A 57,213-nucleotide genomic window follows, 5' to 3' on the forward strand; every position below is an offset into this window, starting at 1 on the left:
TGGCGCCAGCATCGCGCTCAATGCTGAGAACCTGCTCGACAAGGAGTACCTGGCCACCTGCGATGGTTTCTACTGCTACGCGGGCGACCCGCGCCGAATTACCGCCAGCCTCGGCTACAAGTGGTAACCCTGCACGATACGCCTGCCATGCGCCGCGACCGTCCAGTACGGCGCGGCGCCTGTGCAGCGGCTATGCACTGACGAGAGCGTTGGCACATGAACCCCATCACCATCAGCCGCTGGTCATGGCTGCACACCTGGAGCAGCCTGATCTGCACCCTGTTTCTGCTGATGCTGGCACTTACCGGCCTGCCACTGATTTTCCACCACGAGTTCGAACACCTGCTCGGCGAAGCCCCCGAGCTGCGCGAGCTGCCGTCCGGCACGCCACGGCTAGGTCTGCAGCAACTGGTCGAGGCAGCCGAGCGCTATCGGCCCGGCGAGGTGGTTCAGTACATCGGTTTCGAGCAAGACGAGCCCAACGGCATCATTGCCATCACGGCAGCCACTGCCGCGACCGAGCCCAACGCCTCGCACACCTTCATGCTCGATGCCCGAAGTGGTGAGCCGGTCGCCATGTCGGCGGCCAATGGCGGCGTACTGATGTTCATACTGCGCCTGCACGTGGATCTGTTCGCCGACCTGCCCGGCAAGCTGTTACTGGCAGCCATGGGCCTGCTGTTCACCCTGGCCATCGTCTCCGGTACGGTGCTTTACGCCCCGTTCATGCGCCGCCTGCGCTTTGCCGAAGTGCGCCAAACGCGCTCAAGACGCGCACGCTGGCTCGACCTGCACAACCTGATCGGCGTCGTCACGCTGAGCTGGGCTCTGGTGGTCGGCATCACCGGCGTGATCAGCGCCTGCGCTGACCTGCTTATCGAGTCCTGGCGCGAAGACACACTCGGCGCGCTGATGGCGCCCTATCGCGACGCCCCGCCCTTGTTACAACGCGCCTCGGCCAACGAGCTCCTGAGCATTGCTGAGCAGGCGCTACCCGGCATGCAGACGGACTTCATCGCCTTTCCTGGTACGCGTTTCTCCACCGCGCACCACTACACGGTGTTCATGACCGGCAGCACGCACCTGACCGCACACCTGTGGACACCGGTACTGATTGACGCGCAGAACCTGGCCGTGACCGCAATCGCCGAGCGCCCCTGGTACATGGATGCGCTATCGATGTCGCAACCCCTGCACTTCGGCGACTACGGCGGGCGCCCCATGCAGATACTCTGGGCACTACTCGATGTGCTGACCATCATCGTACTGCTCAGCGGCCTGTATCTCTGGTGGGTCAGGCGGCGCGCGGCAACACTGAGCAAACGCAAGGCGGCCCGCGCATGAGCTGGCGCGATTCGACCTTTACTTTGCCGTCACTGATCAACCTGAGCAGCGCTCTAGGCCTATTCGCCGCTCTGCTCGGTGATGGCGGCTGGGATGCACTGTCATGGCTGGGCTTGGGCATTGCTGCGCTGCTGGGTTTCTGGCCGCTGCTGCGCCGAGCCAAAGAGCGTACAGATTAGGCTACAGAGTCGTATTAGCCAGACTGTACGGTTCATCACGCGTCTGGCTGTACCGCGACGGCGAGCACCTGGCGCAATAGGCTGACGTCCGCTCAACGGAGAACCACCATGACCGCCGAACTGCTGCTGGCTTTCGTCGCCTTCGCCCTCGTCACCTCCATCACTCCCGGCCCGAACAACATGATGTTGCTGGCCTCCGGGGTGAACTTCGGCATTCGCCGCAGCCTGCCACACATGCTCGGTATCAGCCTGGGCTTCATGGTGCTGGTGATCGCCGTGGGCATGGGCCTGGGTCAGGTGTTCGAGCGCCTGCCCCTGCTGCATGACGTGCTGCGCTACGCCGGCGCCGCGTATTTGCTGTACCTGGCCTGGAAGATCGCCCAGTCCGGCGCTCCACAGGGGCGCGACACGCCGAACGCCAAGCCCTTCACCTTTCTCCAGGCTGCCGCGTTCCAGTGGGTCAATCCCAAGGCTTGGATCATGGCCATCGGCGCCATCACCACCTACACCCCGCACGAAGGCTTCTTCACCAACGTGCTGCTGATCGCCGCCCTGTTCGCTCTAGTCAACTGCCCCAGCGTCGGTCTGTGGACGGTGGCCGGCAGCCTGCTGCGCAAGTGGCTGGATAATCCGCGCGCGCTGCGCGCCTTCAACATCGGCATGGCATTGCTGCTGGTCGCCTCGCTGTACCCCATCGTCATCGATACAGGACTGTTCTGATGCAAGACGCAACATTCCCCCGCCTGCGCCCACTGAGCGATAGCTCCACCTCGTCCGTGGTCGCCGGCTTTATCGCCATGCTCACCGGCTACACCAGCTCGCTGGTGTTGATGTTCCAGGCCGGACAGGCCGCTGGACTGAGCAGCGGGCAGATTTCTTCATGGATCTGGGCGCTGTCGATCGGTATGGCGCTGTGCTGCATCGTGCTATCGCTGCGCTACCGCGCGCCGGTAATGATCGCTTGGTCGACGCCCGGCGCGGCGCTGCTGATCACCAGCCTGCCGCAGGTATCCTACGGCGAGGCTATCGGCGCCTATATCCTGGCCTCCGGGTTGATCGTGCTGATCGGCCTGACCGGCACCTTCGACCGCCTGATGCGCCGTATCCCCGCCTCCATCGCCGCTGCGCTGCTGGCGGGCGTGCTGTTCAAGATCGGCCTGGAAATCTGCAACGCCGCCGAACAGCAGCCCTGGCTGGTACTGGCCATGCTGCTCGCCTACCTGTTCGGCAAACGCCTGTGGCCGCGCTATGCGGTGCTCGCTGCGCTGATCGTCGGCAGCGTGCTGGCCGGCGTGTTCGGCCTGCTGAACTTCAGCGACTTCCACCTGGAATTGGCCACGCCGCAATGGACTACACCGAGCTTCTCGCTGGCAGCCGCCATCAGCATCGGTATTCCGCTGTTCATCGTCGCCATGGCCTCGCAGAACCTGCCGGGCATGGCGGTGCTGCGCGCCAACGGATACAACGTGCCAGCCTCGCCGCTACTGACCAGCACCGGCCTGGTGTCGGTACTGATGGCGCCGTTCGGCAGCCACGGCATTCACATGGCGGCGATCAGCGCGGCGATCTGTGCAGGCCCCGAGGCCCATGAAGACCCGCGCAAGCGCTATACCGCGGCGGTATGGTGCGGAGTGTTCTACGGCATCGCCGGTATCTTCGGCGCCACCCTGGCGGCGCTGTTCGCTGCGCTACCGGCGGCGTTGATCCTGTCCATCGCCGCGTTGGCCCTGTTCGCCTCGATCATCGGCGGCCTGACTCAGGCCATGAGCGAGCCGAACGAGCGCGAAGCGGCGCTGGTGACCTTCCTCGTCACCGCCTCGGGCATGACCCTGCTCGGTGTCGGCTCGGCCTTCTGGGGCATCGTCGCCGGGCTGCTGACCTTGACAGTGCTCACTGCGGGTAAGCGCGCGGCCTAAGCCTTGCACAGACGACAAAGGCGCCCTCGGGCGCCTTTGTCGTTTCTGCCGCGAGCCGATCAGATCGCCGTTGCCCCACCATCCACTGCCAGCGCATGGCCGGTAGTAAAGGCAGCGTGATCGCTGCACAGATACAGCACCGCAGCGGCGATTTCCTCCACCTTGCCGATACGCCCGACCGGATGCATCGCGGCGGCGAATTCGCCTTTACGCGGATCGGCCTCATAAGCGCGACGAAACATATCGGTGTCGATCACCGCCGGGCATACGGCGTTGACGCGGATTTTCTTCTTCGCGTATTCGACCGCCGCCGACTTGGTCAGGCCGATTACCGCATGCTTGGAAGCTGCGTAAATGCTCATCTTCGGCGCCGCGCCAAGACCTGCAACCGAAGACGTGTTAACGATGGCGCCACCGCCCTGCGCCAGCAGCAGCGGAATCTGGTGCTTCATGCACAGCCACACGCCCTTGACGTTGACACCCATGATGGCGTCGAACTCGGCCTCGCTACCGTCAGCCAGCTTGCCCTGCTCGATCTCGATACCGGCGTTGTTGAAGGCGTAATCCAAGCGGCCATAAGCCTCGACGGTCGCGGCCATCAGCGCCTGCACCTCGGCGTCGCGGGTCACGTCGCAGCGTACGAACAACGCCTCGCCACCGGCGGCGCGAATCAGCTCGACGGTGCCCTCGCCGCCTGTGGCGTCGACATCGGAGACCACCACCTTGAGGCCTTCAGCCGCGAAGGCCTGGGCGGTGGCGCGGCCGATGCCGGCGGCACCACCCGTGACCAGGGCGACCTGGCCGGAGAACGTCATGCTCATGTCTGCTTCCTCGCAGCGATTGGAGATCGCGACGAGTCTAGCCAGCAAGCCAGACGGCGAGCAGCACTATCAGGCGTTGGAGTGATCGATCATGCAGCAGGCTGATGGCGTAGCCACTCAGCCCTGTAGTTCAGCGACCACAGCCGCCAGCGCCTGCGCCGGATCGGCGGCCTGGCTGATCGGGCGGCCGATCACCAGGTAGTCGGAGCCGGCGTCCAGCGCCTGGCGCGGGGTGAGGATGCGCTTCTGATCGTCGGCACTGCTGCCAGCCGGACGAATCCCCGGCGTCACCAGTTGCAGGCGCGGCTGGGCGACCTTGAGCGCCGGGGCTTCCTGAGCGGAGCAAACCAGGCCATCGAGCCCGGCGTCAGCCGCCAGACCGGCAAGACGCAGCACCTGCTCCTGCGGCGGCACGTCCAGGCCGAGGCCAGCCAGATCCTGCTGTTCCATGCTGGTCAGCACTGTCACGCCGATCAGCAGCGGCTTGGCGCCGCTCAGTTTGTCCAGCTCGTTGCGGCAGGCCGCCATCATGCGCAGGCCGCCGGAGCAGTGCACGTTGACCATCCAGACCCCCAGCTCGGCCGCAGCCTTGACGGCCATAGCGGTGGTGTTGGGGATGTCGTGGAATTTCAGATCGAGGAACAGCTCGAAACCCTTGGCCTGCAGCGCCTCGACCACCTGTGGGCCGCTGCGGGTGAACAACTCCTTGCCCACCTTGACCCGGCACAGCGCCGGATCGAGCCGGTCGGCCAGGGCCAGGGCGGCGTCGGAGCTGGGGAAGTCGAGGGCAACGATGATCGGGGTCTGGCAAGCAGGCATGGGCAGGTCTCGGACAGGACAAAAACGCCGCGCATTGTAGCGCAAAGCATGCTGGCGCTGGTCGTGACTGAAGCCCGGCTCTAGGCGGGTCTGTTGCCCGATGCAATCCGGGGCCTTGGTTTCGGTACACAGGCATCGCGGCTGAAGCCGCTCCTACGGAAATTCATTGCCCCGTAGGAGCGGCTTCAGCCGCGAAAACGTCAGGACAGCAGAGGGTCAGGCGATCAAACGCTCACGCAAACGCCCGAGCATGCCCATCAGACTGCCCACTTTCTCCTGCTCGCGCTCGTCGCGCGGCACCTCAGCCAAGCGGGTAAGCACCTGCTGCGGCTGCGCGCGCCAGATCAGCGCCTGCTCGGCAGCGGCCTTGAGGCCTTTCTCGAACAAGCCGCGGCGTACCGGTTTGGGCAGATAACGGAAGATCTGCGCTTCGTTGACCAGGCGCAGCAGTGCCTGGGTGTCCTGAAACGGCGTGACCACCAGGCTGAGCAGGCGCGGATGGGCCTGGGCCAGGGTCTTGAGCAGCGGCGCGGTGTCCTCGCCGGCCAGCTTCAGGTCGCTGACCAGGATGTCCACGCTTTCGCTGTTGAGCTGCAGCATGGCCTCGGCCAGGTTGCGTGCACGCAGTAGACGGTGCCCGCCGACCACACAGAATTCATCGAGTACCGCCAGGGTATCGGCCTCGTCATCGAGCGACAGCACGGTCAGCGGGGCGGACAAGGTGCGGCTATCCAGCATCTGTGCGGGCTGCGTCTGGCGCCTGGCCAGCTCGGCGGCCTGGCGCAGGGTGAAGGCCATTTCCTGCTGATCCCAGGGTTTGGTCAGGTAACGGAAGATTCCGCCGTTGTTCAGCGCATCAACGGCGGCGTCCAGATCGGAGTAACCCGTCAGCAGGATACGCAGGGTATTCGGCGCAATCTCGCGCGCTTCGGCGAGCAATTGCGCGCCCGTCATCTGTGGCATGCGTTGGTCGCTCACCAGCACGTGCACGGGCTCCTCACGCAGACGCTGTAGTGCACGTTGCGGGTCGCTCTCAGTGAGCACCTCGTAGTGCCGACGAAACTGCATGGCGAGGCTGCGCAAAATGCGCTCCTCGTCATCGACGAACAGGATTCGAACGGGTGCGGTCATCTCAGGCGCTCCTTTTCAGGGTGACAGCGGTGGGCAGCGGCAGGCTGATGAGAAAGCGCGTGCCACGACCGGGTTCGGACGCCACGCGGATCTGCCCGCCGTGGTCGCGCACGATCTTGTAGCTGATCGACAGACCAAGGCCGGTGCCCTGGCCGACCGGCTTGGTGGTGAAAAAGGGATCGAAGATCTTCGCCATGACCTCAGGTGGCATGCCGCGTCCGTTATCCTGCAACGAGATGTGAATGCCCTGCTCGTCCGCCCAACTGCGAATCTGAATGCGACCGCAACCGTCGATGGCCTGAGCGGCATTGGTCAGCAGGTTGAGCAGCACCTGGTTGATCTGCGATGGCGCGCAGGCGATACGCGGCAGCTCGCCGAGCTGCTGCACCACCTCAGCCTTGTCCTTGATGTGATTGCGGGCGATCAGCAAGGCGCTGCGGATGCAGTCGTTGAGGTCGACTTCTTCGCTCATGGCGCGGTCGACGCGGGCAAAGTCCTTCAAGCCCACCACCAGCTCGGCGATCTGCTCCAGGCCGTACAGGGTATCGCCGTAGAGCTGCTGCAAGTCTTCGGCGAGTAGTTCTGGCGCAGCCTGCTGACGGGCCTGTTCGGCGGCCTGCAGGGCTTCCCCAAGGCGGCTTTCATCGCACGCGGGATCATTCAGGCACTGGCCCAGGCGGGCTTGCGCCGCTGCCAGGTCAAAGAGCGGCTCGCTCAACTCGCGCAGCAGTTGCACGTTGTTCTTCACGTAGCCCAGCGGGGTGTTCAGCTCATGAGCGACGCCAGCGACCATCTGCCCCAGCGAGGCCATCTTCTCCGACTGCAGCAGTTGCGCCTGCGATTCCTTGAGATCCACCAGCGCCTGGCGTAGCACCCGATTGCGCTGGGCAATGCGCGCCTCCATGGCCTTGAGCAGATCGAGCACGGTGCCTAGACCACAGTAACGGCCCTGCTCGTCGACCAGGATGAAGTCTTCGGTGATCGGGTATTGCAGTTGCCTGGTGACCTGCTTGGCTGCCGCTTCCAGATCAGCCTCCAGGCTGACGATCAGCGGCGCATCGTTCATCACCTCGCTCACCGGGTGGCGCCCACGCAGGTCGCGGCCGAAGCGCTGCATGAAGATGTCCTGCAGGCGCGTGCGGCTGACCAGCCCAACGGGCTGGCCGTCGTCCGCCACCACCGGCAGCGACAGGAAAGCCTTGTGCTCGGGCGTCAACAATTGATCGGCCACTTCGCTGATGCTCATGTGTGGCGCCAATGGCGTCACCGCTCGGAGCAGGGACTGCAGAGCGCTGGCACGGCTCATGGGGGCGGTCTCTCCCTGTGTTCGGAAAGTCGCCATTCAAACAGCGCCAAGTTGCCATCATGTGACAACGCTCACAGTTTTTGTGCCATTCCTTCCGGCCTGACAAGCCGCAGGCGAGCGGGTATGGTGCAGGCTTACATTAACGGAGGAATCAAACATGCCCTGGTATGCCTGGCTCATTCTGATCCTGGCCTTGGGTTCCATCCTCGGCGGCCTGCTACTGCTGCGCGATACGGCGAAGAAGCTGCCGCTAAGCGAGGAACAGCTCAAGCGCATTCACGAGCGCAACGCCGAGCAGGACGCCAAGGACGCCCGCGAGCGTTGAACCCGCCCGATCTCTATGGCGCGCCCCGTGCGCGTCTGTCCTCACATTTAGCCCCGCTGATCCCCGCACTCTGGCTCGGCTTCGGCCTGGCCATCGGCACCATCGAGTACCCAGGCCTGGCGCTCGGCGCTGCATTTATCGTGCTGGTGCTGCTGGGCGAGCGCTGGCTGCCCGACAGCTTATGGCGAACGCTGGTGCTACTCGCCAGCATTGCACTGGCCGCTCATCTCGTACCCGGTTTCACCGCGAGCGAACTGTGGCCGCCGCGAACAATCAGTCAGGACGCACCGCCCTATGCACTGCGCCTGTCCTGGGACAAGGCGCTGGTCGGGATGGCATTGCTGGCCTGGTGGCTGGGTCGTCCCTCCCCGGCTCATGGCGACTGGCGACGCGCCCTGCCGTTCAGCCTCACCACCCTGCTGTTGACGCCGCCGACGGCGTGGCTCATCGGCGTCGTCGCCTGGCAACCGAAATGGCCGGATGGCCTGCTGCTGTGGCTGGCAGTCAATCTGGGTGTAGCGGTACTTGCCGAGGAACTGCTGTTTCGGGGTCTGTTGCAACCCGCCTTGATCACCCGCCTGGGCACCTGGCCGGGTTTGCTGCTGACCGCCGCCCTGTTCGGTGCTGCTCACCTGCCGTTCAGCCCGACATTCGCGTTGGTGGCCACGCTGGCCGGGCTCGGCTACGGCCTCGTCTTCCAGCGCAGCGGCCAGCTACGCTGGGCCATCGCGCTGCATGTGGGCGTCAATCTGCTGCACTTTCTGCTGCTGAGCTATCCGCTACGACTGGCATGACGGCGATCTGGTAAGGGTCGAATATCCGCGCCAGCTCACCGTTCTGGCGCAGACGCTCGAGCAACTCAGCAAAAGTTTTGGCACTGATCGGCGCGCCTTTGCGGATGAGGGCGTGATGGCGATAGACCTGATCGACGCGCTCGGAAATCAGCAACTGCCCTTCGTAATCAGGGTTGCGCGCCATGAAGTCGTAAAGATTGGAGCGCGTCACCAGGGCGATATCAGCCCGACCACGCAGCACCATCAACACATTGCTGTCGTGGGAATGCCCCAGGTTGGCATTGAAGGTCTGGCTCAGGTATTGCGGGTCACTATTGAACCCGGCGAAACCATAGTGATAGCCGCGGTACAGCGCCAAGCGCTTGCCTTGCAGTCGATCGAAGTAATGCTGGTCGCGCAGCGCCTCACGACGGGCAACGAACAACTCGGCATCTTCGAGCCCCATATCCACAGCATCGAGTTCGATCCCCTGCCAGCCCCAATCGGGATTCTCGAAAATCGCCATGTCGATACGGCCACGCTGCAAATCCCCGAAACGCCTGACGATGGCTGTCGGCAGCATGACGAAATGGTAAGCGTCCTGCTCGCGGTTCAGCGCCTCAAGCAATTCCGGCAACAGTCCACTGGCTTCACTTACCTCGGCTTTAATCACATAAGGAGGAAAATGCGCCCCTCCAACATGAACAATTTCAGCAGCCGCTATCACCTTGCCAAAGCACAGGCACAACAGCGCTATTCCCCAACGCCTCCAACGCCACAAGTGCCGCATGCCCACTCCCTAAATTCTTACGATGCATACAAATAGCCTAGCCAGAAAAAACTGACCGAACAGATGAATTATGGAATGCGAACATTACTGCCTTGGATCTCTAGATAGTAGCGCTTTAACAGCGTCCCGAAGGTAGGATTGAGCAATAATTTGCGCAGTAGCGCATTGACCTGAGGCACGTCTAGCACAGCATCGGGCCGCAATAGCACCTGAAGTTGGTATAGCTGATCGACACGCTGCGAGATCAGCAGATGCTCCGCGTTATACGGGTTGTGCCCAGCGTACATATGCAGATAGGAGCGCGTGATAACCGCCACATCCGCGCGCCCCATCAACACCATGTGCAGATTGCTGTCATGGGAGTAAGTCATCTGGGCACTGAAGCGACGCCCCAGTAGGTCTGGATCCGAGTTGTAGTCTGCGAAGCGATAGTGATAGCCGCGATACAACGCCATACGCTTGTTCGTCAGATCGTCGAAGTAACTCTGATCACGCCCTGGCTCAGCCAGCGCAACGTAGAGCTCGGCATCCTCGATAGGTAAAGGCACGCTTAGATGCGGCGTACCCTGCCACCCCCAGAGGCTGGACTCGAACAGCATAAGATCAAAGCGCCCGGAGCTGAGATCGCGATAACGCCGACTCGCAGAGGTGGGCACCAGTACGAAGCGGTAATCGCTTTGCATGCTGTTGAGTAAAGGCAGCAAATCGACCAGCAGACCTCTTGGCTGAGCCGACTCGGGACGAAACAGGTAAGGCGGAAAGTCATAGCCGCCTACGCGCACTTCCTGCGCAGCCTGCAGCCCTGAAGGTAGAACCAGCCCTATCCAGACCGTGATAAATAACCAGCACGCACGCACATTCAACCTCTTCATTTGAATGAACAGGAGCACTAACCTGAAGCACGCATCATGCTTTTGGCCTCCCTGCCCGTAGAGCCTGGCCAGTGGCGAGCTCAGGCCAAGGCTTTATCGGCCAAAATGACACAGATCTTGAATGTTATTGCGCGTCCAAGGGGCACGCGTGCAAATCGCTACAGGGCTAGGCACCTCGCGCCATGATGGCCACTCGCAAGCCTCGTACGAGTGTCGCTAACGCAGCAACTTACGATGACGTGAAGAGCTCACTCCGCACAAAACGATGCCTCACTGCTTGAACTCGAACTGTACTTCGGCACCTTCGATGGACTCCCAGTAATCGTCGACCTGCGCGTTATTGATCAGCCGCCCACTGATCTGAACGGGGCTAACGCCCTCGGGCTTCTCAGCAAACAACGGCGGTAACAGAGGCGAAAGCTCTTGCTCAGTTTCACCTTTCACGGCCTGCTCGAATAGCGCCTGCGGCACACTCAAATCCAGCGCACGCTGCACTTCGCGCTCTAGCGACTGCGGCGGCGCAACCTCAGCAGGCTTGATGCTGGCAGCAACCGGCGCCTTGGCAGGCTCAGGCGGACGGCTTACGACAGCCTGGGTGGATGGCGCCTGCTCGACAATCTTGGCGACGGGAGCGGGCTCTGGCGCAGTCACTCGCGCGACAACAGGCGTTTTAACAGATGCAGACACCTGTGCCGCAGGCGCCTCTGCACGCTCACAGCCGCTCAACCAACTCAAGCAGAGCAATAACACAAATGACTTACGCATCATCAAACCAGGGTCGTTCAAGCAATAACGCGCGCATGCTGAGCCTCACGAACAGCTCTGGCAAGCCGACTTACAGGACTTTTACGCACCGTTCAATCAGTCGAGCGCTCACCAGCCAGATGCTTGAGCTGCACCTCGATGTCCAGTTGTGGGTAATGCGCCTGAAGCTGTTCCAACAAGCGTTGCGCCTGCTGAGTCTCACCGGCTTTGCGCAGGGCCAGTAGGCGCAGCAGGTCTTGACGTGGCTCGCTCTGTTTCACCAGTTCAGCCATGGGCGCCATTGTGCTGGCAGCGGACAGCGGCGCATCAGCCAGCGCAGCAGGTGGCGTAATGCGCGCCACTGCCTCGGCCTTGCGGCTCTCCTGTCGCGCAGACGGTTGCGCAGGCTCAGCGCGCTTGGCGGTCATTTGAGTGGGAGCTGGTGCACTCCTCACGGCGCTAGGTGGTGCGGTGTCGAGCGTCTGTGGCACTTGCGGTAGCGTCTGCCAGGTCAGGCTGAGGCCAATACCGATGCAGGCTAGACCGGCCACCGCCACCGACCAGCGCGAGCTACCGCTACCCAATAGCCAGTGACGCAGACGCTGCGCCCAGCCTGCTTTGGCTACGATCGCATCGGCTTGTGTTGCTTCACGAGCAGCCGCGAGAATGCGACCATCCAACTCGGCCGACGGTTCACCGCGACCATGGGCGCGAAAATGCGCCAACAACGCCTGCTCATGCGCTAGAGGTTCTCGTTCATGGGTCATGCGGATAACTCCTCACTGGCCAACAGTCGGCGCAGTTTCTGCAGGGCGTAGCGCAAACGGCTCTTGACCGTTTCGGTAGGCGTGCAGGTCAACTTGGCAATTTCGTTCAGTTCCAGATCACCATGGGCGCGCAACAGGAACACCTCGCGCTGATCAGCGGGTAGATCAGCCAATGCGGCCTGCAGCCGCTCACTATCACGGCTCAGGCCCCACTGCTGCTCCGGGTTGAGCTGTGGGTCGGCCTGGGCGTGCAGACTTTCATCGTATTCGTCCTGTCCCGCTTGCCGACGCCCCGTCTTGCGCCAATGGTCGATCAGACGGTTACGCGCGATCTGGTACAGCCAGGTCTTGAACAACACTGCCTCGCGCTGCTCGCTCTGGCTGCGTATCAGGCTCATCCAGGTTTCCTGAAAGACTTCCTCAGCTAGCGCGTGCTCGCCGCACACCCCCAGCAGAAAACGGAAAAGCCCGAGCCGGTGGCGCTGGTACAAGACATCGAAGGCCGCGGCATCGCCACGGCGGTAACGCCGCAGCAAGGCGGCGTCGTCATCCGTGAGAGGTAGGTTCACTGCTGAACTCGTGCAGGTGTGGAAGCGGAATTTTGCAGACTCTGGGCAATTTCAGCCAGTTGGATAAATTCGCCGCGTAAGCCGAACCGGTCTTCCCCCCTGGCCGAGCGCGCCAACTCGATACTCTGCGCCAAAGTGAAATCACCGATGTAAAGCCCATCCTTGAGTTGTTGCGCAAAGGCCGCGAGTGCAGCACTAAAACGCAAATCCGTACTGGCAGCCAGAATCGGTTTGGCCTCACCACCGGTGACAGGCCGCTCCAGCAGGTGGCTAGTCGCTTCGCCCGGCGCTTTGTAGCGAATACGCAGCCAGGCTACCTCAGCGTTCTGCGACACTGGCTGGACGCGTTGTTGATAGCGCAATGGCTCCAGCCAACCTTTGCCACCGACCGGGACGATTTCATATAAAGCGGTGACGGTATGACCTGCACCGATATCACCGGCATCGACCTTATCATTACTGAAGTCCTCGCGCTTGAGCGCACGGTTCTCGTACCCCAGCAGGCGGTACTCTCTGACCTCGGCTGGATTGAATTCCACTTGCAGCTTCACATCACTAGCCACTGTGGCCAGGGTCGAGCCAAGCTGGTCGACCAGCACCTTGCGCGCCTCGCGCAGGTTGTCGATATAGGCGTAATTACCATTGCCGACATCGGCCAACTGCTCCATCAAGCGCTCGTTATAGTTGTCCACGCCGAAACCCAGGGTGGTCAGCGAGACGCCACTTTTGCGCTTGTCGCCAGCCAGTCGCTTGAGGCTGTCGAAATCACTGACTCCGACGTTGAAGTCACCATCAGTGGCTAACAAAATGCGATTGATGCCGCCGTCGATCAGGTGTTGCTGCGCCTGCTGATAAGCCAGTTCAATACCTGACTCACCGGCCGTGGAGCCGCCTGCCGTCAGTTGGTCGATGGCCGCGCGAATCTTCATCTTGTCGCTACCCGGCGTCGATTCGAGCACGACCCGACTCTCATCGGCATAGGTGACCAGCGACACGCGATCCTGCGCACGCAACTGATCGACCAGCAGCTTCAGCGTGCCTTGCACCATCGGCAGCCCCTCTCGGCGCTGCATGGAGCCAGACACATCGACGAGAAACACCAGATTGGCAGGCGGTAATTGCTCAACACTGCGCTCCGAGGCTTTGATGGCGATACGCAGCAGTCGGGTTTGCTGATTCCAGGGTGTCACCGCCATCTCAGTGCTGATACCAAACGGCGAATCCCCCTGCGGCAACGGATAGGCATAGGGGAAGTAATTGACCAGTTCCTCCAGCCGCACAGCATCTTTGGGTGGCAATTGCCCTGAATTTAAAAAGCGCCGCACATTAGCGTAACTGCCGGTGTCAACGTCGATACTGAAAGTCGATACCGGGCTTTCAGCGACAGAGAATATGGGGTTATCGGCATAAGTCTGATACTGCTCGCGCGTTTCATCACGGTAGCTCGGCGGCAGAGCATCAATGACAGCAATCGGCGCAGAAGCCGTAAGCGCCGTGCTTTTGCGGCTGATCTCTGCCGCCATTGGCACGTCCATCAGCTCGCCTGACAACGGCTCCTGGGTTTGAGCCGTTGATATAGGCTGCGCCAGGGGTTGTACTTGGGCTGGTACGACAGACTCTTGATCGGAAGCACTACAGGCAGTCAACAGCAGTAATGCAGACGCGGAAAAACCAACAGCGAGCGGACGAACAATCGATAGAGAATGAGCGAACACGTCGCACCTCCTGAGCAATGGCACAAAACCTTCGCTCAGGTAGACGCAACACAGCAAAAAACCGGGTTAATGCCTGGCGTTTTTCGCTCGTACTTAACCCGCGACGTCCTGGCACAACTGCGTGGCGAGCATGCCAAGGGTCATCAACGCCCGCTCTACCTCACGATTCCACGGGATGCCGCAGTTAAGTCGCACGCAGTGATTGAACTGCTCGGTGTTACTGAAAATCAGCCCCGGCGCGATAGAAATTCCCTGCTGCAAAGCACGCACGTGCAAGTCCTTGGTATTGACCCGCGCAGGCAAGCTGACCCACAGAATGAAACCGCCTTTGGGCCGTGTCATCTGTGTACCAGCCGGAAAATACTGCTGCACAGCCAGTTGGAAAGCGCTGAGATTCTTGCGGTACTCCTGGCGGATATAACGCAAGTGGCGATCATAACCGCCGTTCTCCAGGTAGGCCGCTACCGCCATTTGTGTGACGCTGCATGCCGAGTGCGTGGTGAACGTCTGCAGACGCTGGATTTCATCCTGATACTTACCCGCCACAATCCAGCCAATACGAACGCCGGGAGACAGTGTCTTGGAGAAGCTCGAGCAATAGATCACCCGGCTTTCCCGGTCATGCGACTTGAGCGCCTTGGTCGGTGACTGCTCGAACATCAACTCGCCATAAATATCGTCTTCTATGACCTGAATGTCGTAATCGTCAACCAGGCGCAGCAATTGCCGCTGCCGCTCCTCCGGGATGGTGCCTCCCAGCGGGTTGGACAATCGCGCGGTCAGCACCAGCGCCTTGATGGGCCACTGGTTGGCAGCCAGTTGCAAGGCCTCCAGGCTGATGCCGGTGCTAGGGTCACAGGGAATTTCGATGACCTTGAGCCCCAGCAGATCGGCCAATTGCAACAGACCGTAATAGCTTGGCGACTCCACCGCGATCAGGTCGCCTGGCTGAGTCAATACGCGCAGGCTCATCTGCAAAGCATCGACACAGCCGTGGGTAATCACCACTTCGGATGGGTCGACCACAACACCAGCATCACGCATACGAATCGCCACCTGGCGCCGCAACGGCTCGAAACCGGGGCTGAACATGTAACTAAAGGCGCGCGGGCTATGGAAACGAGTAACCTTGGCCAATTGCTGGTGCAACGCACGTACTGGCAGATAGTCGACATGTGGCACCGCCGCCCCGAGCGGGACAACCCCCTCACGACGCGACTCAGTGAGTACCTGATTGATGATGCTGGCACGGGTTACCAACCCTGGACGCTCGACCCGAGCGATATCCGGCGTCGGCGCGGTCAGTGCAGGTGTCTGATGCACGTAGAAGCCAGACTGCGGGCGCGCCCGGATCAGGCCCTGGTCTTCGAGGTTGGCATAGGCCTGTAGCACTGTTGCATGACTGACATTGAGCTGGGCACTCATCTTGCGCACCGAAGGCACACGCTCGCCTGGCTGATAGACGCCACGGCGAATATCCTCGGCCAACTGCTGAGCGATACGTTGATAGAGCAACAGATTGGTCATAACGAGGTTCTCCAGAGCACTGAACCATAACAGTAGCCGATACACAGTAAATTGTACTGGCACAGTTCGACTCTGTTTTGCTCATACACTCCGAGCCCACCAATAAAAACGCCGCGCCCCTTACAGGGCGCGGCGTTTTTACTTGCATACCGAGCCTTAATTAGCGTTCGCTGCCAAGCTGTCCACGTTCATCGGAGAAGACGATCTCTACCCGCCGATTTTGCGCTCGCCCACGAGCCGATGCGTTCTCCGCCACAGGAAAGTCATCGCCATAGCCCACCACCTGGATGCGCTTGGTATCGATCCCGAGGTCGACCAGCAGGTCAGCTACGGTCTGCGCCCGTGCTCGTGAAAGCTCCAGGTTCTCCTCGGCACTGCCCGTGTTATCGGTATAACCCTCGATTCGCACGCGGCGCTGCGGATTGATCTGCAAAAACTGCACGAGCTTGAGCAAGGTACGGTTGGCAGTCGGCTGCAATTCAGCCCGACCGGCATCGAACAACATATCGCCCAGGGTCATGACCAGGCCACGATCGGTTTCACTGGCCGCCAGGCTGACCACCTGCTCTTCCAGCCAACCATTGTGCTGCTGCACACTGAGCAGCTTGGCCTCGCGCAAGCTCAGTTGCAGGCGCTGCAACTCCAGTTCGAGGCGGGTGGTTCGCTCCTGATTGAGGCTGGTTTCGCTGTGCTGACGCGCGATGGCGGCATAGCGCTCGCTGAGGTAGGCATAGTGGCGCACATCCTCAGCGCTGCCCCAATAGCTGGATAAGCGTTCGGCTCTGGCCAGCGACTCACCTGCACGAATCACATCCTTGGGAGCAGCACGCAATACATTTGGATCTTCCTTGACGGACTGGAAGCTGGCACGTGCCGACTCCAACGCATCATCGCTGCTAGGCGACAACGCACATCCACCTAACAAGCCTGAAACCAGCAACGCAGCGATCCACTTCGGCGTATGCACCATCACATCGCCCCCAGTTGCTGGCGCAGCCGCGCGATACGCCGATTCAGCTCGGTAAGCTGCTCATGACTCTTCACATTGAGGTGCTCAGCCTCGGCCAAGCGAGCATCCAGCTCGGCCTGCTCAGCCAGCAGGCGAGCCTCTTTGTTATCTTCATCGGCAGCCGCCGCTTGCGCCCGGCTGTATTTGTCTTCGGCCAAGCCCATCAACTCAGCTTGGTCTTCACCTACACCAAGGGCGCGTACCTGGGTCATGGCCTGCTCGGTAAGGCGCATTTGCTCAGTGGGAGCCGGATCGCTGGCACAGGCGCTTAACGCCAGCACCATGATAAGGGTTGCAAGAAATCGATTAATCACAAGAACGTCCTACTGGTTGGCATCGCCAACGGGGTCAGGTTGCATCTGTTGTGCCTTCCACAGCTCCAGGTTGCGCTGCAGGATCTGCTCAGGCACACCGGAAGCGACCAATTCTGTCATTTTCCGCGCCAACTGTCCGCGCAGCCAAGGCTCGTTGCAGGCAGAGTTATGTGACAGCGCGAGATAAAGCCCTTCGCTGGAAATCGGTGGATCCAATACTTCGAGGTCATCATCAACGCCAAGCGTCTCGGCTACTGCCAACCCCGGATAACGCTCGTAAAGCACATAATCAGTGCGCCCCAGAAGTAACTTCTGAAACGCCTGGGTCAGGCTGGAAACACCCTCCAGAGTGAGATTCTGCTTGGCGAAGGTATCGAACTGCTGACCGAAGCTATTACCTACCAACGTATCACCGGTACGCCCCTGCAAATCGGCCCAACTGGTATAGGGGAAAACCTCACCTTTACGCACCCAGGCTACGCTGGGCGTGATAAAGAAAGCTGGATGCACATAGTCCATGTTTTCCAGACGCGGCAACGTCACAAAGGCACCGGCCAGCAGATCCACTCGCCCCGTACGCACATCATCCTGCGCACGCGACCAAGGCCCGCTGTAGATGACATCAATCACCACGCCGAGATCCTTGCCCAACTGCTTGAGCAAATCCGCATTGGCACCAATCAACTGCTGTGGATTCTGCGGATCACGCCATAGATAAGGGGGATATTCGGGGTTGCCCGTGGCGACCAGACGCTCACATTTACCAATGGCGAAAGCATTGGCCGACACCAGGGAAAGGCTGAGCCACACCAGCAGGGACTTCAACGGAAAGCGCTTGGGCATTGGCTACTCTCGGTTAATGCAGGAATCGAAACAGGCAGACGAGCCCGCAGCCGACGACATTCGACTTCATGCTAGTTTAACGAAACCGCAATAATAATTAGCGATAAGGACGCACCATGAAAAAACTGCTGCTTGGCTTGATATTGCTGCTCGTCACTGCCGCAGCCATTCTCTGGTTCGTCCCGGCCATCCAGTTGACCAGCTTGCGGCTGATCGAACAGCAACGTGCCGGGCTTAGCCACGAGCAAGTGCGCGTCCGCGATCTTAACATTCATTATTACCAGGGCGGACCTGCAAACGGCGAGGTGATCGTACTGATTCACGGCTTCGCCGCCGACAAGGACAACTGGCTGCGCTTCGCACGCCACCTCACCGACCGCTACCGCGTTATTGCCCTCGACCTCCCTGGCTTCGGCCAGAGCGATCATCCCGTTGGCAGCTATGACGTCGGTACCCAAGCAGAGCGCCTGGCCGATTTTCTCGATACGCTGAAACTTGGTCAGGTGAACCTGCTGGGCAACTCCATGGGCGGCCATATTGCGGCGCTGTACGCCGCACGCTACCCGCAGCAGGTGAAAACCCTGGCGCTATTCGACAACGCCGGCGTCGACGCACCGCATGAAAGCGAGCTGTATCAGCGCTTGCGCGAGGGCAAGAGCAATCCGCTCGTAGTTCGTCAGCCCGAGGACTTCCAGCAACTGCTCAACTTCGTTTTCGTCGAACCGCCCTACCTGCCTCAACCACTCAAGCAGTACCTGGCCGAACGCGCCACAGACAATGCCGCGTATTACGCCCAAGTCTTCCAGCAATTGGTCGAACGCTATATTCCACTGGAACCGGAACTCCCGAAGGTAACGGCCCCAACTCTACTGCTCTGGGGACGACAGGATCGTGTGCTGGACGTATCCAGCATCGAGGTGATGCAAGCACTGCTGCAGAAACCGAGCGTGGCCATCATCGATGGAGTGGGTCACGCACCGATGCTGGAACGCCCAGAGCAAAGCGCCCTGCTCTACCGGCAATTTCTCCAGACCGCACATTGACGCCGCTCGGAACGCGCTCGAAGGCATGCAGCAGCACATAAAAAGAAACCCGCTCATGAGAGCGGGTTTCTTGCGGCAGCAAAAGCGGCTTAGACTAGTTTTTCCAGCTCAGGAACGGCTTCGAACAGATCAGCCACCAGGCCGTAATCGGCTACCTGGAAGATCGGTGCCTCTTCGTCCTTGTTGATCGCGACGATCACCTTGGAGTCCTTCATACCAGCCAGATGCTGGATCGCGCCGGAGATACCGACGGCGATGTACAACTGCGGTGCGACGATCTTGCCGGTCTGGCCGACCTGCATGTCGTTCGGTACGAAACCTGCGTCGACAGCGGCACGGGAGGCACCGACGGCAGCTCCCAGCTTGTCAGCCAGGGCATACAGGTGCTTGAAGTTGTCGCCATTGCCCATACCACGACCGCCGGAAACAACGATCTTGGCTGCAGTCAGTTCTGGACGGTCGGACTTGGCAAGCTCTTCACCCACGAAGGCGGACTTGCCGGCATCGGCCGGGCCGGACACGGCCTCAACGGAAGCGGAACCACCTTCGGCGGCAGCATCGAAGCCAGTGGTACGCACGGTAATCACCTTGACCGCAGCAGAGGACTGCACGGTGGCGATAGCGTTACCAGCGTAGATCGGGCGCTTGAAAGTATCGGCGCTTTCGACAGCGATGATCTCGGAGATCTGATCGACGTCCAGTAGTGCAGCGACGCGCGGCAGGAAGTTCTTGCCGTTGGTGGTGGCCGGAGCCAGCACATGGCTGTAGTTCTTGCCCAGCTCGGCGATCAGCGGCGCGACGTTTTCCGGCAATTGATGCGCGTAGGCAGCGTTGTCGGCCAGCAGCACCTTGGAAACGCCAGCGACCTTGGCGGCAGCTTCGGCAGCGGCAGCAGCATTGCTACCGGCGACCAGCACGTGGATGTCACCACCGATCTTCTGCGCAGCGGTCACGACGTTGAGGGTGGCGGGCGCCAGAGCGGCGTTGCTGTGTTCAGCGATAACCAGGATAGCCATTTAGATTACCTTCGCCTCGTTCTTCAGTTTCTCGACCAGTTCAGCCACGGACTTGACCTTGATGCCGGCGCTGCGGGCAGCCGGCGCCTCGACCTTGATAGTTTTGACGGTAGATGCGGTGGAAACGCCCAGAGCGTCAGGGGTGACAGTCTCCAGCGGCTTTTTCTTGGCCTTCATGATGTTTGGCAGCGTGGCGTAGCGCGGCTCGTTTAGGCGCAGGTCAGTGGTGACGATGGCAGGCAGGTTCAGTGCAACAGTCTGCAGGCCGCCATCGATCTCGCGGGTGACGTTGAGCTTATCGCCAGCGACTTCCACCTTAGAGGCGAAAGTGCCCTGAGCGTAACCGGTCAGCGCAGCCAGCATCTGGCCGGTCTGGTTGTTGTCGCTGTCGATGGCTTGCTTACCGAGGATAACCAGTTGCGGTTGCTCCTTGTCGACTACGGCCTTGAGCAGTTTGGCCACGGCCAGGGAACTCAGGTCATCGCCCGACTCGACCAGCACGGCACGATCAGCACCGAGGGCCAGCGCGGTGCGCAGTTGCTCTTGAGCGGTAGCCGGGCCAATGGTGACGACAACGATCTCGCTAGCCACGCCCTTCTCCTTCAGGCGTACGGCTTCTTCCACGGCGATTTCGCAGAAGGGGTTCATGGACATCTTGACGTTGGCGAGGTCGACGCCGCTGTTGTCCGCCTTGACGCGAACCTTGACGTTGTAGTCAACCACTCGTTTGACAGCTACAAGAACCTTCATGGATTCCTCGTTACTCTCCGGTGAATAGGAATATCGCCTGGATAGGCCTGGCATGCAGTGCAAATTGGCCGAAACCGGCCACCAGCCCAGACGGCGAGCGCAAAACCGCCCGTATCTTGACCCCGCGACCTGAGACGGTCAATACAGCGAACTGGCCGGTCATCCGCGTTGTAGTCCGATTCTAGCAGGCCTACAGAAAATTCAAACAAACGTTTGTATTGGCCCGTTGGGAGGGTGTAGATATAATGCCCGACAGCGCTCAGGGAGCCGAGCTGCGCCCTCCAACATAAAATATCGAAGAGCCTTGAGTAGGAGATAGCCTGTGGAACGCGAATTTATGGAGTTCGACGTCGTCATCGTCGGCGCCGGCCCGTCCGGTCTGTCCGCCGCCTGCCGACTGAAACAGAAAGCCGCTGAAGCGGGTCAGGAGATCAGCGTTTGCGTGGTCGAAAAAGGTTCCGAAGTCGGCGCTCACATCCTCTCTGGCGCTGTATTCGAGCCGCGCGCATTGAACGAGCTGTTTCCCGACTGGAAAGAGCTGGGCGCCCCGCTCAACACTCCGGTCAAGGGAGACGACATCTACCTGCTCAAAGATGCCGAGAAAGCTGTCAAGGTTCCGGGTTTCTTCGTACCCAAGACCATGCACAACGAGGGCAACTATATCATCTCCCTCGGCAACCTGTGCCGCTGGCTGGCGCAGCAGGCGGAAAACCTGGGCGTGGAAATCTACCCAGGCTTCGCTGCGCAGGAAGCCCTGATTGACGAGAACGGCGTGGTACGCGGCATCGTCACCGGCGATCTGGGCGTCGATCGCGAAGGCAACCCGAAGGAAGGCTATTACACCCCCGGCATGGAACTGCGTGCCAAGTACACCCTGTTCGCCGAGGGCTGCCGTGGCCATATCGGCAAGCAACTGATCAAGAAGTACAACCTCGACAGCGAAGCCGACGCCCAGCATTACGGCATCGGCATCAAGGAAATCTGGGACATCGACCCGGCCAAGCATCAACAAGGTCTGGTGGTACACACCGCAGGCTGGCCGATGGACGTGACCGGCACCGAGAACACTGGTGGCTCCTTCCTTTATCACTTGGAAAATAACCAGGTGGTGGTCGGCCTGATAATCGACTTGTCCTATGCCAACCCGCACCTGTCGCCATTTGATGAATTCCAGCGCTATAAGCATCACCCGGTGATCAAACAGTACCTCGAAGGTGGCAAGCGCGTGGCTTATGGCGCTCGCGCCATCTGCAAAGGCGGCCTGAACTCGCTGCCGAAGATGGTCTTCCCGGGCGGCGCGCTGATCGGCTGCGATCTGGGCACGCTGAATTTCGCCAAGATCAAAGGCAGCCACACCGCAATGAAGTCCGGCATGCTGGCTGCCGAAGCTATTGCTGAAGCCCTGGCCGCAGGCCGTGAAGGCGGCGATGAGCTGACCAACTACGTCGAGGGTTTCAAGGCCAGTTGGCTGTACGACGAACTGTTCCGCAGCCGCAATTTTGGCGCAGCGATTCACAAATACGGCGCCCTTATCGGTGGCGGTATCAACTGGCTGGATCAGAATATCTTCGGTGGCAAAGCCCCCTTCACCCTGCATGACAACAAGCCGGACTACGCCTGCCTCAAGCCAGCGTCAGAGTGCGCCAAGATCAACTATCCAAAACCGGACGGCAAACTGAGCTTCGACAAACTGAGTTCGGTGTTCCTCTCCAACACCAACCATGAAGAAGAACAGCCCTGCCATCTCAAGCTCACCGATCCGAGCATTCCGCTGGCAAAGAACCTGCCGCTATACGACGAACCAGCGCAGCGCTACTGCCCGGCCGGCGTGTACGAGGTGGTGACGCAGGACGACGGTGAGAAGAAGTTCCAGATCAACGCACAGAACTGTGTGCACTGTAAAACCTGCGACATCAAAGATCCTGCCCAGAACATCACCTGGGTGGCGCCGGAAGGTAGCGGCGGACCGAATTACCCCAACATGTAACACGCAACCCGCAACCCAAAAGCGCCGCATATCGATGCGGCGCTTTTTTATTTGTACCAACCATCCCAGGCGCAAGACCGTCCGAACACTCGCTTCAGAAGGCCGCTCTGTTCGCGCGTGCTGATCGTCAGAAGACTCGGATAGGGTATTCGACGAACACGCGGATCTCATTACCATCATCCGGGTAACCGGCGGCGCGCATGTTATTCGAGGAGCGCAACCATGAATTACGCAGCCTAATCTTCAGGTCCTTGGCTGTGCCCTCCTGTACCACATACTGCAGTTGGTTAAAGATCTCTCGCTCGACACCTTCACCCTGATTGGTGTGTACGTTATCGCCGCGCACGTACGCAACACGCCAACTCAACCCTGGCGCCCCGAACTGCGCGAAATCAAGACCGTAAGCCAACTGCCACGAGCGTTCGTCTTCGGCATTGAAGTCGGACCAGTAAGAGTTCGCGAGAAACACCGTCGAGCCGCCATCACCCACACCGCCACCGCTGCCATACCAGCCATATTGATAGCCGGTATCACCACTGCTGCGCTGATGAGCCAGCGTCAGCGAATGCGGGCCGAACGCATAAGTAGCCGCCAAACTCCAGATCTTGTTGTCGCGCCCCGTGCCCAGGCTATCGGCGAACTCGCGATCCAGAGTGGAGCGATAACCGTTGAAATCCAGCGTCAGCGACTGGTCATCCTGCAGAGGCAACGTATAAGTAGCGCCCAGATACTGCTTGGCAATACGATCCTCAACATCAGAGGCATAAAACGAGGCCGTTAGCTGCGCATTGAACTGGTAGCGAGCGCCCCATACACGGATCCCCTTGAGATCACCGCTATCACGCCCCTCGGCGCCCTTGCGTACCTCTGCATGAAACTGCCCTGCAGTAACTTCCAGCCCCTCTATTTCGTTCGATACCAGCATCGCCCCGGTAAAACTTTCAGGCAATAGCCGTGAATCATCATGATTGAGCACCGGCAACGTCGGTCGCAAATCACCATATTTAAGGACCGTATTGGATACTCGCAGCTTGAGTGCGCCTCCAGTACGAGCCAGCTCCTTAGCAGCCTCCCCGGAATCGCCTTGCTTGAAGAACTCAATACCCGGCGCCCCCGTACGCCCCTTACCGCCGTCAAGGCGCAGCGCATACATGGCGAAAGCATCGACACCAACTCCAACGCTTCCTTGAGTGAAACCGGACTCGAAGTTACCGATTACCCCCTGCCCCCACTCCGCCTTGTCTTGCCGACCATGTTTGTAATCTCGGTTCATGTAGGCATTACGCAACAACAGATCAAAATGGCTGCCCTCGATGAAACCAGACGCCGCCCCCTGATCATCAGCGAATGCAGGCGCTACACCCAAAGCTGCAACAGCAACAGCAATACGAATAGACATAACTAAAGCTCCGTGTGGATCATCACGACAGCGGCGTAATGATCAAGACTCCTGAGAGGTAGCAAAGGATGTTTCGAATCGAGCGCCAGTAGGCTTCCTCAGCCTGTAGGCACACCACAGCAAGACAATCCAGACCGGGATCATGAATACCGAAACACGGATACCCGGAATCATCAGCATGACGACCACGATCGCGGCCATGAATGCCAGGCATAGGACGTTACCAAGGGGATACCAAAGCGCCTTGAAGTACAGCGTTTCACCGATGGCCAGCTTGGCTCGACGAAAGCGCCAATGGGTCAGCGTAATCATCACCCAGTTGATCAGCAGCGCAGACACCGCCAGCGTCATCATCAGCTCGAAGGCATTACCTGGCAGCAAGTAGTTAATGATCAGACACAACGCCGTAACCGCAGCGGAAGCCAAAACCGCCGACACAGGCACACCGCGCCGGTTGACCTTGAGAAACACCTTGGGAGCGTTTCCCTGCTCAGCCAAACCGAACAACATACGGCTCATGCAGTAAGCGCCACTGTTATAGACCGACAGCGCTGCGGTAAGAATAACGAAATTCAAGACATGGGCCGCTACGTCATTGCCGATCAATGAAAAGATTTTCACAAACGGGCTGGCGCTATATACATCCTGAGCATCGCCCAGACTAACCAGCAGGTCATTCCAGGGGTAAAGCGACAGCAGCAACGTCAGCGAACCGAGATAGAAAAGCAGGATACGCCACACAACCTGATTGATGGCCTTGGGAATGACGCGGCGTGGATTATCCGACTCTGCCGCAGTAAGGCCAATCATCTCCATGCCGCCAAAAGCGAACAGGATGAACACCATCGCCATCAGCATGCCGTCGATGCCATTCGGGAAGAAACCGCCATGCGCCCACAGATTGCTGACACTGGCCTGCGGCCCTCCAGCGCCACTGACCAACAAATAACTGGCCAGAAGAATCATGGCAATGATCGCGCCGACCTTGATGATGGCCAACCAGAACTCACTCTCACCGAAGGCTTTGACGTTGATCAGATTGATGACATTGACCATCAGAAAGAACACTGCAGCACTGAACCAGATGGGGATTTCCGGCCACCAAAACTGTACATACTTGCCGACTGCGGTTAACTCGGCCATGCACACCAGTGCATACATGATCCAGTAGTTCCAGCCCGAGAGAAAGCCAGCAAAACGCCCCCAGTAGTTACTCGCGAAATAGCCGAAAGAGCCAGCCACTGGCTCTTGCACAACCATCTCACCCAATTGCCGCATAATTAACAAAGCAATGAATCCGGCAATCGCATAACCGAGAATCATCGCCGGCCCTGCACTTTTCAACACACCAGCAGAACCCAAAAACAAGCCGGTACCAATAGCGCCGCCCAGGGCAATCAATTGGATATGCCGATTGCTAAGACCACGATGTAGCCCAACGCGTTGATCATCTGTACTCATGGATAATTGCATCCTTGACGGGGCACAGCACTACGCTGGCTGCATACATCAGCCAGTACAGGCAGGGCCTTTCATGGGAGCGCAGTCATAAACTGTTCGCTTGTTGGTTTTGTAATGGCAGCTAATGAATGAGTCGCTATATGGCGTCAGGAAGAGGGTTCATGGCGCACATTTATTGTTATTAAGTTGGTTGCAATGGCGGTTCATCAAACAATGACAATGTCGCGCGCCGCACACGCATACGGCGCGCCTGAATTACAGCGTCGAGCGCAGGCTCCACAATTCAGGGAACAGTTCGGTATCGAGCATCTTGCGCAGATAGCCGACCCCATCAGTACCACCCGACCCCTTCTTGAAACCGATGATGCGTTCCACCGTAGTCACATGGCGGAAACGCCACTGGCGGAACGAATCTTCGAGATCAATGAACTTCTCGGCCAGTTGGTACAGATCCCAATACTGATGCGGATGCTGATAGACCACCTTCCATGCCGCCTCTACCGACGCGTCATGCAGGGTACGGGTCGTGCTCACCCGTTCGAGACGCTGCGGGTCAATCGGCAAACCGGCCTTGGCCAACAGGCCGATGGCCTCGTCGTAAAGCGAGGGCTCAGCCAGGGTTTTCTCCAGTTCGGCCAATAGCTGCGGGCGATGAGCATGAGGCTGTAGCAGCGGCACACTCTTGTTACCCAGTAAAAACTCAATCTCACGGTACTGAAACGACTGAAACCCGGACGACTGCCCCAGCGATGGGCGAAAAGCCACGTACTCGCTGGGCGTCATGGTTGCCAGTACCGTCCAGGCATGCACCAACTGATCGAAGATCCGCGACACCCGCGCCAGCATCTTGAAAGCAGGCGGCAGATCGCCCTGCTTTATCTGTTCACGGGCGGCACGCAGCTCGTGCAGCATCAACTTCATCCACAGCTCGGACGTCTGATGCTGGATGATGAACAACAGCTCGTTGTGATCGCTGGACAACGGGTGCTGGGCGCTGAGGATACGCTTGAGATCCAGGTAGTCGCCGTAGGTCATGTCATCGCTGAAATCCAGCTTGGCGTCATGCCATTGCTGCGCGGCATGGCTTTGGGAATAGGGACATTGGCTCATCATATGATCCTCAGGTAACCGAATGACGGGTCTGATAACGCGGCTCGCGCCACGTCTCGTTGTCGAGCACCTCGACCAGTGCCTGCACCGCTGCGCCAACATCCTGATAAGAGGTGTACAGAGGGGTGAAACCAAATCGCATGATGCGTGGCTCGCGGTAGTCGCCGATGACCCCCTTGTCGATCAACGCCTGAACCACGGCATAACCTTCAGGGTGTTCAAAGCTCACATGACTGCCACGCTCGGCGTGTTCACGCGGGGTAACCAAGGTCAGCGGGTGATCTTGGCAACGCTCCTCCACCAAACGGATGAAGAGATCGGTCAGAGCCAAGGATTTACGACGTAGGGACTGCATGTCGGTTTTGCCGAAGATATCCAAACCACACTCGACCATGCCCAGCGACACCAGAGGCTGGGTACCGCACAGATAGCGGTGGATGCCCGAGGCAGGCGCGTAATGTGCTTCCATCGCAAACTGCCGTGCATGCCCCCACCATCCCGACAATGGCTGCCAAACCTGGTCGCACAGCGCGGGTGAGACCCAAACGAACGCCGGAGAACCAGGGCCACCGTTCAGGTATTTGTACGTGCAGCCAATGGCGTAATCGGCCTTCGCTGCGGTTAGATCGACCGGCACCGCACCTGCCGAGTGCGCCAGATCCCATAGCGCCAAGGCACCGTGGTGATGAATCAGCTCAGTGATGGCACGCATGTCATACATGTGGCCGCTTTTGTAGTTGACGTGGGTGAGCAACACCAATGCCACCCGATCGTTCAACTGGGCTGCCAAGTCTTCCGGCTTTTCGATCAACTGCAGCTCATAGCCCTGCTGCAACAGGTCAGCCAGGCCCTCTATGACATAGAGGTCAGCCGGAAAATTGTGCAGTTCGGAAAGGATGACCTTACGCTCAGGCGCTCGCTGTGCCTGAATGCGCAAGCCAGCCGCGAGGATCTTGAACAGATTGACCGTCGTGGTATCAGTAATGGCAACCTCACCACGGCCCGCACCAATCAGGCTGGCCAGCTTATCGCCCAGACGAGTCGACAGCGTGCTCCACTGGGCGGTGTTCCAGCTACGAATCAGACCTTCGCCCCACTCCTGCTCGATCATCTGCGTAGCCCTGACCAACGCCGCACGCGGGCGCGCACCCAAGGAATTGCCGTCGAGGTACACCACACCTTCCGGCAAGGCAAACTCCTCACGTAGCGGGGCTAGCGGATCAGCTTGATCCAACTCTCTCAGTTCTTGTTCGAGGGACATTTACTCATCCTTTTAGAGGTCTCAGCACTGCACGCACGGGGCTGGCGTCCAGATGGGAAAAACGTAGCGGCAAGGCAATGAGCTCGTAGTCACCTTCGGGCACGGCATCGAGCACGATGCCCTCCAGAATCGCCATGTTCATACGCGCCACACAGCGATGCGCGTCGAGGGTCTTGGATTGCTCGGGATCAAGCGAAGGCGTGTCTATGCCGATCAACCGCACGCCATGAGCGGCTAGCAGCTCGATAGTCGCCGGGGCCACAGCAGTGAAGTTACTGTCCCAATGATCCAGCGGTGCCTGCTGGTAGGTGCGCAGCAGCACACGCTCGGGCACATCACTCAACAGGTGCTCGACATCGCCGGGCTGAACCAGTGCAGTGCTGTGCAGGCAATGAATGACCCGGCACGGCCCCATGTACAGATCAAGTGCGACCTCACCAATAGGCAAGCCATCGGAGCTGTAGTGCAAAGGCGCATCGGCATGCGCGCCGGTGTGAGGGGAAAGGGTGATACGCCCAACATTGACCGGGCACTGAGGGCCAAAGGTCCAGACACGTTCCTCGTGAAACGGCGTATCACCAGGCCATGTTGGGGTTTGCGTATTCAACGGTGGGCTGATGTCCCACCACGCTTGCTGAGGTTGCATTGCCGTTCTACTCCGATACAACTTGAGTAGAATCTTATCCATTAGACGGCAGAATTATCTTGCCAAGTGCATCGCCTATTCACGATTTATTCACAGATAATTCGAATGATAAATAAAAAATCGAAGGAAAATTCATACGATGAAACTCGATAGCATTGACCTACGAATTCTCGCCAGCCTCAATCAGGACGGCAGAATGAGCAATCAGGATCTGGCGGAAAAGGTCTCGCTATCGCCGTCTGCCTGCCTGCGACGAATGCGCAATCTAGAAAGCGAAGGCATCATCGCCGGCTACGGCGTGCGTCTGGACGCAACCAAGCTGGGCATTGAGGTTCAGGCGATGGTCAACATCAACGTCCGCCAGGATGTCGATGGCTGGCATGAGCGCTTCATCGAGGCGCTGCAGCAATGGCCCGAAGTAGCCGAAGCCTTTATCGTCACTGGTGCCAGCAATTATCTACTGCGCGTACGCACCCGAAATCTGGCGCATTACACCGACTTTATCGTTAACCACCTACATGCCACCCCAGGCGTGACAGACATTAGATCCGACATCATTCTGCAGAGTCTGAAATCCCGAGATAACCTGCTGGATTTGGTGCGCCCCACCTCAGCTAGAGATCCAGACTAAAAGAAGGGACACTGCGGGCGAAGCGCCAAGTCACTCACCCACAGTGATCAGCATGCATCTACGCGCTAGCGCCGCTTACGCAGACGCCCTACCAAAGGCACGTCTCAACAGGGCCCGCTGACAGCGCATGTTCAACAGCGCCGAGAACTTCTCAGCGGCCGCTAATCTCAGGGTTCAGTCCTGATAAATCATCTTGCGGCTCATGCCGCCATCGATGACGAACTCCTGCCCAGTGACGAAACCAGCGGCGTCGGATAGTAGCCAGGCAACCTGAGCCGCGACATCTTCGACCGTGCCGACACGACCAACCGGATGCTGCGCATGATCGAGTTCCGAGAGAGGCTCCCGCCGCTGCTGGGAAGGGTCGCGCGTATCAATCCAACCCGGACTGACGCAATTGACTCGCACCTCAGGCCCCAGGCTAACCGCCAGCGCGTGAGTCAGAGCCAGCAGGCCACCCTTGCTCGCGGCATAGGCCTCGGTATTAACCTCGGACTGGTGCGCGCGTGTCGAGGCGATATTGACGATCGCACCCTGATGGCTGCGTAAATAAGGGACACAATGCTTAGCCAACAACATGGCCCCGGTCAGGTTCACGCCCAGCACCCGATCCCAGTGTTTGAGATCAAGCAACTCCAGCGGCGACGTATGCGGATCGGCGATAGCTGCATTGCACACCAAGGCATCAAGGCGGCCGAACTGACCAAGCACTTCGGCAACACCGACACTGACTTGATCCTCATTGGACACATCCATGGCCACAAACCAGGCATTGCTGCCCAGGGCGCGCGCCACCTTCGAGCCACGCTCGCGCTCGACATCAGCCAGCACCACTTGCCAGCCTTCGGTGATCAGCCAGGCAGCGATCCCCAAACCAATGCCGCGCGCTGCGCCAGTGACCAGAGCCACGCGCCCATTATTGGACGCACCGTGTTCGCCCCACTCCAGCATCAGAGTGCAGCCAGGCCGCGCGCCAGATCGGCCTTGAGATCAGCCAGGACCTCCAACCCCACCGCGACGCGGATCAAGTTGTCACGAATGCCGGCATTGGCACGTTCCTGCGGGGTCAAGCGGCCATGGGAAGTGGTCGCCGGATGCGCGATGGTGGTCTTGGTGTCGCCCAGGTTGGTGGTGATGGAGATGACGCGAGTGGCATCAATCACCTTCCAGGCTGCGTCACGGCCACCCTTGGCCTCGAAGCTAACCACGGCACCGAAAGCGCTCTGCTGTTTCTTCGCCAGCTCGTGCTGCGGATGGCTCGGCAAGCCGGCGTAGTACACGCGCTCGACTTGCGGTTGCTGCTCCAGCCAGAGCGCCAGTTGCAGCGCGCTTTCGCTCTGCGCTTGCATGCGGATGCGCAGGGTTTCCAGACCCTTGAGAAATAGCCAGGCGTTGAAAGGGCTGAGAGTCGGGCCAGCGGTGCGCAGGAAACCGACCACTTCCTTCATCTGCTCGCTGCGCCCAGCGACCACGCCGCCCATGCCACGCCCCTGGCCATCGATATACTTGGTCGCCGAATGCATGACGATATCCGCACCGAGCTTCAGCGGTTGTTGCAGTGCCGGCGTGCAGAAGCAGTTGTCGACAGCCAGCAGCGCGCCGCGAGCATGAGCGATATCGGCCAGCGCGGAGATATCCACCAGCTCGGCCAAGGGGTTGGACGGCGACTCGACGAACAGCAACTTGGTATTGGGCTTGAACGCCTCTTTCCAGGCGTTCAGATCGGCCAGCGGCACATAATCGACCTCGACCCCGAAGCGCTTGAGGTACTTCTCGAACAGGCTGATGGTGGAGCCGAACACGCTGCGCGACACCAGCACATGATCGCCACCACTGCACAGACTCATGACGATAGCGAGAATCGCCGACATCCCCGATGCAGTGGCTACCGCCTGCTCAGCGCCTTCCAACGCCGCGATACGCTCTTCGAAAGTACGCACGGTCGGGTTGGTGTAACGCGAATAGACGTTACCCGGCACCTCACCGGCAAAACGCGCGGCAGCATCCGCCGCCGTACGGAACACGTAACTGGAGGTCAGAAACAGCGCCTCGCCGTGCTCGCCCTCCGGCGAGCGGCGCTGGCCGGCGCGCACTGCCAGCGTATCGAATCCCACGCCCTTGAGATCGCTATCGAGCCGCCCTGCATCCCATTCCAGTGTCATTGTCCACCTCACAAAAAGTAGCCCGGATGCAATCCGGGAAATTCAGCGTGACATTCCCCCGGATTGCATCCGGGCTACAGGCGACGGGCAGGCGAGCCTGCCGCGACGCGTCAGTTGTTGTACAGGTCGATGATCGCACTCACCGCCTGCGACTTGACCTTGCTGGCGTCGTTACGCGCCTGCTCGATCCGGTTCAGATAAGCCTCGTCGACATCGCCGGTGACGTAGTTACCATCGAATACCGCGCAGTCAAAGTTGTCGATCTTGATCTTCTTGCTGCCGCTGACCGCCTCGATCAGATCCGACAGATCCTGATACACCAGCCAATCGGCACCGATCAGCTCGCAGACTTCCTCGGTGGTACGGCCATGGGCGATCAGCTCGTGAGCGCTGGGCATGTCGATACCGTAGACGTTCGGGTAGCGCACCGCCGGCGCCGCCGAGCAGAAGTAGACGTTCTTCGCCCCGGCCTCACGGGCCATCTGGATGATCTGCTTACAAGTGGTGCCGCGTACGATGGAGTCATCCACCAGCATCACGTTCTTGCCACGGAACTCCAGCTCGATGGCGTTGAGCTTCTGCCGCACGGATTTTTTGCGCGCTGCCTGGCCCGGCATGATGAAGGTACGGCCGATGTAACGGTTCTTGACGAAACCTTCGCGGAATTTCACACCCAGGTGATTGGCCAGTTCCAGCGCGGCAGTGCGGCTGGTATCGGGAATCGGGATGACCACGTCGATATCGTGCTCCGGGCGCTCGCGAAGAATCTTGTCAGCCAGACGCTCTCCCATGCGCAGACGCGCCTTGTACACCGAGATGCCATCCATGATCGAATCCGGGCGTGCCAGGTAGACGTGCTCGAAGATGCACGGGGCATATTGCGGGTTCGGCGCGCACTGACGAGTAAACAGTTGGCCGTCTTCGGTGATGTACACCGCCTCGCCCGGCGCCAGGTCGCGAATCAGGGTGAAGCCGAGCACATCCAGCGCCACACTTTCCGAGGCGATCATGTACTCCACGCCCTCATCGGTATGACGCTGGCCGAAAACAATCGGGCGAATGCCGTTAGGATCACGGAAGCCGACGATGCCGTAACCAGTGACCATCGCCACCACTGCGTAACCGCCGACACAGCGACTGTGCACATGAGACACCGCCGCGAACACATCTTCCTCAGTCGGTTGCAACTTGCCGCGCACAGCCAGCTCATGGGCAAAGACGTTGAGCAGCACTTCGGAATCGGAGTTGGTGTTGACGTGGCGCAGGTCGGACTCGTAGATCTCCTTGGCCAACTGCTCTACGTTGGTCAGGTTGCCGTTATGCGCCAGGGTGATGCCATATGGCGAGTTGACGTAGAACGGCTGCGCCTCAGCCGAGCTGGAGCTGCCAGCGGTCGGGTAACGCACGTGACCGATGCCCATATGGCCAACCAGTCGCTGCATGTGGCGCTGCTGGAACACGTCGCGCACCAGGCCGTTGTCCTTGCGCAGAAACAACCGGCCATCATGGCTGGTCACGATGCCGGCAGCGTCCTGGCCGCGATGCTGAAGGACGGTTAGCGCGTCATACAGCGCCTGATTGACGTTCGACTTGCCGACGATACCGACGATGCCACACATGTGCCACGACCCCTGCTATGTAGTTCAGGCTAATTCAGCGACCGGCGCAGCAGTTAGCCGCACCGGCCACTCTATTCAAAGCAAAGTGGCTGGGTGAGCCACTTCACTGTTCAACCATTGGCTCGACCAGCCCAGAATCAGATTCTTCGACCAGTCGGCAACCATCAGAAAATGCGGCACCAGCTTCGACTGCTGCCACCAGATATCCTGCTGCACCGGCGCCAGACTAATCAGCCCCACCAGCAACACAACCAACAGACCACCGCGCGCGGCGCCAAAGACCATGCCAAGAAAACGATCCGTACCCGAAAGGCCGGTGACTCGAATCAACTCGCCGATTAGGAAATTGACCAACGCACCGACCAGCAGCGTGGCAATAAAGAGAATCGCGCAGGCCGCGATCACGCGGGCCGATGGGGTTTCGATAAATTCGACGAGATGCTGCGACAGAGCGCCACCGAACATCCAGGCAATCACACCCGCAATGATCCAGGTAAGCAGTGACAGCGCTTCTTTGACGAAGCCACGCTTCAGACTGATCAAGCTTGAGATGGCGATGACGGCGATGATCGCCCAATCAACCCAGGTAAATGCCACGATGCGCTCTGCCAGCGGGAAAGGCCGTGCATTCTAACAGAGCACAGCGTGCGGGGTAACCGGGCCAGAGCCATCTGCCAGGCAATCGTTTCGATACCTGAGCACTGCCGAGAGCAGCACAAACAGGAGCCCCGCAGCCAATGCCTATGGACTAACCCGCCTCTGGCTGAAAGCGCACGACAAAGCCATTGAGCTTATGCTGGCGATTAAGCTGATCACGCAAACGCTCAGCCTCCGTTCGTTCGATCAATGGGCCGACAAAAACACGATTCATACCATCGAAAGTACGGATGTAAGCGTTATAGCCCTGACTGCGCAGGGTTTTCTGTAAATTCTCAGCGCCTGGACGACTGGACAGGCTGGCCAGTTGCACAGACCAACTGATCGGCAAGGTGTTGGGGTCCAAACGAGTATCGGGCTTGCTGGGAGTAACCGCCGAAGGAGGCGTCACTGGCTCAGCTTTAGGCGGCTGAACAGCGACAGCAGGTTTGGGCTCATCCGCAGACTGAGAAGGCACCTCGACACGCTGCGGCTCATCTGACGCCAATGGGACAGGCTCTTGCGGCAATGCCTCCGGCTCTACAACCTCGGCAGGCTCTACGACCATCTCAGGAACGGTCGGCGCCTGCGGCATCTCCGGCGCATCAACCACAACATGGCGCATTTCGTCTTGGCGCGACAGCAACATTGGCAGGAAGATCACTGCTAGCGCCACCAGCACCAGGGCGCCGACCATGCGCTGTTTGAGCCTCTTCTCCAACAAAGCCATCACCTACTCCACCGTTGAACAAATCTGAGGCTGCGATACTGCCATTCAAGCAACACATCACGCCAGACCCATCAACACCCTCGATCAGCGCAACTCAGCCATCCACTCGAGTGCCTCAGCGACACAGAAGAACGAACCGAACACCAGAATTTCATCGCCGTCAGCCGCCCGCTGACACTGCGCGATCAACGCCTCACGCACACTCTCGTGCTGGCTGACCAACGCCGCGCGCGCAGACAAATGCGTCGCCAACTCTGCTGCCGAGCGCGTGCGCGGCGTGGCCAGAGGCGCTACAGCCCAAGCAGACAGCGCCCCCTGCAACGGCGCCAGCACGCCCTCCAGGTCCTTGTCAGACAGAAGCCCGAAGACAGCAAGACGCTCACCAGCAATCGGGCGAGCATCCAGCCGCTGAGCGAGATAGTCAGCCGCATGAGGGTTATGCCCAACATCCAGCAACACTGTCAGAGCCTTGCCGTGCCAAGTAATGGCGCGGCGATCAAGGCGCCCAGTCACCCGCGTAGCCAACAACGCCCGCTCGATATGCTCAACACTCCAGGGCATGTCCAGCAGGGCGTAGGCTTGCAATGCAAGCGCTGCATTCTCCATCGGCAAATCGAGCAAAGGCAGATCATTCAGACGCAGAACGCGCCCCTGCGCGTCAAGCCCGAGCCATTGCCAGCCAGCCTCACCCACAAGCAGGTTGTAGTCGCGCCCACGCAAGAAGAATGGCGTATCCAGGCGCACCACCGCATCAATCAACGGCTGCGGCGGATCGACGTCACCACACAGCGCAGGCTTGCCCGCCCGCATGATTCCCGCCTTCTCGAAGGCCACCGACTCTCGGGTATCACCCAACCAGTCCGCATGATCCAGGCCGATGCTGGTAATCAGCGCCAGATCGGCGTCAACCAGATTCACTGCATCCAGGCGCCCACCTAGACCAACTTCCAGCACTACAGCATCTAGCGCCGCCTGCTCGAAAAGCCAGAAGGCAGCCAGAGTCCCCACTTCGAAGTAGGTCAGGGAAATCTCTCCGCGCGCCGCCTCAACGGCGGCGAAGGCCTGGCACAAGGCATCATCACTGGCCTCACGACCGTTGACGATGACGCGCTCGTTGTAGCGCAGCAAATGCGGAGAACTGTACACCCCCACGCTCAGCCCCTGCTCACGCAGCAGGCTGGCGATAAAGGCGCAGGTAGAACCCTTGCCATTGGTACCGGTAACGGTAATTACCTGCGGCGCGGGCTTGCCCAGGCCGAGTCGGCGTGCCACCTCGCGCGAACGATCCAAGCCCATCTCGATGGCTGTCGGATGCAGTTGCTCAAGATAGGCGAGCCACTCGCCCAGGCTGCGCGGGGTCATGCAGTCGCCGGCAGAGCGACCGGGGACGGACGATTCATCAACTGCGCCAGCAGGCGAGCCAAACGTGGGCGCAGCTCATCACGCGGAATGATCATATCGATAGCGCCGTGCTCCAGCAGGAACTCACTGCGCTGGAAGCCTTCCGGCAGTTTCTCGCGCACGGTCTGCTCGATCACACGCGGCCCGGCGAAACCGATCAGCGCCTTGGGCTCGGCCACGATCACATCACCCAGCATCGCCAGGCTGGCGGATACACCACCGTAGACCGGGTCGGTCAGCACGGAAATGAACGGCAGCCCCTCTTCGCGCAAGCGCGCCAGAGCCGCGGAAGTCTTGGCCATCTGCATCAAGGAGATCAGCGCTTCCTGCATGCGCGCGCCACCCGAGGCAGAGAAGCACACCAACGGGCAACGCTGCTCCAGCGCGGCATTGGCGGCACGCACGAAGCGCTCACCAACGATGGCACCCATGGAGCCGCCCATGAAGGAGAATTCGAACGCGCAGACCGCGACCGGCATGCCTTCGAGGGCGCCGCTCATGGCGATTAGTGCATCTTTCTCACCGGTCTGCTTCTGCGCAGCGACAATGCGATCCTTGTACTTCTTGGTGTCACGGAATTTGAGACGGTCGACCGGCTCCAGATCGGCGCCCAGCTCCTCGCGTCCTTCGGCATCGAGGAACAGATCGAGACGACGACGCGCATCGATACGCATGTGGTGGTTGCACTTGGGACAAACATCCAGGGTCTTTTCCAGCTCGGGGCGATAGAGCACAGCTTCACAGGACGGGCATTTGTGCCAGAGCCCTTCAGGTACCGAGCTCTTCTTCGCCTCGGAACGCATGATCGAGGGAATGAGTTTGTCTACCAACCAGTTGCTCATGCTGTTATCTCTCCATAACCGATGGTCGGAGCGGATGACCACAGAGATCCCCGCCTCCAGCAATTCGTTTTGGCCGCCCTCATCAGCGGCATGACGTCCTAGTGGACGGCAGCAAACACGCAGCCGTCACATCAGGCCGCGCGCACCGCGTTGAGGAAGGCCTGAATTCGGCTTGCATCCTTTATGCCTTTCGCTGCTTCGACCCCACCACTGACATCGACCGCATAAGGGCGAACCTGGGCAATGGCTTGCGCGACGTTATCTGGCGTCAGCCCACCTGCGAGGATGACAGGCTTACCGGCCTCGCTCGGCACCAGCGACCAATCGAACGCTGCGCCAGTACCGCCCGGTACACCCTCGACAAAGGTATCGAGCAATATCCCGCACGCACCGGTATAGGGCGCCATCAGCGCCGCAACGTCCTGATCGGCACGCACACGTAGCGCCTTGATGTAAGGCCGCGAAAAACCCTCACAATCCGTCGGCGACTCATCACCATGAAACTGCAGTAAATCCAACGGCACTTCGCGCAGCAGGGCCTGCAAGGCTTCACGTGGCATATCGACGAACAAACCAACACAAGTCACGAACGGCGGTAATGCGGCAACAATGGCTCTCGCCTGCTCGATACTCACCGCTCTGGGGCTTTTGGCATAGAACACCAGACCGATAGCATCGGCCCCAGCCTCTACTGCCGCCAGCGCATCCTCGACGCGCGTAATGCCACAAATCTTGCTACGCACCCTAGTCACGTTAACTGCCCTCGTATTGAGCGCCGGATGGTAGCAAAGGCTCACACCTGGCGCACATCCGCCAGGCCGGAAAGAAAGTGCGGCCCCAGATAGCGCTGCGGCAACTCGAATTCGGCCGGATACTCGACTTCGATCAGATAAAGACCATAAGGGTGAGCAGTGACGCCGCCACTGCGCCGCTCACAACGCTCCAGCACTTCACGCACCCACTCGACAGGGCGCTCGCCCGCCGCAACAGCCATCAACACACCAGCGATGTTGCGCACCATGTGATGAAGGAAGGCATTAGCGCGAATATCCAGCACGACGAAACGACCGTGCTCGATGATCTCCAAATGATGCACGGTCTTGATCGGAGACTTTGCCTGACACTGACTGGCGCGAAAAGCACTGAAGTCATGCGTGCCGACCAGAACCCTGGCCGCCTCGCGCATGCGCGCAACATCCAACGGACGATGATTCCAGGTGATCTCTTCAGCCATATGCGCCGGGCGAATCGGATCGCTGTAGATCACGTAGCGGTAGCGCCGCGCCATCGCGCTGAAGCGCGCATGAAAATGCGCAGGCATCACCTTGGCCCAGGTGACGCTGATGTCCTTGGGCAGGTTCATGTTCGCGCCCATGATCCAGGCATGCAGCGGGCGCTCGACAGCCGTATCGAAGTGCACCACCTGACCACTGGCATGCACCGACGCATCGGTGCGCCCGGCACACATGATGTTCACTGGCGCACCGCCTGCCACTTTCGACAAGGCATCCTCCAGGCAACCCTGGATCGAAGCAACCTTGCCGCTCTGGCGTTGAAAGCCGCGATAACGAGCACCCTTGTATTCGATGCCAAGCGCGACTCTAGAAAAGCCAGCGGCCGCCATTTCGGCGGCCGCTACAGGTACTACATCAGACATAAATTCAATCAAACCAGCTTGGCAATCATCTCACGAGCTTCTTGCTGCTGAGCATCGCTACCCTCTGCAACCACTTCGTCGAGAATGTCGCGCGCCCCCTCGGTATCGCCCATATCGATATAGGCACGCGCCAGATCCAGCTTGGTGGCGGTTTCATCAGTTCCCGAGAGGAAATCAAAATCGTCATCACCCTCCAGATCATCGCCAAAGTCATCGGCAGATGCGAGCAACGGAACATTCTCCTCAGACATATCTGACGCCCCGGATTCCGCCGACAATTGTTCAAGCTCTGCATTGACCTCATTGAGCTGAGCCGCAAAATCACTTACATCAGCGGTCGGCTTGGCGGGCTCATCATCGAGCGACAGGTCAAAATCAGCCGGCAAATCGAGGTCGCCATCCGCCGCGTTCTCGCCTGGCAACTCCAGGCCAAGGTTCGCCAGCTCAGCGTCGGCAGCAGGTTCAGCCACCTCATCAAGACTGAGCAGGAAGTCATCGCCCGCATCACCAGTAGTCGACGGAGCAGGTTCTTCCAACTCAAGACTGAAATCAGCGAGCTCATTGGTGAGCGGCGCTCCCGCCTCCTGCGCATCATCCAGTGCGAGGTCGAAATCGAGTTCATCTGCCGACTGAGTATCAGGCTCAGCATCCACCAAGCCAAAGTCCAAATCCTCATCCAACGCCGGGCGTTGCTCTACAGACGGTGCGGCAGCCTCAATATCACGCTCCAGATCGCTCTCCAGATCATCAAGACTCAGGTCGAAGGCATCGTCCAGCTCGTCAGCAGAAGCGGGAGCACTTGCACTCGATTCACCAAGAGCAAGGTCATCGAAGTTGAAATCACCTAGATCATCGGAGGCTGCGACTGCAGTGGCAGCAGCGCCCGCCCCGACAAAAGCAGCCATGGCCGGATACTTGCCTTTGAGTTGATCGACCTCAGCACTTGCCCCGCCAATTTCATGCAATTCATTGTCTTGGCGGGCAAAGCCCTCACGATCACCCAGCTCGGCATAAACCTCCATCAGCTTGAGGCGCAGATCTGCACGATGAGGCTCGTCGTTGATCGCGTTTTGCAACAGCTCGGCAGCCTGATTAAAGCGGCCATAGGCAATGTAAATATCAGCTTCACCCAGAGCATCACCTGTTTGCGCGGTGACGCGCTCCTCGGCGCTGGTCGGTGCAGACTTGAGCGGCTCCTCATCAAGCCCCTCAAAACTATCTTGCGGCATATCCAGATCAGCCGCAAAAGCGCTGTCCTGGGCAAGCTCCTCATCAAACACTTGCTGCGGCTCTGCCTCCTTCATCGCGTTACGACGCGACAACGCCATCAGACCAACCAGCAGAAGCAGCAGCGCACCACCACCAGCAAGGCCCAAAGTCATCGGGTTGGCCAACAGCTCATCGATGAAGCTCGGCTGAGCGACAGGTGCGGGCGCAGAGGTTTTGGCTGGCGCGGCCGGTTCGGCCGCCGGAGCAGGTTCACTGACCGGAGGGGGGGGCTCAGCAGCACCCTGCTCGGAAGCAGCCGACTCTTCGCTGTAGTTGTAGTCAGGCGCCTCTTCCTGCGATGGCATCACTGCGGCCTCAGGGGGCGCTGCGACCGGCGCTTGAGTCGGCGATTCTTGAGCAGGCGCGGGGCTGGCAGGCGCCCCACCGGCCTGACCAACATCAGCTTGCAGCTTGGCAAGCTGGCTGTCCTTGAGTTCGATCAGGCGCTGCAATTTATCCAATTGGCTCTGCAGATCGCCAACCCGGCTTTGCAGCTCTGCATTCTCGCGACGAGTCGAGTCGAGACTTTCCTGAGTCACAGCCAGCTTGTCGGCCAACGCCTTGCTATCAGCAGAACCTGTATCGCTGCCGCGCGTGGTCTTGCCGCTATCAGCAGAAACCAGCTTCAGGCTGTCGCCTTTTTCAGCCGCTGCAGGTGCGGCACCTGCAGCGCTACGACGAGTAGCATCAAGCTGACGCGAAGCAACACCGCGGCCATCACGCCAGGCAGCGTTCTGCGCAGCGACCTGTGCCAATGCCTCGGCATTGCTGCGACTACGAACCTGCTGCTCATTAGGTAAACGCAGAACCTGACCGCTTTTCAGGCGGTTGATATTGCCGCCGATGAAGGCATCCGGGTTCAGATCCTGAATAGCCAGCATGGTCTGGTGCACAGCCCCCCCCCCTACACGCTGGGCAATCTCCCACAGGGTGTCATTCTTGCTGGTGCGGTACTCACCACCGGCAACACTGCTTGGCGCAACAGAGGCAGCCGGACGCGCCGCTGGTGCAATCGATGAAGGCGCAGCCGCACGAGAAGCTGGAGCGGCAGCAGTGACAGGCGCCTGAGGCGTCGCAGCAGCGGCAGCTTGCGGAGAATAAAGAGGCGGGTCGAGCAGCAGGGTGTATTCACGCAGCGAGCGACCATTAGGCCACAGCACTTCAACCAAAAAGTTGAGATAAGGTTCGCGAACTGCCTTGTTGGAAGTCACCCGAATGACACTCTTGCCATTGGGTTTCAATACAGGAGTGAATTTAAGGTCGTTCAGAAAGAACTGGCGATCAATGCCCGCCTTGGCAAACTCTTCAGGGGAAGCCAGCTTGGGAACGACTTCATTGGAGGCTAGATCACGCACCTCCAGCAACTCGATCTCCGCGACCAGGGGCTGATTCAGCGAGGACTGCAGGGTAACTTCGCCCAACCCCAGCGCATGCGCCATCCCAGAAGACAGGGCGGACGCCGCTGCGATTGCCAGCACCAGTTTGCGAACCCGAACCATAGCGTTATCCCTTGTTTTAGCTGTCTCTGCGTGCGAGAGGGCCTAAATGAGCGTTGCCTGATCCGCCAATGGCGGCTCCCCATTCAACGATCAACTTAGACAGTATTGCCAAGCTAGAAAGATTCTTCAAATTTCTAGGTAAGTATCTTTTACAGATAGTGTTTTATCAATAACTCTGCTATTTGCACGGCATTCAGTGCGGCACCTTTTCGCACGTTATCAGACGCAATCCACAAATTGAGCTGGGTCGGATCACTAATTCCGCAGCGTAAACGGCCAACATGAATACTGTCCTGCCCTACCGCATCACCAACGACGGTTGGATAGTCGCCTGACTCCGCCAGCTCTATACCTTGCGCCTGCTCAAGGCTGCGCACCACAGCAGCCAGATCCACTGGCGCATCAGCCTGAAGGCTGACTGCCAGACTGTCACCAAAGAACACAGGCACCACCGCACAGGTCACAGCCACTTTAAGCTGCGGGTCATTGCCTAGCATTTGCAATTCCTGCACCAATCGCTCCTCTAGCTGAGCATGCCCCTGCGCATTGGCCGCCCCAACCTGCGCCAGCACATTGAAGGCGATCTGGCGATCCAGCGCACGCGGCTCCAAAGGCCGACCATTGAGCAGCTCAGTGGTTTGTCGCGCCAGCTCTTGCACGCCACTGCGCCCCAACGCAGACACCGCAAGCATAGCTGTGACAACCACCTGCCGAGGCAATAGCAGCGGACGCAATGCCTGGAGAACCAGCGCTAACGCCACCGCAGATGGCGTCGGACTGCTCAACACAAAAGGCGCTTTCAGTGTAGCCATCACCCGCTGCCCATCTTCAGGCATCACACAGGGCGCCTGCGCCAAAGAAAGCCCAGCAGACAGATCAATCACCGAACAACCTGCCGCGCTCGCCAACGCCACATGCTCACGAGTAACTTCAGCACCTGCCGCGAAAAATACCAACTGCACACGAGCAAAGTCGAATCCCTCAAGCGAGCGCACACGCACCTGGCGATCTCGGAAGGATAGGCTCTGCCCCGCGGACTCATCACTGGCAAGCAGGTGCAACTCCTTGACCGGGAAATCACGCTCATCAAGCACCCCGACCAAGGCCTCACCGATGCTCCCGGTGGCGCCGACAATAGCGATGGAAAGTGGCTGATTCATGATGGAAACCTGCACAACGAAGGGAGCGGCACTGTACCCGCGCCCCCGCCCCCAGGCAATCGCCCGAAAAAAACGAAGCCCCGCTGCATGACAGAGGGGCTTCGTTTTTTCGGTGTTCGAACAGTCGCGTTTAACGCTCCAGCAGAATCCGCAACATGCGACGCAGCGGCTCAGCGGCGCCCCACAACAATTGATCACCCACAGTGAAGGCCCCCAGGTATTGCGAACCCATGTTGAGTTTGCGCAAGCGCCCAACAGGCACGCTCAGGGTGCCAGTAACAGCAGTGGGGCCGAGTTCACGGATAGCGTCTTCGCGATGGTTCGGCACCAGTTTGACCCACGGGTTGTGCTGACTGATCAAGCCTTCGATGTCGGCCATCGGCACATCCTTGTTCAGCTTGATGGTCAACGCCTGGCTGTGACAACGCATGGCGCCGATACGCACGCAGATACCGTCGACGGGGATCGGGTTCTTGAAGCGACCGAGAATTTTGTTGGTTTCGGCCTGGGCCTTCCACTCTTCACGGCTCTGGCCGTTCGGCAGCTCCTTGTCAATGTAGGGGATCAGGCTTCCCGCCAATGGCACGCCGAAGTTATCGACCGGAAACTCTTCACCGCGCATGGCCTCGGCGACCTTGCGGTCGATGTCGAGGATGGCACTGGCCGGATCAGCCAGATCATCGGCGACACTGGCGTTGATCGCGCCCATCTGCTTGATCAGCTCGCGCATGTTCTGCGCACCGGCACCGGAAGCGGCCTGATAAGTCATAGCGCTCATCCAGTCGACCAGACCAGCTTCGTACAGCCCACCAAGCGCCATCAGCATCAGGCTGACGGTGCAGTTGCCGCCAATGTAGTTCTTACCACCAGCATCCAGTGCATGATCGATCACCTTGCGGTTGACCGGATCGAGCACGATCACCGAGTCGTCGGCCATACGCAGACTGGAGGCAGCATCGATCCAGTAGCCCTGCCAGCCTGCTTCACGCAGCTTGGGGAAGACTTCGTTGGTGTAGTCGCCGCCCTGGCAGGTCAGGATCACATCCAGACCTTTCAGGTCATCAATGCTGTAGGCATCTTTCAGCGCAGCGATGTCCTTGCCAATGGCCGGGCCTTGGCCGCCGACATTGGAGGTGGTGAAGAACACCGGCTCGATCAGGTCGAAGTCCCGTTCTTCCAGCATGCGCTGCATGAGCACAGAACCGACCATGCCACGCCAACCGATCAAACCTACACGTTTCATAACGACTACACCTATATAAACAGCCCGCCGGAACCACCCCGGCGGGGCTGGGAAGATTACAGACTACGCAGCGCTTCGACTACTGCATCACCCATCGCAGCGGTACCGACCTTGGTCTTGCCTTCGGACCAGATGTCGCCGGTACGCAGGCCCTGATCCAGCACCAGGCTCACCGCTTTCTCGATGGCATCGGCGGCAGCGACCTGGCCGAAGCTGTAACGCAGCATCATGGACACCGAGAGAATGGTGGCCAGCGGGTTGGCGATGCCCTTGCCGGCGATGTCCGGCGCGGAGCCGTGGCACGGCTCGTACATGCCCTTGTTATTGGCGTCCAAGGATGCCGACGGCAGCATGCCGATGGAACCGGTCAGCATCGAAGCCTCGTCGGACAAAATGTCACCAAACATGTTGTCGGTGACCATCACGTCGAATTGCTTCGGTGCGCGCACCAGTTGCATGGCGGCGTTGTCGACGTACATGTGGCTCAGTTCGACGTCCGGGTAGTCCTTGGCCACTTCCTCGACCACGGCGCGCCACAGTTGACTGGACGCCAGGACGTTGGCCTTGTCCACCGAGCACAGTTTCTTGCCGCGCACACGCGCCATGTCGAAACCGACCTTGGCGATGCGGCGGATTTCGCTTTCGCTGTACGGCAGGGTGTCGTAAGCCATGCGCTCGCCGTTTTCCAGCACCTTGCTCTCGCGCGGCTGACCGAAATAGATGCCACCGGTCAGCTCGCGGACGATGAGGATATCCAGGCCAGCCACCACTTCCGGCTTGAGACTGGAAGCCTCGGCCAGTTGCGGATAGAGGATCGCCGGACGCAGGTTGCCGAACAGGCCCAGTTGCGAACGGATCTTCAGCAGACCGCGCTCCGGGCGGATGGCCGGATCGATGGTGTCCCACTTCGGCCCGCCAACGGCACCCAGCAGTACGGCATCGGCAGCCTTGGCGCGGGCCAGGGTCTCGTCGGCCAGCGGCACGCCATAGCGATCGATGGCGGCGCCACCCAGATCATCGAAGCTCAGCTCGAAACCCAGGGCGTACTTGTCGTTGGCCAGGTTCAGCACCTTGACCGCCTCGGCCATGATTTCCGGGCCGATACCATCACCTGGGAGAACCAGAATCTGCTTGCTCATTGCATTCCTCAATCTATCCGCAGGGTGGATGACGCTATTTTCATCCACCGCAACCCGGCACGCTGGATGGATAAAGCACCCTCCAGCCTACCCTGATGTATTACTTGATCGCGCCGAACAGCCAGGGGCTGCTCTGCTGGTATTGGACCTCGAAGGACTTGATCGCTTCCTGATCCTGCAGGGTCAGACCGATGTCGTCCAGACCATTGAGCAGACAGTGCTTGCGGAAGGCATCGACCTCGAAGCTGTACTGCACGCCATCGGGGCGAGTCACGGTCTGCGCCTCGAGGTCGACGGTCAGTTGGTAACCCTCGGTGGCCTCGGCCTGCGCGAACAGCGCATCGACCTCTTCATCCTTGAGGATGATCGGCAACAGGCCGTTCTTGAAGCTGTTGTTGAAGAAAATATCGGCGAAGCTCGGCGCGATCACGGTGCGAAAACCGTACTCGTCCAGCGCCCAGGGCGCGTGCTCACGCGAGGAACCGCAGCCAAAGTTCTCGCGAGCCAGCAGCACACTGGCACCTTGGTAGCGCGGGAAGTTCAGCACGAAATCCTTGTTGATCGGGCGGTTGGAATTGTCCTGATTCGGCTGACCGACATCCAGGTAGCGCCACTCGTCGAACAGGTTCGGGCCGAAGCCGGTGCGCTTGATCGACTTCAAGAACTGCTTGGGAATGATCTGGTCGGTATCGACGTTGGCACGATCGAGTGGGCAGACCAGACCGGTGTGTTGGGTGAAGGCTTTCATGTGCGGTCTCCTTAGGCCTGGATCAATTCACGAACGTCGATGAAACGGCCGGTCACCGCAGCAGCGGCAGCCATGGCCGGGCTGACCAGGTGGGTGCGACCACCGGCGCCCTGACGGCCTTCGAAGTTGCGGTTGGAGGTGGAGGCGCAATGCTCGCCGCTGCCCAGTTTGTCCGGGTTCATCGCCAGGCACATGGAGCAGCCCGGTTCACGCCATTCGAAACCGGCTTCGATAAAAATCTTGTCCAAGCCTTCAGCCTCGGCTTGCGCCTTGACCAGACCGGAGCCCGGCACTACCAGCGCCTGTTTGACGGTGGCGGCGACCTTGCGGCCCTTGGCTACCTCGGCAGCGGCGCGCAGGTCTTCGATGCGCGAGTTGGTGCAGGAACCGATGAACACGCGATCCAGTTGAATGTCAGTGATCGGCTGGTTGGCGGAGAGGCCCATGTACTTCAGCGCGCGGCTGATCGAGTCCTTCTTCACTGGGTCAGCTTCAACGGCCGGGTCCGGCACGTTCTGATCGACGGCCAACACCATTTCCGGCGAAGTGCCCCAGCTAACCTGTGGCTTGATGTCTTCGGCCTTGAGTTCGACCACGGTGTCGAACACCGCATCGGCGTCGGACACCAGGTTCTGCCACTGCGCCACGGCCTTGTCCCAATCGCTGCCCTTGGGCGCGAACGGACGATCCTTGACGTAGGCGATGGTCTTCTCGTCCACCGCCACCAGGCCGACACGGGCACCGGCCTCGATGGACATGTTGCAAATGGTCATGCGCCCTTCCAGCGACAGGTCGCGGATTGCACTGCCAGCGAATTCCAGCGCATGGCCGTTACCACCAGCGGTGCCAATCTTGCCGATCACGGCGAGGACGATGTCCTTGGCAGTGACGCCGAACGGCAGTTTGCCTTCAACGCGCACCTGCATGTTCTTCATCTTCTTGGCCACCAGGCACTGGGTAGCGAGCACGTGCTCGACTTCCGAGGTGCCGATGCCATGAGCCAGGGCACCGAAGGCGCCATGGGTGGAGGTGTGCGAGTCGCCACAGACCACGGTCATACCTGGCAAGGTAGCGCCCTGCTCCGGGCCGACCACGTGGACGATGCCCTGGCGCACGTCGTTCATCTTGAACTCGAGGATGCCGAAGTCATCGCAGTTCTCGTCCAGGGTCTGCACCTGGATGCGCGAGACTTCATCGGCGATGGCTTCGAGGCCACCCTGACGCTCGGCTTTGGTGGTCGGCACGTTGTGATCCGGCGTGGCGATGTTAGCGTCGATACGCCACGGCTTGCGCCCAGCCAGACGCAGGCCTTCGAAGGCCTGCGGCGAGGTCACCTCGTGGAGGATGTGACGATCAATGTAGATCAACGAGGAACCGTCATCGCGACGTTTCACTTCGTGCATTTCCCAGAGCTTGTCGTAGAGCGTCTTGCCAGTCATCAGCCTTACCTCATCAGCGTATTTCTATGCCCAGGCCAAAGGCCCTTCAGCTTATGGGGTGAAATGCTATGATCGCGAGACGAATAACTCAAATTCATATTTTTCATCTAGAGGATTCCGTTAAGGAATCCATATAAAGCTGCAAGCACCAAGCTACAAGCCGCAAGCAAAGACCGAGCGGCTCGGCTTGTGACTTGTAGCTTGATGCTCGGAGCTGCTTTTATGGATCTCGCCAACCTCAATGCCTTCATCGCCATCGCCGAAACCGGCAGCTTTTCCGAAGCCGGTGAACGCCTGCACCTGACCCAACCCGCCGTGAGCAAGCGCATCGCAGGCCTGGAGCATCAGCTCGGCGTGCGCCTGTTCGATCGCCTCGGCCGCGAAATCGGTCTGACACAGGCCGGGCGCGCCCTGCTGCCACGCGCCTACCAGATCCTCAACGTGCTGGACGACACCCGCCGCGCACTGACCAACCTGTCCGGTGAAGTCAGTGGGCGCCTGACCTTGGCGACCAGCCACCATATCGGTCTGCATCGTCTGCCCGCCCTGCTGCGTGCCTTCACCCGCGCACATCCACAGGTGGCGCTGGACATTCAGTTCCTTGACTCGGAGGTCGCCTATGAAGAAGTGCTGCATGGCCGCGCCGAGCTAGCAGTAATCACCCTGGCACCAGAAACCCGTGAACCGGTGCGCGCTAGAGCCGTATGGGACGACCCGCTGGATTTCGTCGCTGCGCCAGAGCATCCACTGGCCCAAGGCAATGCCATCAGCCTGGCGGATGTTGCCAAACACCCAGCGGTCTTTCCTGGCGGCAACACCTTTACTCACCATATCGTGCAGCGTCTATTCGAAGGCCAAGGCCTGACCCCCAACATCGCCATGAGCACCAATTACCTGGAAACCATCAAGATGATGGTCTCCATTGGCCTAGCCTGGAGCGTGCTGCCACGCACCATGCTTGATGATCAGGTCACGCGCTTGCCACTTCCAGGTATCCAGTTATCGCGCCAGCTCGGCTACATCATTCATACCGAACGAACGCTCTCCAATGCCGCACGCGCATTCATGGCCCTGCTTGACGCACAGCAGGACAGCAACAATCTTGCACGCCACACCGGGCAGCAGCTAACGTGAGGTTCTAAAGAACAAGAAGTAGGCCCCGTGCCATATTCCCCAAGCAGGAGACAGGTCTATCATGGCCAGAACAACTGACCAGACGCCTCCTCTACCCCACATTCCCGCGCTAGATCCAGCCGAGATAGAGCAGACCTGGCAAGATGCGCCACGCTTGCTCGCAGCCTTGAACGGCGCCCAACTAGGCGCCTGGTATTGGGATATCAAGAGTGGCCAGATCAGTTGGTCAAGGGGCGCGCAGAAGCTCTTCGGCCTAGACCCCAGCCGCCCGCTGACCCAAGGGCTGGAATACCTCGACCTGATTCCGCCAGAAGAGCGCCCCGGCGTCCTGGCGACCTTCCATGCAATCCTGCAAGGACAGTCAATTAGCAACGCCCTGCGCCACCGCATTCGCTGGCCCGATGGCAGCCTGCACTGGGTAGAAATCATCGGCAGCCTGCAACGCCAAACCGATGGCAACCTACGCATGTTTGGCGTGATTCGCGACATCAGCGCCCAGCAGGAACGTGCCGACACCTTGCGCGCCTCGGAAGAACGCTTCTCCAGCCTGTTTCGCCTAAGCCCGGACATCATGATGCTGGTGCGCTATGACAATAGCGAAATCATCGAGATCAACCAGCACTTCACCCAAGCCTTCGGCTGGAATGCAAGCGAAAGCCTTGGTCGCCCGACTCATGAACTGAACCTTTGGGTTCATCTCGAGCAGCGCGATCAACTACGTCAACAGGCACCGATCAGCCGCGACCCCGTAATACAGGACGTGCAGCTACGCAGCCGTAGCGGTGAGGTCCTCGACGGCGTGTTATCCAGCCAATATATAGAGCTGCAAGGCGAACGCCTGTTGCTCTGCACCTTCGTCGACACCAGCGAACGCCGCCGTGCCGAATCGGCCCTGCGCAGCAGCAAGGACAAGTTCGCCAAAGCATTCATGCACAGCCCTGACGCCGTGGCGATTACCGAATACGCCTCAGGCCGGTTCGTCGAGGTCAATACCAGCTTCGAACGCCAATTTGGTTGGAGCAATCAGGAAACCATCGGCCGAACTTCCCTAGAACTAGGCATATGGGCCGACCCCGGCGATCGCCTGCGCATGATCGAAGCCCTCGGTAACGGCCAGTTGGACAACCTCGAAGTACACCTTTTTAGCCGTGACGGCAGCGAGAGCATCAACCTGCTGTTTGGCGGCGAAATCGAACTCGATGACACACGCTGCATTGTCCTCACCGTGCGCGACATCACCCAACAACGCCAGCAGGAACTGGCTCTGCGTGAAAGCCAGGCACGCTTGAAGCTGGCCCTGGAATCAGCCGACCTTGGCGCCTGGGATTGGCATATCCCCAGTAGCCGCATGTTCGCCAGCACCCGCGCAGCCAGCCTGCATGGGCTCGCCACACAACCATTCGACGGCGCCTTCGATGATTTTTTCATCCAGGTTCCACTCGAGGATCGACGCGCGTTACGCCGGGCCTATCGAGAACTACTGGAACAGCACGGCAACAGCTACCAAGTCACCTATCGCGTACAGCTAGACAGCGGTGAGTCACGCATTCTGGAGACAACGGCAAAACTGCTGCTCGGCGACGACGGACATCCGCTACGCATGGTCGGCACACTGGTGGACATCAGCGAACGAGTACTGCGCGAACAACGCCTGCGCGCCTCGGAAGAAAAGTTCGCCAAAGCCTTCCACTCCAGCCCGGACGCCATCACCATCACCGAGCGTGACACGGGCCGCTACATCGAGGTCAACGAAGGTTTCACCCGCATTACTGGCTATCAGAGTGCGGAAGTTATCGGCCGCACATCATTCGAAATCAATATCTGGGCTATCCCTGAAGAGCGCACCCAGATGATCGAGCACCTGACGCTTTATGGTCAGGTGCTTCACATGGAAATGCACGGTCGCCATCGCAATGGCGGCCAATGCCTCGTCGACGTCTCCGTCCAACCCATCGAACTCAACGGCCTGGCCTGCCTGCTACTGACCGCACGCGATGTCAGCGAATTGAAACAGGCGCAGGCACAGGTGCAACACCTTGCCTACCACGACGCACTGACCAACCTACCCAACCGTACCTTGCTGATGGATCGCCTGACGCAGCAGATCGCCTTGCTCAAGCGCCACAACCTACGCGGCGCCCTGCTGTTCCTCGACCTGGATCACTTCAAGCACATCAATGACTCCCTGGGCCACCCCATCGGTGACGCCGTATTGCGCCTGATCACCGCCCGCCTGGAAGCCAGCGTGCGCCTTGAGGACACCGTCGCTCGCCTCGGCGGAGACGAGTTCGTCGTGCTGCTTTCCGGCCTGGAAGGTAAGCGCTCGGAAGTCATGCATCAGGTTCACCAGGTTGCGGAGAAACTGCGCCACTTATTGGCCGAGCCCATGCTGATCGACGGACACCATCTACAGGTCACCCCCAGTATCGGTGTGGCACTGATCCCCGACCACGGCGAAACCCCGGCCGACCTGCTCAAACGTGCCGACATTGCGCTCTACCGTGCCAAAGACTCGGGGCGCAATGCCATCCAAGTATTTCGCACCTCAATGCAAGACGCTGCGAGCGCACGCCTGCGTCTGGAGAATGAGCTACGCAGTGCATTGGTGCACGGCGAGTTCGAGCTGTATTTCCAACCCCAGGTCGATGCCCGCGATGGTGTCATTGTCGGTGCAGAAGCCTTGTTACGCTGGCGGCATCCGCAGCAAGGCATGCAATCGCCTGCTCAGTTCATTCAAGTACTGGAGGAAAGTGGCCTGATCGTCGAGGCCGGCGGCTGGGTGCTGGCCGAATCATGCCATGTCTGCTCCCGCCTACTAGCCGACGGCCTGGTCGATCCCTTGCGCTTCAGCCTGTGCGTCAACATCAGTCCGCGGCAATTCCGCCAACACGATTTCGTCGAGCGGGTCGCAAGCTATCTGCGCGACAGCCAGCTACCGTACGCCATGCTCAAGCTGGAGATCACCGAAGGCATCGTGATACAGAATATTGACGACACCATAAGCAAGATGCTGCGCCTGAAAAAGAACGGCGTCAGCTTTGCCATGGATGACTTCGGTACCGGATATAGCTCACTAACCTACCTCAAGCGCCTTCCAGTCGACGTACTCAAGATCGATCAATCCTTTGTACGCGATGCCACCAACGACCCCAATGACGCAGAAATCGTACGCGCCATCATCGGCATGGCACGCAGCCTCAACCTTGAAATCATCGCCGAAGGCGTCGAACAGCAGGAGCAGTTGGAGTTTCTTCAGGAGCAGGGCTGCCACTGTTATCAGGGCTATCTATTTAGCCGCCCCGTACCGGAAGAGGAATTTCGCGCCCTACTCACTCGCCCCCATGGCTGAGATGGCACAAGACGCCAAACTGAATGACGAAAGGGCACTTCTAAAAACGTAAGCGAGGCATCCAGCGCAATACCGATAGCGGCCCCGCAAAGACAGGCGAAAAACGCTCTGAGCCCAAAGACAATGCCCCTATCGATAGACAGGGGCATTGTTTCAAGTCTAATAGCACGCTCTGGTTTAACTATGGGCAGCTCGGCAAAGCCTGGCACTGCCCGGCCCCGCTAGCTGGCTTGAGTGCTGCGCCGAAGCGCTCATCCCCAGGCGCCAGTTTGCGGGCGCAAGCTTGCGCGGCTGCTGCCTCGTGCGCGCAGCCCTGCTCAGCCAACACCTGAGAAAGATTGAACCAGCCAGCCGCAAAAGTTGGCTCACGCTGCAGACTTTCCCGCAGCGCCTGCTCAGCACCTTGGCGATCCCCCTCTGCATAACGGCTGTTGCTCAATGCAAACCAAGGCAGTGACTCCTTGGGCCAAGCTTCACTCGCCGTTCGGTAAGCACGACGGGCAGCAGCAGCCTGACCCGTTTGCTCCAAATCATTGGCTGCCTTCATCCAGGTACGCATGTCAGCTTGCGCGGGCAAGCGCTCAGGCGACAGGGTCACCACAGCCCAGCGACCACCTCGGGCCCAGGTACGGTCGAAGCTTGTAAAGCTGTCTTCGAGGCGGCGCGTAGTTCCCGAACGCAAGATAAGCGTACGCTCGCGACGGTCGTAGCCAACCACCACAGCAAAATGCCACTGCGGATACCAGTCGAAGGCCAGATTCTGTAGCACCAGCACCGGGTTGCCCGCTGCCACCTCGGCAAGCACCGCCTCCAGACGCGGCTGCAGAGGATAGACCAGCATTTCGTGGCTACGCGCAGCAGCCACCATCTCGACCTGCAAACTCCCTTCACGCCCGGGGATATAGACCTTGTCCTTGAGCAGTCCGGGCGAAGTCATCACGCCGCGCTGATTAAGCATGGTGGAAAGCGCAGCAGGCCCACATTGATATGCCTGCTGGGCAAAGAAAGGGACATTGCTCAGTTCGACGCGTTCAGGCAAGCGCTCGCCTTCCGGTGATAACACCGGAGAGCGGGCACAAGCAGCGAGAAGAACAATGGACGCAATACAGCAGAGGCGGATTAACGATTGATACATTTGACGAAACTGAAGATGTTGGTGGCGCACAGCATATCAGTGATGATGAAGATCACCAGAAACAACACGATGATGCCCACCACACCCGCACCTGCCGGGGCCTGATCCAACTGCTGGTTGAACTGAGCCAGCTCCGCAGGCGTCAGACTGGCGATACGCGCTTCGACCTGATCGCGCTCCACCCCCATCGCAACCAGCTTGTCCTTGACCTGCTGATCATCGAGCATGGCCAGCAGTTGCTTCTGATCCACCTGATGCTGCTGCTCGGCAATGACCTCTGGAGTACCGATCATCGCCGCATTCGCAGCCGGAATCTGTACCACCAGAAGCAAATGGAACAACGCGGTAATAGCTGCCAGACGACGCATGGTTGGACGCATGAAAGGTGTTGTCATTGTGGTTATCTCCTCAGGGGGGGGTAGCCAATAGACATCGCACCCTGCGCTCGGTTCAGCGGCCACTACAACTGTTTAAGCGCATGTTGCAGCCCCAAAGCGCGCCGTCATCACAGCAGGCCGCTGCACCCACGTGAGCACAGCGGCCCTTTCACCTCTCGCGACTCAGAAAAAGCCCAGCGGATTGATGTCATAGCTGACCAGCAGGTTCTTGGTCTGCTGATAGTGGTCGAGCATCATTTTGTGGGTTTCGCGCCCAACACCGGACTTTTTGTAACCACCAAAGGCCGCATGCGCCGGGTACAGGTGGTAGCAGTTGGTCCACACCCGCCCCGCTTTAATCGCACGGCCCATGCGGTAGGCGACGTTCATGTCGCGGCTCCACACACCGGCGCCCAGGCCGAACTCGGTGTCGTTGGCAATCGCCAGGGCTTCGGCTTCGTCCTTGAAGGTGGTAACACCGATCACCGGACCAAAAATTTCCTCCTGGAACACACGCATCTTGTTGCTGCCCTTGAGTAGCGTCGGCTGGATGTAGTAACCGCCGGCCAGATCGCCTTCGAGTTTCTCTACGCCACCGCCTGTGAGTACCTGCGCGCCTTCCTGCTGAGCAATCTCCAGGTAGCTGAGGATTTTGTCGAACTGCTGCTGCGAGGCCTGAGCGCCAACCATTGTCTCGGTATCCAGAGGATTGCCGCGCTTGATCTGCTTGATTTTTTTCATCACCTCGACCATGAAGGCGTCGTAGATTGACTCCTGCACCAGCGCACGCGATGGGCAGGTGCACACCTCGCCCTGGTTGAAGAAGCCCAGCACCAGACCTTCGGCAGCTTTCTCGATGAAGGCCGGCTCGGCGTTCATGATGTCGGCAAAGAAGATGTTCGGCGATTTGCCACCCAGCTCGACGGTCGACGGGATGATGTTCTCGGCAGCACATTTCATGATGTGCGAGCCGACCGGAGTGGAACCAGTGAAGGCAATCTTGGCGATGCGCTTGCTGGTGGCCAGTGCTTCACCGGCCTCGCGGCCAAAGCCCTGGACGATGTTGAGCACGCCCGGCGGCAGCAGGTCGCCGATGATTTCCACCAGCAGGGTGATCGACAGCGGGGTCTGCTCGGCGGGCTTGAGCACGATGGCGTTGCCGGCAGCCAGGGCTGGGGCCAGCTTCCAGGCCGCCATCAGCAGCGGGAAGTTCCATGGAATGATTTGCCCAACAACACCCAGCGGCTCATGAAAGTGATAGGCAACGGTGCCATTGTCTATCTCGGCAGTACTGCCCTCCTGCGCACGGATGCAGCCGGCGAAGTAGCGGAAGTGATCTGCGGCCAGCGGCACGTCGGCGTTGAGAGTCTCGCGCACGGCCTTGCCGTTGTCCCAGGTTTCGGCCACGGCTAGCAATTCGAGGTTAGCTTCGATGCGGTCAGCAATCTTCAGCAGAATGTGCGAACGCTCCTGCACGCTGGTGCGGCCCCAGGCGTCGGCAGCAGCATGGGCTGCATCCAGTGCCTTGTCGATGTCATCAGCGTTCGAACGGGGAAACTCACCAATCACCGAACCATCGACCGGGCTGGTATTGGTGAAATATTGGCCACTGAGTGGGGAGACAAATTCACCCGCGATGTAGTTGCCATAGCGCGCTTTGAGTGTCACGACAGCGCCTGAAGTACCGGGTTTGGCATAAATCATGATGCGTCCTCTCTTCTTGTCGGAACCTGCAACCAAACAACTGGCAGCAAGCGATTATTCGATCCTAAAAACCCTGCACCCGCGATACCTCGTGGCACATGGTCGCATCTCGGCAGGCCGTCCAGCACAAGCCTTTGGTAGCGCCATGCAGAACAGTGGAGGTCTAAGGCTAGACCCGCTCACTGCGCCTTGCGTTCCCCAAAGAAAGATCCGCTCGCAACCTTGAGCCACACGTCGATCAGCACCCAATCACAGCGTACAGTTGACCTCTCATGACAGCACATTGCCCTGGCTGCACAACGTGCGTTCGCATTGATTAATGTCTTTCCTTGCTAGTAATAGCAAGCCCAATCATCGACACTGCCGCCCTGCCCCTCGCCCCCCCTGGAGACGACCATGCCCCTCGACATGCAAACGCGCAACGCCGTGCTTGAACACCCGCAAGCACTCGACGGCAACGTCTACCGTCCGCACGAGCAGGATGCTGATGCCGAAGAAATTGACCTCGGCGAAGCACGAGTCTTGATACTCGGCCCCTTCGAAGCACCAGTCGACTGGGATGCCCGCCAGCGTGACGATTATTTCGCCGAAGAAGATCCAGCCCTGTTTTTCAGCGCACGTATCGAAAGCCTCGCTGCGCCAGCCAGCAAGACCTTCTTCACGGTCGAGAGCGGCGACTATGTGGCCGCACAGTCAAGTCTCGGCGAAGTAGTGATGTATTACGTCTACGATCATGAAGACGACGCCGAAGGGCGCCGCTACATCCTGATTCGCGATGATGAAGAGCTTTAAAGCTCCAGTGCCAGCAGCAACGCGCAAACCAACAGAAAGCCGCAGAACAGGCTGCGCAGCAGGCGCTCCGGTAACGAGTGTGCCAGACGTACCCCCCAACTAATGCTGAGCAACCCGCCAACGGCCAGCGGCACGCCCAGCCACCAGTTGACATGCTGATGCATCGAATAGGTGAACAGCGTGACAGCAGTGCTGGGCAGCGCCAGTGACAAAGACAGCCCCTGCGCCACCACCTGAGTAGTACCGAACACGCTAGTCAGTACCGGTGTCGCGACTACCGCCCCGCCTACGCCAAACAGGCCACCCATGCCACCCGCAACCCCACCGAGCGCACCGAACCAACCCCAGGGGTAACGTAGCTCGCCAGTCGGCAGCGCCTGCTGCATCAACATTCGCAACAGGTTGTAAGCTGCCAGCGCTAGCAAAAAGCAAACGAAGGCCAGGCGCATGGTGCGCGCATCCAGCCCCACAGCATAAAGCGATGCCAACCAGGCGCAGAGGAAACTGGTTACACCCAGCAGCAAGGCATGCCGCAGATCGATACGGTTACGCTGATGGTAACGCCAGATTGCCAGCATCACATTCGGCACCACCATCACCAGCGCAGTGCCCTGAGCCAGTTGCTGGTCGAGCCCAAACATCACACCAAGCACCGGAATGGCGATCAGGCCGCCACCGATCCCGAAAAGACCTCCCACCGTTCCCAGCGCGACACCCAACATTAGATTCAGCAGCAGATCGAACAGACTCATGACACCTCCCAAGTTTGGCTGCATGGTAGAAGCCCGCTGCTAGTATGGAAACGCACAAGCCCGCACAATGGCTTTGCATATTTCGCACAGGCAAGCACAGATGAACCCAGACGCACTAACCGATCAATTGGAGCTATTTCTCGACGTACTGGAAACTGGCAGCTTTTCAGCGGCAGCCCGCCGCCACCCACTCACACCCTCAGCCGTAGCACGACGCATTGATGCACTGGAGCGCGCCATCGGCAGCAGCCTGTTCAGCCGCACCACGCATGCCGTGCGAGCAACGCCTGCCGGGTTAGCCTTCGCCGAGCGGGCCAGGCGCATTCTCACTGAACTGCACCTGGCACGCGCAGAAGCGGTATCACTGAGCAGTGCTCCAGAAGGATTAATTCGTATCGATGCACCAACACCTTTTGGTCGCCGCCATCTTGGCCCCGCCATAGCCGACTTTCTCGCGGCTAACCCTGGGCTAGACGTGCAGCTACGCCTGATCGACAGCTTCACAGATCTGCACGGCGAACACTTGGGTGAAGTAGATGTAGTGGTACGCATTGGCCCACTGCCAGACAGCCGCCTGGTCGCAACGCCATTAGCCTCGATGGTGCGTATCGTCTGCGCCAGCCCCGATTACCTACGCCGCCGCGGCATGCCACAGAGTCCGTTAGAGCTCGATCAGCATGACGGCCTCGACTGGGACAGCCTCGCCCCACCCTATGCCTGGCGTTTCGCCATCGACGGCAAGCTGCAGCAATGCAAGCCAAAGCGCCTACGCATGGTCACCAACAACGCCGAAACCCTGCTGTTCAGCGCGATTGCCGGGCTGGGTATCGCCCACCTACCGACCTGGATGAGCAGCGAGCACCTACAGCGCGGCGAACTGGTGCCGCTGTTCTGCGAGAACGGCCTGCCGCCAACAGAGCCCACTACCATCTACGCCCTGCGCCTGGAGCGCGAAGGCAGCCCGCGCATTCGTCTCTTGCTGAGCTTTCTGCAACAGCGCTTTGGTTTCCCACCACCCTGGGATCAAGCGCTGCAGGCCAGCCTGCCCCGCGCGGAGGAATGAGCAGAGAAACCTGCGCCCACAAAAAACCCGACACGCGCTGGCCGGGTCACGTCAACGCCGCATGTGTTCCCACCGCCGAAGGGCCAAGTACACGTCAAGCAGACATCCAACGTCCACGTTCAGTGGCGCCCAACGCTGCAGGCGCTGAGCATCCGCTACCGTCCGCCGTACAACTGCCGACACACCTATGCGACAATGAGCCTGATGTCAGGCCTCAACCCCGCCTTCATCGCTCAGCAGCTCGGCCATTCCGTGCAAATGCTGCTCTCAACCTACGCGCGCTGGATCAACTCAA

General features: G+C 59.6%; 54 protein-coding genes and 1 pseudogene (2 of these 55 running past the window's edge). 15 read left to right on the top strand and 40 right to left on the bottom strand.

Annotated elements, in window-relative coordinates; genetic code table 11:
• The 5 genes from AERO9A_RS11420 to AERO9A_RS11440 all read left to right on the top strand — a co-directional run.
• Positions 1-127, top strand: the 3' portion of a protein-coding gene (locus tag AERO9A_RS11420; RefSeq protein ID WP_159972069.1) for a TonB-dependent siderophore receptor. 2,276 nt of this gene lie to the left of the window's left edge; the window shows 127 of its 2,403 coding nt (coding positions 2,277-2,403); its start codon lies off the left edge, out of view; the stop codon is at positions 125-127.
• Between the two features lie 89 nt (positions 128-216).
• Positions 217-1,344 (top strand): PepSY domain-containing protein, encoded by a 1,128-nt coding sequence (locus AERO9A_RS11425; RefSeq protein WP_159972070.1) that lies wholly within the window; start codon positions 217-219, stop codon positions 1,342-1,344.
• Positions 1,341-1,523, top strand: coding sequence for a hypothetical protein (locus AERO9A_RS11430; RefSeq protein ID WP_159972071.1), 183 nt, complete (start codon positions 1,341-1,343; stop codon positions 1,521-1,523). The genes AERO9A_RS11425 and AERO9A_RS11430 overlap by 4 nt, the downstream gene beginning before the upstream one ends.
• 108 nt (positions 1,524-1,631) lie before the next feature.
• Positions 1,632-2,243 carry a LysE family translocator gene (locus AERO9A_RS11435; RefSeq protein WP_159972072.1) on the top strand — a complete coding sequence of 204 codons (612 nt, stop codon included), beginning with the start codon at positions 1,632-1,634 and terminating at the stop codon, positions 2,241-2,243.
• Positions 2,243-3,439, top strand: a complete 1,197-nt coding sequence (locus AERO9A_RS11440) for a benzoate/H(+) symporter BenE family transporter (RefSeq protein ID WP_159972073.1) — start codon at positions 2,243-2,245, stop codon at positions 3,437-3,439. Before AERO9A_RS11435 ends, AERO9A_RS11440 begins: the two co-directional genes overlap by 1 nt.
• Positions 3,440-3,498: 59 nt before the next feature.
• On the opposite strand, the gene AERO9A_RS11445 is transcribed toward AERO9A_RS11440, so the two are convergent.
• From AERO9A_RS11445 to AERO9A_RS11460, 4 genes are all read right to left on the bottom strand, one after another.
• Entirely contained in the window at positions 3,499-4,260 is a 762-nt protein-coding gene (locus AERO9A_RS11445; RefSeq protein WP_159972074.1) for an SDR family oxidoreductase, read from the bottom strand.
• Positions 4,261-4,377: 117 nt separating this feature from the next.
• Positions 4,378-5,079 (bottom strand): orotidine-5'-phosphate decarboxylase, encoded by a 702-nt coding sequence (gene pyrF, locus AERO9A_RS11450; protein ID WP_159972075.1) that lies wholly within the window; start codon positions 5,077-5,079, stop codon positions 4,378-4,380.
• A gap of 216 nt (positions 5,080-5,295) precedes the next feature.
• Positions 5,296-6,210, bottom strand: coding sequence for a response regulator (locus tag AERO9A_RS11455; RefSeq protein ID WP_159972076.1), 915 nt, complete (start codon positions 6,208-6,210; stop codon positions 5,296-5,298).
• 1 nt (position 6,211) lies between these two features.
• A complete protein-coding gene (locus AERO9A_RS11460) occupies positions 6,212-7,516 on the bottom strand; it encodes an ATP-binding protein (RefSeq protein ID WP_159972077.1) in 1,305 nt (434 codons plus the stop codon).
• A 157-nt stretch (positions 7,517-7,673) separates the two neighbouring features.
• Here AERO9A_RS11460 and AERO9A_RS11465 point away from each other — a divergent pair, with 157 nt between their 5' ends.
• Positions 7,674-7,841, top strand: coding sequence for a DUF2897 family protein (locus tag AERO9A_RS11465; RefSeq protein WP_159972078.1), 168 nt, complete (start codon positions 7,674-7,676; stop codon positions 7,839-7,841).
• A gap of 35 nt (positions 7,842-7,876) precedes the next feature.
• A complete protein-coding gene (locus AERO9A_RS11470; RefSeq protein WP_159972316.1) occupies positions 7,877-8,635 on the top strand; it encodes a CPBP family intramembrane glutamic endopeptidase in 759 nt (252 codons plus the stop codon).
• On the opposite strand, the gene AERO9A_RS11475 is transcribed toward AERO9A_RS11470, so the two are convergent.
• The 10 genes from AERO9A_RS11475 to AERO9A_RS11520 all read right to left on the bottom strand — a co-directional run bounded on the left by AERO9A_RS11475 (position 8,586) and on the right by AERO9A_RS11520 (position 17,764).
• Positions 8,586-9,404 (bottom strand): ABC transporter substrate-binding protein, encoded by an 819-nt coding sequence (locus tag AERO9A_RS11475; protein WP_159972079.1) that lies wholly within the window; start codon positions 9,402-9,404, stop codon positions 8,586-8,588. The two genes, AERO9A_RS11470 and AERO9A_RS11475, sit on opposite strands and share 50 nt — an antisense overlap.
• A gap of 68 nt (positions 9,405-9,472) precedes the next feature.
• Entirely contained in the window at positions 9,473-10,261 is a 789-nt protein-coding gene (locus AERO9A_RS11480; protein WP_256665936.1) for an ABC transporter substrate-binding protein, read from the bottom strand.
• A gap of 285 nt (positions 10,262-10,546) precedes the next feature.
• Positions 10,547-11,041 (bottom strand): hypothetical protein, encoded by a 495-nt coding sequence (locus AERO9A_RS11485; RefSeq protein WP_256665937.1) that lies wholly within the window; start codon positions 11,039-11,041, stop codon positions 10,547-10,549.
• Between the two features lie 92 nt (positions 11,042-11,133).
• Positions 11,134-11,787, bottom strand: coding sequence for a hypothetical protein (locus AERO9A_RS11490; protein ID WP_159972082.1), 654 nt, complete (start codon positions 11,785-11,787; stop codon positions 11,134-11,136).
• Positions 11,784-12,356: an RNA polymerase sigma factor gene (locus tag AERO9A_RS11495; RefSeq protein ID WP_159972083.1), complete on the bottom strand. Its 573-nt coding sequence runs from the start codon at positions 12,354-12,356 to the stop codon at positions 11,784-11,786. The genes AERO9A_RS11490 and AERO9A_RS11495 overlap by 4 nt, the downstream gene beginning before the upstream one ends.
• Complete coding sequence (locus AERO9A_RS11500) at positions 12,353-14,071, bottom strand: VWA domain-containing protein (protein WP_159972084.1); 1,719 nt, start codon at positions 14,069-14,071, stop codon at positions 12,353-12,355. Before AERO9A_RS11500 ends, AERO9A_RS11495 begins: the two co-directional genes overlap by 4 nt.
• Positions 14,072-14,164: 93 nt before the next feature.
• A complete protein-coding gene (locus AERO9A_RS11505; RefSeq protein ID WP_159972085.1) occupies positions 14,165-15,598 on the bottom strand; it encodes a PLP-dependent aminotransferase family protein in 1,434 nt (477 codons plus the stop codon).
• 160 nt (positions 15,599-15,758) lie between these two features.
• On the bottom strand, positions 15,759-16,568 hold the full coding sequence (locus AERO9A_RS11510; protein WP_159972086.1) for an OmpA family protein: 810 nt from the start codon (positions 16,566-16,568) through the stop codon (positions 15,759-15,761).
• Complete coding sequence (locus AERO9A_RS11515) at positions 16,568-16,891, bottom strand: DUF4398 domain-containing protein (RefSeq protein WP_178111133.1); 324 nt, start codon at positions 16,889-16,891, stop codon at positions 16,568-16,570. Before AERO9A_RS11515 ends, AERO9A_RS11510 begins: the two co-directional genes overlap by 1 nt.
• 39 nt (positions 16,892-16,930) lie before the next feature.
• Positions 16,931-17,764 (bottom strand): ABC transporter substrate-binding protein, encoded by an 834-nt coding sequence (locus tag AERO9A_RS11520; RefSeq protein ID WP_159972088.1) that lies wholly within the window; start codon positions 17,762-17,764, stop codon positions 16,931-16,933.
• 116 nt (positions 17,765-17,880) lie between these two features.
• On the opposite strand from AERO9A_RS11520, the gene AERO9A_RS11525 reads away from it, so the two are divergent.
• Positions 17,881-18,807 carry an alpha/beta fold hydrolase gene (locus tag AERO9A_RS11525; RefSeq protein WP_159972089.1) on the top strand — a complete coding sequence of 309 codons (927 nt, stop codon included), beginning with the start codon at positions 17,881-17,883 and terminating at the stop codon, positions 18,805-18,807.
• Between the two features lie 89 nt (positions 18,808-18,896).
• Here the strand turns inward: AERO9A_RS11525 and AERO9A_RS11530 are convergent, their stop codons facing one another.
• Together AERO9A_RS11530 and AERO9A_RS11535 are read right to left on the bottom strand one after the other, a co-directional pair.
• Positions 18,897-19,823 (bottom strand): electron transfer flavoprotein subunit alpha/FixB family protein, encoded by a 927-nt coding sequence (locus AERO9A_RS11530; RefSeq protein WP_159972090.1) that lies wholly within the window; start codon positions 19,821-19,823, stop codon positions 18,897-18,899.
• Complete coding sequence (locus AERO9A_RS11535) at positions 19,824-20,573, bottom strand: electron transfer flavoprotein subunit beta/FixA family protein (RefSeq protein ID WP_159972091.1); 750 nt, start codon at positions 20,571-20,573, stop codon at positions 19,824-19,826.
• 322 nt (positions 20,574-20,895) lie between these two features.
• Here AERO9A_RS11535 and AERO9A_RS11540 point away from each other — a divergent pair, with 322 nt between their 5' ends.
• Positions 20,896-22,560, top strand: a complete 1,665-nt coding sequence (locus AERO9A_RS11540; protein ID WP_159972092.1) for an electron transfer flavoprotein-ubiquinone oxidoreductase — start codon at positions 20,896-20,898, stop codon at positions 22,558-22,560.
• A gap of 127 nt (positions 22,561-22,687) precedes the next feature.
• Here the strand turns inward: AERO9A_RS11540 and AERO9A_RS11545 are convergent, their stop codons facing one another.
• From AERO9A_RS11545 to kynB, 5 genes are all read right to left on the bottom strand, one after another.
• Positions 22,688-23,959, bottom strand: coding sequence for an OprD family porin (locus tag AERO9A_RS11545; protein WP_159972093.1), 1,272 nt, complete (start codon positions 23,957-23,959; stop codon positions 22,688-22,690).
• A gap of 42 nt (positions 23,960-24,001) precedes the next feature.
• A complete protein-coding gene (locus AERO9A_RS11550) occupies positions 24,002-25,420 on the bottom strand; it encodes an amino acid permease (RefSeq protein ID WP_159972094.1) in 1,419 nt (472 codons plus the stop codon).
• Between the two features lie 255 nt (positions 25,421-25,675).
• Positions 25,676-26,530 carry a tryptophan 2,3-dioxygenase gene (gene kynA / locus AERO9A_RS11555; RefSeq protein ID WP_159972095.1) on the bottom strand — a complete coding sequence of 285 codons (855 nt, stop codon included), beginning with the start codon at positions 26,528-26,530 and terminating at the stop codon, positions 25,676-25,678.
• Positions 26,531-26,540: 10 nt separating this feature from the next.
• On the bottom strand, positions 26,541-27,791 hold the full coding sequence (kynU, locus tag AERO9A_RS11560) for a kynureninase (RefSeq protein WP_159972096.1): 1,251 nt from the start codon (positions 27,789-27,791) through the stop codon (positions 26,541-26,543).
• A 4-nt stretch (positions 27,792-27,795) separates the two neighbouring features.
• Positions 27,796-28,437: an arylformamidase gene (kynB, locus tag AERO9A_RS11565; RefSeq protein WP_159972097.1), complete on the bottom strand. Its 642-nt coding sequence runs from the start codon at positions 28,435-28,437 to the stop codon at positions 27,796-27,798.
• Positions 28,438-28,576: 139 nt separating this feature from the next.
• Between kynB and AERO9A_RS11570 the strand changes: the two genes are divergently transcribed.
• Complete coding sequence (locus tag AERO9A_RS11570; protein ID WP_159972098.1) at positions 28,577-29,068, top strand: Lrp/AsnC family transcriptional regulator; 492 nt, start codon at positions 28,577-28,579, stop codon at positions 29,066-29,068.
• Positions 29,069-29,242: 174 nt separating this feature from the next.
• Here the strand turns inward: AERO9A_RS11570 and AERO9A_RS11575 are convergent, their stop codons facing one another.
• The 15 genes from AERO9A_RS11575 to leuC form a co-directional block, all read right to left on the bottom strand.
• On the bottom strand, positions 29,243-30,019 hold the full coding sequence (locus AERO9A_RS11575; RefSeq protein ID WP_159972099.1) for an SDR family oxidoreductase: 777 nt from the start codon (positions 30,017-30,019) through the stop codon (positions 29,243-29,245).
• Positions 30,019-31,230: an O-succinylhomoserine sulfhydrylase gene (locus tag AERO9A_RS11580; protein ID WP_159972100.1), complete on the bottom strand. Its 1,212-nt coding sequence runs from the start codon at positions 31,228-31,230 to the stop codon at positions 30,019-30,021. The genes AERO9A_RS11575 and AERO9A_RS11580 overlap by 1 nt, the downstream gene beginning before the upstream one ends.
• Before the next feature lie 110 nt (positions 31,231-31,340).
• Positions 31,341-32,849, bottom strand: a complete 1,509-nt coding sequence (gene purF / locus AERO9A_RS11585; RefSeq protein WP_159972101.1) for an amidophosphoribosyltransferase — start codon at positions 32,847-32,849, stop codon at positions 31,341-31,343.
• A 75-nt stretch (positions 32,850-32,924) separates the two neighbouring features.
• The gene (locus AERO9A_RS11590) at positions 32,925-33,446 is read right to left on the bottom strand and encodes a CvpA family protein (protein WP_159972102.1); all 522 of its coding nucleotides are present in this window, start codon (positions 33,444-33,446) and stop codon (positions 32,925-32,927) included.
• A gap of 151 nt (positions 33,447-33,597) precedes the next feature.
• Complete coding sequence (locus AERO9A_RS11595) at positions 33,598-34,215, bottom strand: SPOR domain-containing protein (RefSeq protein WP_159972103.1); 618 nt, start codon at positions 34,213-34,215, stop codon at positions 33,598-33,600.
• 84 nt (positions 34,216-34,299) lie between these two features.
• Positions 34,300-35,577 carry a bifunctional tetrahydrofolate synthase/dihydrofolate synthase gene (gene folC / locus AERO9A_RS11600; protein WP_159972104.1) on the bottom strand — a complete coding sequence of 426 codons (1,278 nt, stop codon included), beginning with the start codon at positions 35,575-35,577 and terminating at the stop codon, positions 34,300-34,302.
• The gene (gene accD / locus AERO9A_RS11605; protein ID WP_159972105.1) at positions 35,574-36,458 is read right to left on the bottom strand and encodes an acetyl-CoA carboxylase, carboxyltransferase subunit beta; all 885 of its coding nucleotides are present in this window, start codon (positions 36,456-36,458) and stop codon (positions 35,574-35,576) included. Before accD ends, folC begins: the two co-directional genes overlap by 4 nt.
• Before the next feature lie 131 nt (positions 36,459-36,589).
• Positions 36,590-37,210: a phosphoribosylanthranilate isomerase gene (locus AERO9A_RS11610; RefSeq protein WP_159972106.1), complete on the bottom strand. Its 621-nt coding sequence runs from the start codon at positions 37,208-37,210 to the stop codon at positions 36,590-36,592.
• A 41-nt stretch (positions 37,211-37,251) separates the two neighbouring features.
• Positions 37,252-38,115, bottom strand: coding sequence for a tRNA pseudouridine(38-40) synthase TruA (gene truA / locus AERO9A_RS11615; protein ID WP_159972107.1), 864 nt, complete (start codon positions 38,113-38,115; stop codon positions 37,252-37,254).
• Positions 38,116-38,123: 8 nt separating this feature from the next.
• Positions 38,124-40,883, bottom strand: coding sequence for a FimV/HubP family polar landmark protein (locus AERO9A_RS11620; RefSeq protein ID WP_159972108.1), 2,760 nt, complete (start codon positions 40,881-40,883; stop codon positions 38,124-38,126).
• Between the two features lie 149 nt (positions 40,884-41,032).
• Positions 41,033-42,043: an aspartate-semialdehyde dehydrogenase gene (locus AERO9A_RS11625; RefSeq protein WP_159972109.1), complete on the bottom strand. Its 1,011-nt coding sequence runs from the start codon at positions 42,041-42,043 to the stop codon at positions 41,033-41,035.
• Between the two features lie 130 nt (positions 42,044-42,173).
• Positions 42,174-43,286 (bottom strand): aspartate-semialdehyde dehydrogenase, encoded by a 1,113-nt coding sequence (asd, locus tag AERO9A_RS11630; RefSeq protein WP_159972110.1) that lies wholly within the window; start codon positions 43,284-43,286, stop codon positions 42,174-42,176.
• A gap of 56 nt (positions 43,287-43,342) precedes the next feature.
• On the bottom strand, positions 43,343-44,425 hold the full coding sequence (gene leuB, locus AERO9A_RS11635; protein WP_106735211.1) for a 3-isopropylmalate dehydrogenase: 1,083 nt from the start codon (positions 44,423-44,425) through the stop codon (positions 43,343-43,345).
• Between the two features lie 100 nt (positions 44,426-44,525).
• Positions 44,526-45,173: a 3-isopropylmalate dehydratase small subunit gene (leuD, locus tag AERO9A_RS11640; protein ID WP_159972111.1), complete on the bottom strand. Its 648-nt coding sequence runs from the start codon at positions 45,171-45,173 to the stop codon at positions 44,526-44,528.
• 11 nt (positions 45,174-45,184) lie between these two features.
• Positions 45,185-46,612, bottom strand: coding sequence for a 3-isopropylmalate dehydratase large subunit (leuC, locus tag AERO9A_RS11645; protein ID WP_159972112.1), 1,428 nt, complete (start codon positions 46,610-46,612; stop codon positions 45,185-45,187).
• 222 nt (positions 46,613-46,834) lie between these two features.
• Here leuC and AERO9A_RS11650 point away from each other — a divergent pair, with 222 nt between their 5' ends.
• Together AERO9A_RS11650 and AERO9A_RS11655 are read left to right on the top strand one after the other, a co-directional pair.
• Positions 46,835-47,746, top strand: coding sequence for a LysR family transcriptional regulator (locus AERO9A_RS11650; RefSeq protein ID WP_159972113.1), 912 nt, complete (start codon positions 46,835-46,837; stop codon positions 47,744-47,746).
• Between the two features lie 61 nt (positions 47,747-47,807).
• Positions 47,808-51,095, top strand: coding sequence for an EAL domain-containing protein (locus AERO9A_RS11655; protein ID WP_159972114.1), 3,288 nt, complete (start codon positions 47,808-47,810; stop codon positions 51,093-51,095).
• Between the two features lie 181 nt (positions 51,096-51,276).
• Here AERO9A_RS11655 and AERO9A_RS11660 read toward each other — a convergent pair whose 3' ends face one another.
• The 3 genes from AERO9A_RS11660 to AERO9A_RS11670 all read right to left on the bottom strand — a co-directional run bounded on the left by AERO9A_RS11660 (position 51,277) and on the right by AERO9A_RS11670 (position 54,311).
• Positions 51,277-52,230 carry a PA2778 family cysteine peptidase gene (locus AERO9A_RS11660; protein ID WP_159972115.1) on the bottom strand — a complete coding sequence of 318 codons (954 nt, stop codon included), beginning with the start codon at positions 52,228-52,230 and terminating at the stop codon, positions 51,277-51,279.
• A complete protein-coding gene (locus tag AERO9A_RS11665; protein WP_372239669.1) occupies positions 52,215-52,625 on the bottom strand; it encodes a PA2779 family protein in 411 nt (136 codons plus the stop codon). The genes AERO9A_RS11660 and AERO9A_RS11665 overlap by 16 nt, the downstream gene beginning before the upstream one ends.
• A gap of 165 nt (positions 52,626-52,790) precedes the next feature.
• Positions 52,791-54,311, bottom strand: coding sequence for an aldehyde dehydrogenase family protein (locus AERO9A_RS11670; RefSeq protein WP_159972116.1), 1,521 nt, complete (start codon positions 54,309-54,311; stop codon positions 52,791-52,793).
• A gap of 396 nt (positions 54,312-54,707) precedes the next feature.
• Between AERO9A_RS11670 and AERO9A_RS11675 the strand changes: the two genes are divergently transcribed.
• A complete protein-coding gene (locus AERO9A_RS11675) occupies positions 54,708-55,103 on the top strand; it encodes a hypothetical protein (protein ID WP_256665942.1) in 396 nt (131 codons plus the stop codon).
• On the opposite strand, the gene AERO9A_RS11680 is transcribed toward AERO9A_RS11675, so the two are convergent.
• Positions 55,100-55,855 carry a sulfite exporter TauE/SafE family protein gene (locus AERO9A_RS11680; protein WP_159972117.1) on the bottom strand — a complete coding sequence of 252 codons (756 nt, stop codon included), beginning with the start codon at positions 55,853-55,855 and terminating at the stop codon, positions 55,100-55,102. The two genes, AERO9A_RS11675 and AERO9A_RS11680, sit on opposite strands and share 4 nt — an antisense overlap.
• Before the next feature lie 100 nt (positions 55,856-55,955).
• Between AERO9A_RS11680 and AERO9A_RS11685 the strand changes: the two genes are divergently transcribed.
• On the top strand, positions 55,956-56,918 hold the full coding sequence (locus AERO9A_RS11685) for a LysR family transcriptional regulator (RefSeq protein ID WP_159972118.1): 963 nt from the start codon (positions 55,956-55,958) through the stop codon (positions 56,916-56,918).
• A 39-nt stretch (positions 56,919-56,957) separates the two neighbouring features.
• Positions 56,958-57,213: pseudogene (locus AERO9A_RS22820) on the top strand (site-specific integrase); its annotated part runs 73 nt beyond the window's last position; the annotation flags it as partial.

It is taken from the genome of Pseudomonas sp. 8Z, from assembly GCF_902506535.1.
GTDB lineage: Bacteria > Pseudomonadota > Gammaproteobacteria > Pseudomonadales > Pseudomonadaceae > Aquipseudomonas.

Bases quoted from the DNA above. Each gene is read 5' to 3' on its own strand.
- AERO9A_RS11425 (WP_159972070.1), top strand. From the start codon at position 217: ATGAACCCCATCACCATCAGCCGCTGGTCATGGCTGCACACCTGGAGC.
- AERO9A_RS11580 (WP_159972100.1), bottom strand. From the start codon at position 31,230: ATGACACTGGAATGGGATGCAGGGCGGCTCGATAGCGATCTCAAGGGC.
- AERO9A_RS11525 (WP_159972089.1), top strand. From the start codon at position 17,881: ATGAAAAAACTGCTGCTTGGCTTGATATTGCTGCTCGTCACTGCCGCA.
- AERO9A_RS11465 (WP_159972078.1), top strand. From the start codon at position 7,674: ATGCCCTGGTATGCCTGGCTCATTCTGATCCTGGCCTTGGGTTCCATC.
- AERO9A_RS11545 (WP_159972093.1), bottom strand. From the start codon at position 23,959: ATGTCTATTCGTATTGCTGTTGCTGTTGCAGCTTTGGGTGTAGCGCCT.
- pyrF (WP_159972075.1), bottom strand. From the start codon at position 5,079: ATGCCTGCTTGCCAGACCCCGATCATCGTTGCCCTCGACTTCCCCAGC.
- AERO9A_RS11655 (WP_159972114.1), top strand. From the start codon at position 47,808: ATGGCCAGAACAACTGACCAGACGCCTCCTCTACCCCACATTCCCGCG.
- AERO9A_RS11665 (WP_372239669.1), bottom strand. From the start codon at position 52,625: ATGACAACACCTTTCATGCGTCCAACCATGCGTCGTCTGGCAGCTATT.
- leuB (WP_106735211.1), bottom strand. From the start codon at position 44,425: ATGAGCAAGCAGATTCTGGTTCTCCCAGGTGATGGTATCGGCCCGGAA.
- folC (WP_159972104.1), bottom strand. From the start codon at position 35,577: ATGACCCCGCGCAGCCTGGGCGAGTGGCTCGCCTATCTTGAGCAACTG.
- AERO9A_RS11445 (WP_159972074.1), bottom strand. From the start codon at position 4,260: ATGAGCATGACGTTCTCCGGCCAGGTCGCCCTGGTCACGGGTGGTGCC.
- AERO9A_RS11680 (WP_159972117.1), bottom strand. From the start codon at position 55,855: ATGAGTCTGTTCGATCTGCTGCTGAATCTAATGTTGGGTGTCGCGCTG.
- kynU (WP_159972096.1), bottom strand. From the start codon at position 27,791: ATGTCCCTCGAACAAGAACTGAGAGAGTTGGATCAAGCTGATCCGCTA.
- AERO9A_RS11675 (WP_256665942.1), top strand. From the start codon at position 54,708: ATGCCCCTCGACATGCAAACGCGCAACGCCGTGCTTGAACACCCGCAA.
- kynB (WP_159972097.1), bottom strand. From the start codon at position 28,437: ATGCAACCTCAGCAAGCGTGGTGGGACATCAGCCCACCGTTGAATACG.
- AERO9A_RS11510 (WP_159972086.1), bottom strand. From the start codon at position 16,568: ATGGTGCATACGCCGAAGTGGATCGCTGCGTTGCTGGTTTCAGGCTTG.
- AERO9A_RS11515 (WP_178111133.1), bottom strand. From the start codon at position 16,891: ATGGTGCTGGCGTTAAGCGCCTGTGCCAGCGATCCGGCTCCCACTGAG.
- AERO9A_RS11520 (WP_159972088.1), bottom strand. From the start codon at position 17,764: ATGCCCAAGCGCTTTCCGTTGAAGTCCCTGCTGGTGTGGCTCAGCCTT.
- leuD (WP_159972111.1), bottom strand. From the start codon at position 45,173: ATGAAAGCCTTCACCCAACACACCGGTCTGGTCTGCCCACTCGATCGT.
- AERO9A_RS11435 (WP_159972072.1), top strand. From the start codon at position 1,632: ATGACCGCCGAACTGCTGCTGGCTTTCGTCGCCTTCGCCCTCGTCACC.
- AERO9A_RS11535 (WP_159972091.1), bottom strand. From the start codon at position 20,573: ATGAAGGTTCTTGTAGCTGTCAAACGAGTGGTTGACTACAACGTCAAG.
- AERO9A_RS11475 (WP_159972079.1), bottom strand. From the start codon at position 9,404: ATGCGGCACTTGTGGCGTTGGAGGCGTTGGGGAATAGCGCTGTTGTGC.
- AERO9A_RS11485 (WP_256665937.1), bottom strand. From the start codon at position 11,041: ATGCGTAAGTCATTTGTGTTATTGCTCTGCTTGAGTTGGTTGAGCGGC.
- AERO9A_RS11455 (WP_159972076.1), bottom strand. From the start codon at position 6,210: ATGACCGCACCCGTTCGAATCCTGTTCGTCGATGACGAGGAGCGCATT.
- AERO9A_RS11440 (WP_159972073.1), top strand. From the start codon at position 2,243: ATGCAAGACGCAACATTCCCCCGCCTGCGCCCACTGAGCGATAGCTCC.
- AERO9A_RS11685 (WP_159972118.1), top strand. From the start codon at position 55,956: ATGAACCCAGACGCACTAACCGATCAATTGGAGCTATTTCTCGACGTA.
- truA (WP_159972107.1), bottom strand. From the start codon at position 38,115: ATGTCTGATGTAGTACCTGTAGCGGCCGCCGAAATGGCGGCCGCTGGC.
- leuC (WP_159972112.1), bottom strand. From the start codon at position 46,612: ATGACTGGCAAGACGCTCTACGACAAGCTCTGGGAAATGCACGAAGTG.
- accD (WP_159972105.1), bottom strand. From the start codon at position 36,458: ATGAGCAACTGGTTGGTAGACAAACTCATTCCCTCGATCATGCGTTCC.
- AERO9A_RS11530 (WP_159972090.1), bottom strand. From the start codon at position 19,823: ATGGCTATCCTGGTTATCGCTGAACACAGCAACGCCGCTCTGGCGCCC.
- AERO9A_RS11550 (WP_159972094.1), bottom strand. From the start codon at position 25,420: ATGAGTACAGATGATCAACGCGTTGGGCTACATCGTGGTCTTAGCAAT.
- AERO9A_RS11620 (WP_159972108.1), bottom strand. From the start codon at position 40,883: ATGGTTCGGGTTCGCAAACTGGTGCTGGCAATCGCAGCGGCGTCCGCC.
- AERO9A_RS11595 (WP_159972103.1), bottom strand. From the start codon at position 34,215: ATGGCTTTGTTGGAGAAGAGGCTCAAACAGCGCATGGTCGGCGCCCTG.
- kynA (WP_159972095.1), bottom strand. From the start codon at position 26,530: ATGAGCCAATGTCCCTATTCCCAAAGCCATGCCGCGCAGCAATGGCAT.
- AERO9A_RS11625 (WP_159972109.1), bottom strand. From the start codon at position 42,043: ATGAATCAGCCACTTTCCATCGCTATTGTCGGCGCCACCGGGAGCATC.
- AERO9A_RS11575 (WP_159972099.1), bottom strand. From the start codon at position 30,019: ATGCTGGAGTGGGGCGAACACGGTGCGTCCAATAATGGGCGCGTGGCT.
- AERO9A_RS11650 (WP_159972113.1), top strand. From the start codon at position 46,835: ATGGATCTCGCCAACCTCAATGCCTTCATCGCCATCGCCGAAACCGGC.
- AERO9A_RS11570 (WP_159972098.1), top strand. From the start codon at position 28,577: ATGAAACTCGATAGCATTGACCTACGAATTCTCGCCAGCCTCAATCAG.
- asd (WP_159972110.1), bottom strand. From the start codon at position 43,286: ATGAAACGTGTAGGTTTGATCGGTTGGCGTGGCATGGTCGGTTCTGTG.
- AERO9A_RS11660 (WP_159972115.1), bottom strand. From the start codon at position 52,230: ATGTATCAATCGTTAATCCGCCTCTGCTGTATTGCGTCCATTGTTCTT.
- AERO9A_RS11460 (WP_159972077.1), bottom strand. From the start codon at position 7,516: ATGAGCCGTGCCAGCGCTCTGCAGTCCCTGCTCCGAGCGGTGACGCCA.
- AERO9A_RS11670 (WP_159972116.1), bottom strand. From the start codon at position 54,311: ATGATTTATGCCAAACCCGGTACTTCAGGCGCTGTCGTGACACTCAAA.
- purF (WP_159972101.1), bottom strand. From the start codon at position 32,849: ATGTGTGGCATCGTCGGTATCGTCGGCAAGTCGAACGTCAATCAGGCG.
- AERO9A_RS11490 (WP_159972082.1), bottom strand. From the start codon at position 11,787: ATGACCCATGAACGAGAACCTCTAGCGCATGAGCAGGCGTTGTTGGCG.
- AERO9A_RS11430 (WP_159972071.1), top strand. From the start codon at position 1,341: ATGAGCTGGCGCGATTCGACCTTTACTTTGCCGTCACTGATCAACCTG.
- AERO9A_RS11505 (WP_159972085.1), bottom strand. From the start codon at position 15,598: ATGACCAATCTGTTGCTCTATCAACGTATCGCTCAGCAGTTGGCCGAG.